The sequence below is a fragment of the Bacillus cereus group sp. BfR-BA-01309 genome (genome assembly GCF_022664315.1).
GTDB classification, from domain to species: domain Bacteria; phylum Bacillota; class Bacilli; order Bacillales; family Bacillaceae_G; genus Bacillus_A; species Bacillus_A mobilis.
On sequence record NZ_JAKUHE010000014.1, the window covers coordinates 1 to 57,671 of the forward strand.

A 57,671-nucleotide genomic window follows, 5' to 3' on the forward strand; every position below is an offset into this window, starting at 1 on the left:
ATAAAACGCCTATTACAGGGAAGAATGAGTATGTTGGTATATATTATAACTCTGGGACAGGTCGATATGAAGGAACTTTAACTATCCCAAACACTTTTGAGCCAGGACTATGGAAAATTAGTAGCCTATCTATTTATGATAATGTTGGCAATAATATAACAGTTGGCCCTTATTATGGGCATGATTTAAGTAGCGCAGAGTTTACAGTAAGTGGGAGTAATCCTGATGTCCAGGCCCCTACTTTCAATAGTATAAGTGTGGATAAAAAAGAAGTGAAGCCAGGAGATCGAATCAAAATATCTATTGATGCGGTAGATCATGAGTCAGGTATAAAGACAATAGCTTTATATTATAAAACGCCTATTACAGGGAAGAATGAGTATGTTGGTATATATTATAACTCTGGGACAGGTCGATATGAAGGAACTTTAACTATCCCAAATACTTTTGAGCCAGGACTATGGAAAATTAGTAGCCTATCTATTTATGATAATGTTGGCAATAATATAACAGTTAGCCCTTATTATGGGTATGATTTAAGTGATGCTGAATTTAAAGTAGGGATCCCATCAGTGGACAATGTTAATGTCACAGTAGACCATGCCAGTCCAGTCCTCAAGTGACAGGAACCCCAATTACATTGAAGGCAACAGCAGAAGGAAGTACAGAACCAGAGTATCGTTACCTTATCCATGATGAAAAGGGAAACTTGACTACACTACAAGAGTATGGCAATGAAGATACGGTTACATGGAAACCAACAAAAGCTGGTACGTATACAATAATCGTACATGCAAAGGATAAAAAAATCCGGGTGCTAATTATTATTATGAAGCACGAACAGAGATGAGTTATAAAATACAATAACTAACATGTACTCCTATCATTTATGGTTTTGATTATATGATAGGGGTACTTTTTTATTTCGAATAGCTAGCTTGGGAAAAGAAAATAAAAATAGTGGCAGAGTTGTGACCGCTTTTTGGCAGTAAATGTGCCGGTTGTTTTGGAATCAACATGATATATTTGTATTGTGAGTAGTGGCGGAAACCATCGCTCATAAAATTTCTTATAACTGAAAATGGAACGTCATAACCGGTGGCGATGGTTGCAGATTGGATGAATGTTTGTTTCTTAATTCCACATTCAATTGCAATTTACGTTGTGTATACGGAGAAGGGATTTTGCTTTTCTTCCAGTTACTTAGTATTGTTGGAACAGATAACTGTAAACAACATTAGGTGGTTGGAAGAAGCATAAAACTTCATTTACCGTAATTGAAGTACAAGTTAATAATTGATGAAAAAAGCATCCATTCGGGTGCTTTTTATTTTGGAGGGATGAAGGATAGACGAAATAAAATATAAGTACAAGGTCAAAGTAGGACGGTTATATGTTTCAAATTTTAGTGTAGGTTATGATTGCCTTCACTTCCTGTTATTAATCTAGAAGGAAGTGAAGGCATAGCTAAAAAGTCTGATAGTGAAGAAAAAGCAAAAGAGATTGGGGATTTAGTAAATGGCGAATTAGTTCCAATTTAATATAAAGTTACTCAAGAAATAACAAACAAATGGGTAGAAATATAACGATGATATAAGGAGTGAGGATAGATGTGCGAGTGTAAGTATCAATTGTTAGATAGCGAGACTACTTCTTTTTATTCTGAAGCTAATCATTATGGTATAGATGTATCAGCTACTTTCTATTGTGAGAAGTGCCTTGATGTTCAACACCGAGAGAAGCGGATTGATATAGGTGTGATTGAGGTAAAGAGTAGTGAAGGAATACAAGACCAAACAACAGAAGCGTAAGTTCTATGACAGTGGTGAGTGGAAGAGTATACGAGAGCAAGTAAAGAAGAGAGACAACTATGAATGCCAAGAGTGTAAGCGTAATGGTCGCGTTCAAACAGACACCAATGAATACAGTGAGAGTGCCAAGCGTAAGAAGATACAACTTGTTGTCCATCATATAAAAGAACTCGAGCATCATCCAGAACTTGCATTAGAAATAGATAACTTAGAAACAGTCTGTGTGGATTGCCATAATAAAGAACATGGAAGATTCTTTGAAAAGAAACCGAATAAATGGGCAAACGATGAAAAATGGTAAAAATAATTCGGTAATAACACCCCCCGGTTCGAAAATTAGGCTTTTTTTCGTCTAAGGGGCACCGGATGATGGGATTTGACATTACAAGTTTTAGTCACAATAGCAATTATTGATCACGCTACAGGAATGATTGCCGCAACTATACTTGGAGAATTAAAAAGTGAAATCGGGTTTAAAGGCATCGCAAAAAAAGTGGTGCTTTTTTTGTTGGTTGGAGTAGCCCCTCAAGTAGATATTGCAATTGGAAGTAATAGTGCGATCCGTGAGGCGACCATTTTCTTCTTCATGGGTAATGAATTGTTATCAATCTAAGAAAATGCTGGAAGTATGGGCATCCCTTTACCTTCAACATTAACAAATGCTGTTGGAATATTAGTTTTGGTAAGAGCAATAAGACGAGCTCTGAATATATTAATAAAAAAGGAGATGTTGAGTAATGTATAACCTAATTACTGTCCATGCAGGACATAACTTTTATGTTGTTGGTGCAAGTGCGAATGGATATAAAGAGGAAGTTGAGACTAGAAGAGTTAAAAATCGTGTTCTTGAGCTGCTAAGACAGGTTGGTCAAAATTGTGTTGATACAACTGATGAAGACGGAAGAACACAGCAACAAAATCTTGCGAATATTATTAGGAATTGTAATAGTCATCCGAAAGCTGGTCGTTTAGATATAGCAATTCATTTTAATCAAGGCGCATCAGAAGTTGGTGGGACAGAAGTTTGGTATTATGACCAATCTGAGTTAGCACGAAAAATGAGTGCAGAGGTTGCGGCAGCAATGGGAATTCGTGATCGTGGTCCGAAAGAAGGAAAAGAGTTAGCTGTTTTAAATGGTACAAATGCTCCTGCTATTTTAATAGAAGTAGCGTTTTTAGGTCATAAAGGAAACATGGATGCATATGAACGTAATTTTGATAAAGTGGCACAAGCAATTGTTAAAGTGGTTACAGGAAAACTTGCAGATATAGGAGATAATAATCCAATTCCGGATGTGGATACACGTCAGAATGTTTCGTTACCGCCTGATTGGCAAACAAACAATTTAGGTTGGTTAAGATGCGTAGAACGTCAATCTTGGGTGTATAAGAATCCCAATGAACTTGCAGAAGTAGCTGGTAAAATCCCTTTCGGTAGTGGACATGTTTATTTAGCAAACGCATGGGATGGAAAACGTTTCTGGTTTAAAATAGCAAATGATAATTGGGTACCTGAAACAGCAGTCCTTATTGAAAAAGACGGAAAAAGTAAGGGTGTTATTTGGAATACTTGGAATGGATTAGAATGCTATCACCATGCAAATTACAATAGCGGAATCCGTGATCGTGTGGGCGTTGGACAATGGGAAGTTGAGTTACGTGATGATAATTGGATCTACATTAAAGATAAAGGTTGGATTGAATTTGACGAAAAAGTTATTCGTTGGATTCGATAAGACAAAAGCCGTCCTGTAGGGCGGCTTATTTTACTTAAGAAAGGGTGAAAACAGTGGAAGAGCAAATTTTTAATTCGATGATTCAACAAGGTGCATTCGCAGCGTTATTTGTGTGGATGCTTTTTACTACGCAAAAAAAGAATGAACAACGTGAAGCACAGTATCAAGCAGTCATTCAAAAGAACCAAGAAGTAATTGAAGAACAGGCGAAAGCATTTGGGTCCATATCTAAAGATGTAACGGAAATTAAGCAGCAAATTTTTGCTGACGATAAAAAATAAAAATGTGAGGTGGATAATTTTTTGAAACAGGTATGTTTATTTTCAACAATCGATAGGGAAACAGAAAAGAAAATTCAAAAAGAAGTTGTTAGTATTTTAAAGAGTTATTGTGCTTTAAAAGTGTGTTATGAGAATGAGTTAGAACAAAAAAGAGCAGGCGTAACCTTGTTTCCAGAATTACTAGATACAAAACAAGTAAATCAAATGAAGTTTCTACAGATAGAGAGAACATTGCGAAATAGCTTGGATAAAGATGAATATAGTATTATTCAGATGAAATATTTAAATAATAAGAAGCTAAGGGACGACTATATTTATACAAACTTATTAATGACCAGAGATACTTTTTATAGAAAGAAAAAAAGCGCTTTTTATTTAATTGCTATGTCTTTAGGGATAATTTAAAAGTAACGATAAAATTCAGAGAAAATGAGGAGATTTTAGTGGATTTTTGATTTTATATTCAAAGGTAAACTTAATATTGAATTGAAACACAATCAAAAAATAAAGAAAAGGTGGATTTGTAAATGGGTAAAATTGCTGATTTCTCATATCATAATGGAACGATTGGTTGGGGACAAGTAAGTAAGGAACTTGATCTTGTAATCTTACGTGCTCAATATGGTTCTAATAAGCCAGATAATAAATATAAAGAGTATGTCACAGGCTGTAAAGCATATGGTGTTCCGCATGGGGCATATGCGTATGGAGTTTATGTGAGTGTTGAAGATGCTGTTACAGAAGCTGAGGATTTCATGAAACGTGTGGATAAAGATGCAAAGTTTCTTGTCCTCGATGTTGAAGATGATACTTTGGCAAGCTGTGGTCCAGATAAATTAGCAGAAGCTTCGCAAGTTTTTATTGATACATGTAAAGCTGCTGGTTGGAAAGTGGGATTATACATTTCACATCATATGTATGAAATGTATGGATTAAATAAAGTTGAAGCAGATTTCCTTTGGATACCTAGATATGGAACTAATGATGGAAATCCACAAATAAAACCGGACTATTCATGTGATATTTGGCAGTATACGGATAAAGGCACACTACCGGGAGTAAGTGGAAGTGTTGATTTAAATATGCTGAATAGCAATAAAACACTCTCATGGTATTTAGATAAAAATAATGGAGGGAATAATATTACAGGTGGTAATGAAGGTGGACAAGTTAAGCCAGTTCTGCCGCTTGGATATTTAAAAATTAGTGCAGAAGAATCGTGGGTATATGAAAAGCCGGATGAAAATTCAAAAGTTGTAAAAAAAGTGTATAAAGATTCTCGACATAATTATTTAGCAAATGCATGGGATGGTAAGCGTTTCTGGTTTAAAATCGCGGAAAATAATTGGATTACAGAATATGATGCTGCAATCGAAAAAGATGGTAGAAGTAAAGGGGTTATATGGAATAATAAAGAGGGATTGGAATGTTTCCACTATTCCATTGCAGAAAGTGGAGTTAGAAGTCGTATTGGTATTGGACAATGGGAAGTTGAACTGAGAGAGAATAAAGACTGGATTTATATTAAAGACAAAGGTTGGGTATATTTTAACGAGTCTTATATTAAATGGATTAGATAATAAAAAAAGCCGTCGTGAGACGGCTTTTTTGTATTAGTATTCCCTTGGACTACCAGTATAAGCTTTATATTTAGGCAATTTTGTAGCTTTCTTCAATTTAGGTGCTACTTTACCTACAATATATGGTCCGAATTTTAATTTGTTCAGAAGGAATACTATTGGAATTGGCAGAAGTAGACCAACAAAGAAATTTATAAATAAGGAACCAAGAACCGTATCAATTTGAGGTATTGCCCCTAGTATGAAAACACTTACGGTATCAAGTAAAAACGGATGTAATAAATAGATACCGAAAGAATAGCGGTTTATAAGTTTAAGGAATTTAGGTATAAGAGTTACATTTGATGCAATATAGAAAAATAATAATATTGTAGATATAGTAAATAAGAAAATATCAATTCTTTTTGAACTAATATCAGTTATAATATTATATTTTTGGAATAAAATTATCATGGTACCAGTTAAAACCCATGAATACAATATCTTCTTTGGATGCTTAGCCAACCAATCTTTAAAGGATTCGTAGTGGGCACCAGCGTAATAGCCCATAAAAAAGAATGCAATCCATCCTGGGAATGGAATCCAAGAATATCGATACCAAATATATTCAGTATCAACATTGGGTATATCAAATGGTTCAACAAAATTAAAGAAGCCCAGATATACAAAATTTATAAGTACCGAGAAAAACATAACGGTACGAAGGGAGAAATATTTTTCCACTTTTTTAAAAATCATGTGTAGAAAATAAAATTGGAATATTATCAAAATGAAATAGCCATGGTAATCCCCTAAAATAACATTTCTAGTGGCTTGAACTAGAATTGAATGCAGACCGTCTTCATAATTCGACGTAATCGCATAAAAAATCCCCATAAATATAAAAGGTAGTAATATAAATTTTATCCTTTTTAACATGAAGTTATTGGGTAGCTTATCTTGATAATTATAAGCTATTACAAATTCAGATATGAATACAAACATTGGTGTACCATACATGAGTAATAACTGCAAATAAGCTAAAAATAGTTCTAGTGTACTTTCTGATTCAAAATTTGCAGGGTTTTTAGTTATAGAATGTATAAGTAAAACACTTAAACACGCTATGCTTCTTAAAATGATAATTTCTGTAGACTTATTTTTCATACATACCACCTTTAATATAAACTATAGAAAAATTAAATGCGTAAACATATATGCTTATTTTGATATGAATTGAATTATAAATAAAAAACCTCATATCGTTCTAAAAAGATATTATATTAAACGCATTCACTTTACTGTAAGATGTTAATATAGTTAATTATATTCATAGTTTTACTCCTGTGTCAAAACAATAATTACCGATTTTATATATAGGTAATGTAAGATTTGTATAATTATTTTAAAATAAGTTAATTAATGTATATAATGTAAAAAAAAACATAGAAAAAGAAGGGGTGTTTGAATAACGCCCCTTCTTTTTATGTTAATTATAATATAACAAAATACTGATTTTTACGGAAATAGTACAATTTTTTTATAAGTTGTTTGCTTCCTGAATCAGTGCAGAAACATCTTGTATAGTTCCGGTTTCAAACTCGTTAATATGAGTTTTAACTGCAAGTTTAAACTGTTTTAATTGATCTGTAGTACCACCTTTTTTTTCTAATTCTTTAACATATTTAAGAACAAAACTAAGATCTTCGTTTATTCCTTTTATATTATCTTGGTTTAACTCCCCATCATTTGTTTCTTTCCAGATCTCTATCTCTTCATCTAATTGGCTGAGTATATTATTAATAAAGCTTTTTAATTGTTCAACATCATTTGATGACTGAGTATTCGCGATGTTTGTTTTTATGTTATTTTGATCTGTTTTTTTTATAGTATTATTTGCTTGGTCATGCGCATCATCACAGCCAGTCAATCCGAGAAAAAGTGAGATAGATGTGATAAGTATTAAGTATTTTTTCAAATCAAAACCTCCTATTACTATAAATAATTATCAAGAATGTTTACTTAGTATTAGTTATTATAATAAGTAAATAAGTGATGAACAAGAGGAGGAAAGGATGGATTTATTAAAAGAGAGTCTTTTAGTGAGTAATGTTGTAACACAACTATAAAAATTTTATTAGTTTATATTAATTTATCGATATATTTTATTTAATAGAATAAACGAAAAATGTAATTAAGTAAATATCATTTATCGTATATAATAGAAGGAATAAAAAATAGGTTCTTTATTCTGTCGTCATCCTGTTGGCGTCAACCTCATGCGCCTAATGGCAACAAAAAACATCTACTTCGTCCCATTCGGTCAAGATGCACCAGAGAAAAAACCGAACTCAATGGTAGCTCGCATGGAGCTGCTGGAAGACACAGTATTAGAAGCGCTGCAAGGGAAGCAATTGCAACCGGTTGTCGTAGAAAAATTCAGATATATGAATTAAAAAACGAAAAAAAACGGACAATTTTTGATGAAATCATCATTCTTACTGTAGAATATGATAAAATTAACGTTATTAAGATTAGAAGGGGTATTGTATACTCCTTCTGATTCTAAGTTATAGAAGGATTGGTATCTAGAAAGGGGCATAGTGATGGAAAAGCAAAAAACTTTTCATATCGCTGTAGTTGGAGCAACCGGCGCAGTTGGTGAACAAATGTTAAATACTTTAGAGAAACGAGAATTTCCAATCGGGAAGTTAACGTTACTTTCATCTAAACGATCTGCAGGTAAGAAACTTGTATTTAAAGGCGAAGAATTTACAGTTCAAGAGGCAACTCCTGAAAGTTTTGAAGGAGTAGATATCGCACTATTTAGTGCTGGTGGATCTGTATCAAAACAATTAGCGCCAGAAGCAGCAAAGCGCGGTGCGATTGTTGTTGATAATACAAGTGCATTCCGTATGACAGAAAACGTGCCACTTGTTGTACCTGAAGTAAATGAAAACGACTTAAAAGAACATAATGGTATTATTGCAAATCCAAACTGTTCTACAATTCAAATGGTAGTAGCTCTTGAGCCAGTTCGTCAGCAATATGGTTTAAAACGAGTAATCGTTTCCACATATCAAGCTGTATCAGGTGCTGGTGCGGCAGCGATTGAAGAACTTCATGAACAATCACAAGCAATCTTAAATGGCGAAGAAGTGAAAGCAAATGTTTTACCTGTATCAGGTGATAAGAAACATTTCCAAATTGCTTTCAACGCGATTCCACAGATTGATAAATTCCAAGATAATGGATTTACGTTTGAAGAAATGAAAATGATTAATGAAACGAAAAAAATTATGCATATGCCAGAGCTAGAAGTAGCGGCAACATGTGTACGTTTACCAGTTGTATCAGGTCACTCTGAGTCTGTTTACATCGAAGTAGAAAAAGAAGGTGTAACAGTAGAGGAATTCAAAAACTTACTTGCGAATGCAGAAGGTATTGTACTGCAAGATAACCCAGAAGAGCAGTTATATCCAATGCCAGCTACTGCAGTAGGTAAAAATGAAGTATTCGTTGGAAGAATCCGTAAAGATTTAAATAACGATAAAGGATTCCATCTTTGGGTCGTATCTGATAACTTATTAAAAGGCGCTGCATGGAATTCTGTTCAAATTGCAGAGCGCTTAGTAAAATTACAATTAGTGTAAACGGCTAAGAGAAGGTGCAAAATATGAAAATTATTGTTCAAAAATTTGGTGGCACATCTGTACGTGATGAAAATGGACGTAAGCATGCGCTTCATCATATAAAAAAATCGCTAGATGCGGGTTATAAAGTAGTTACTGTCGTATCTGCTATGGGCCGTAAAGGTGAACCATATGCAACTGATACTTTGTTAAGTCTTGTAAATCAAGAGGAATCTCGCATTTCTAATCGTGAGCAAGATTTATTATTATCATGCGGAGAATTAATCTCAGCAATCGTTTTCTCTAACATGTTAAATGAGAGCGGTATAAAAGCAGCGGCATTAAATGGTGCACAAGCTGGTTTTGTAACAAATGATGATTTTACGAATGCTAAGATTATTGAAATGAATTGCGATCGTATACATGAAGAGCTAGAAAATCTAGATGTAATCGTCGTTACAGGATTCCAAGGACAAACGAAAAAAGGTGATACGACAACACTTGGACGCGGAGGTAGCGATACTTCAGCTTCTGCATTAGGTGTTGCGCTTCATGCTGAATTTATTGATATCTTCACAGATGTCGAAGGTGTTATGACTGCGGATCCTCGCATTGTAAAAGATGCACGTCATCTTCAAACGGTAACATACAATGAAATTTGTAATATGGCATATCAAGGTGCAAAAGTCGTTCATCCACGTGCAGTTGAAATTGCGATGCATGCCAAAGTACCACTTCGTGTACGTTCTACGTATTCTGATAGTGAAGGTACGCTTATTTCAGCATCGGACGGTGCGACAAAAGGCCGTGATGTAGAAGAACGTCCTGTTACAGGTATCGCTCATGTATCAAATGTGACGCAAATTAAAGTGCTGGCAAAAGAAACAGCATATGATTTACAACAGCATGTGTTTAAAGAAATGGCGAATGAAGGAATCAGTGTCGATTTAATTAACATTTCACCTACTGGGGTAGCTTATACGGTGAGTGATAGTGTATCAAGTCGTGCAGTTGAATTATTAAAAAACCTTGGATATGAGCCAATTGTGACAGAGCATTGTGCAAAAGTATCTATTGTAGGAGCTGGAATGGCAGGCTACCCTGGGGTTACTGCGAAAATCGTTACAGCTTTAGCGGAAAAAGGTATTCAAATTCTGCAATCGGCAGATAGCCATACGACAATTTGGGTTCTTGTAAAAGAAACTGATTTAGTGGAGGCTGTAAATGCATTACATAGTGCGTTTGAGCTTTCAAAAGAAAAGCAACTGGAACAATAAGGAGTGAGACCATGATAGATTTTGGGACAATTGCAACCGCGATGGTAACTCCGTTTGATAAAAACGGAAATATCGATTTTGCAAAGACAACGAAATTGGTAAATTATTTAATAGATAACGGTACAACAGCAATCGTGGTAGGAGGAACGACAGGCGAATCTCCTACATTAACTTCAGAAGAAAAAGTAGCGTTATATCGCCATGTCGTATCTGTTGTCGATAAAAGGGTGCCCGTAATCGCTGGAACAGGTAGTAATAATACGCATGCTTCTATTGACTTAACTAAAAAGGCAACAGAAGTTGGTGTTGATGCAGTAATGCTAGTAGCACCGTATTATAACAAACCGAGTCAAGAAGGAATGTATCAGCACTTTAAAGCAATTGCTGAAAGTACGCCGCTTCCGGTTATGCTATATAACGTTCCAGGACGATCTATTGTACAAATCTCCGTTGATACAGTTGTTCGTTTATCAGAAATAGAAAACATTGTTGCGATTAAAGATGCAGGCGGCGATGTGTTAACAATGACAGAAATCATTGAAAAAACAGCGGACGACTTTGCAGTATACAGCGGTGATGACGGTTTAACGTTACCAGCTATGGCAGTTGGAGCGAAAGGTATCGTTTCTGTAGCATCTCATGTGATTGGAAATGAAATGCAAGAAATGATTGCAGCATTCCAAGCAGGAGAATTCAAGAAGGCGCAAAAATTACATCAATTACTTGTAAGAGTAACGGATTCATTATTTATGGCGCCAAGCCCAACACCAGTAAAAACAGCGTTACAAATGGTTGGATTAGATGTAGGTTCTGTACGGTTACCACTTCTTCCGTTAACAGAAGAAGAAAGAGTAACGTTACAATCTGTTATGCAATCTATCCCTCGTTAATAAAAAATGACCTAGTGTAGAACTAGGTCATTTTTTATTGGTAAGAAAATCTTTGCCGTTCTTTTCTTACCTACATGAATACTTATAAGATTATTAACCGCTTTTTCATTATGTATTGCAATGTGTATAAGAAAATAATCGTACCCCTTTAAAAGGATCAAAAAATCATAGTTATTTTAGAATAAACATAATAAACCACCGCTTCTGTTTTTTAGAGAAATCCCCTCAGATGTGACGTAATTCATAAAAAAACTCCATTTTGTAAGTGTTTTTGTTCAATTCTAGAAAAATAAGTCTTGAAAATCCATATTATGAAATGAATTTAGCGTATGTATGGCTATTTCTTCAAAATAAAATGGAGTATAAAATCGAAGTAAATATAAAGGAAATACGTTCGATACTTTTGTTATAATTCCGTTCTTTTACCTATTCTTTCGCACGATTTAACTTGTGTTCTATTTCTTGTATCAGGTATAATATGGCTAAGTAGCTTAGTACGGGTATGCTTAGCAAAATTGGTAAAAAATTATAATTTGATTACATTTTCATATCATATCGAATAAGATATTTGATTTATATAATGAAAGAGAGGTGAAACCTGGTTTAAAAAATAAACAAGGACATGATATCGCATAACGGTAAGGACATTCGTCTTGGACGGTGAATATATGGTGGTTGTAGAGTTTCCCCTGGTGTCTCTGCAATTTTAGTGAAATCAGTGTTTGAAAGATTTTTAAACCAGGCAACAACATGAAGAGAAAAGAGAATGAGTCTGTTAAAGTATTTGCTCTTGGTGGAGTAGGTGAAATCGGGAAAAACATGTACTGTGTTGAAATTGATTCTGAAATTTTTATTGTAGATGCAGGGTTAATGTTCCCGGGAGATGAAATGTTTGGAATTGATATCGTTATTCCTGATATTACATATTTAGTGGAAAACCAAGAGCGAGTAAAAGGTTTATTTATTACTCATGGTCATGAAGATCATATCGGTGGTATTGTTTACGTACTTCGTAAATTATCTATTCCAGTGTATGCAACGAAATTAACAGTAGGACTTATACAAGAAAAACTTGGCGAAGCGGGTATGTTAGGCCGTGTAGACTTAAAAACAATCGATTCAAATTCAACAGTAGAGTTTAATACTACAACGGTGTCATTCTTTGGAACGACACATAGTATTCCAGATTCTGTTGGTGTTTGTTTCCATACATCAAAAGGTGCGATTGTATATACAGGAGACTTTAAATTCGATCAAACTCCAATTGGAAATAGTGGAGCAGATCTTGGGAAAATGGCGCAAATTGGAAACGAAGGCGTACTGTGCTTATTATCTGATAGTACAAATGCTGAGCGTCCAGGCTATACAGGTTCTGAAAAAGAAGTTGGTGTAGAAATTTCTAAAGTGTTCTACGGCGCAGAAGGACGTATTATCGTTGCTTCATTTGCATCGAATGTACATCGTATTCAACAAGTATTTGATGCAGCTGCTGAAACAGGACGAAAAGTAGCGGTTGTAGGACGTAGTATGGTGAAAGTAGTAGATATCGCAAGACGTCTTGGTTATTTAGATGTTCCAGAAGGTATGGTTATTTCACTACAAGAAGTAGACAATTTCCCAGAGAAAAAGGTAGCTATTTTAACGACAGGTAGCCAAGGTGAACCGATGGCGGCCCTTTCTAGAATGGCGAAGCAAGCTCATAAACAAATTTCAATTCGTAAAGGTGATACGGTTATTATTGCGGCTTCTCCAATTCCGGGTAATGAAATATCTGTATCAAAAATTATCGACTTGTTATTTAGAGCGGGAGCTGAAGTTGTTTATTACGGTGAAAGAAAAGTTCACGTTTCAGGTCATGGTAGCCAAGAAGAATTAAAATTAATGTTAAATTTAATGAAACCGAAATATTTTGTACCCGTACATGGTGAGTTCCGTATGCAAAAAGCACATGCATATTTAGCTGAAGATGTAGGTATTGCAAGAGAAAATATCTTTATCGTAGAAAAAGGCGATGTAATCGGTTTTGGTGACGATGAAGCGAACTTAGTTGGTAAAGTGCAAGCGGGCAATGTATTAATTGATGGATTAGGTGTAGGTGACGTTGGTAATATCGTTCTTCGAGATAGAAAAATGTTATCTCAAGATGGAATATTAGTAGTGGTTGTAACACTTGGTAAAGATGAAAAGAAAATTGTTTCGGGCCCAGAAATCATTTCACGTGGTTTTGTGTATGTACGTGAATCAGAAGCGTTAATTGACCGCTCTACAGAGATTGTACGTATGATTGTTGAGCAATCAATTAAAGAATATTCAATTGAATGGTCTATGTTAAAACAAAATATTCGTGAATTATTAGGACAATTCTTGTACGAAGAGACAAAGAGAAAACCTATGATTTTACCGATTATTATGGAAGTTTAAAAAAGGTCACCTTTACGGGTGATCTTTTTTTCTTTTTAAACTCTATCGAATGAAATTTATAACTTAAGAAATAATAGTCATATACGAGTGAAAGGGGATGCGATATGACAGAACGTGATCGTTATACAAATGAAGAGAAAGAGGCTGAGCCGAAAGAAACTGGAAAAGAAGCTTCAATAGTGGAAAAAATTCAACAGCTTGGACAAACGAATGTACCACAAATGAATGAATCGCGTATTCATTGTTTAACAATCATTGGACAGGTGGAAGGTCATGTTCAGTTGCCACCGCAAAATAAAACAACGAAATATGAGCATATCATTCCGCAAATTGTTGCGATAGAACAAAATCCGAAAATTGAAGGTTTACTTTTAATATTAAACACGGTTGGTGGTGATGTTGAAGCTGGGCTAGCAATTTCTGAAATGGTCGCTTCGCTTTCAAAGCCAACAGTATCACTTGTTCTGGGCGGAGGACATTCTATCGGTGTACCGATTGCTGTCTCTACGGACTATTCATTTATTGCGGAAACTGCGACGATGACAATTCATCCTATTCGTCTAACAGGTCTTGTTATAGGTGTGCCGCAAACATTTGAGTATTTAGATAAAATGCAAGAAAGAGTCATACGATTTGTGACGAAGCATTCGAAAGTAACGGAAGATCGTTTTAAAGAGCTTATGTTTGCGAAAGGGAATTTGACGCGAGATATTGGAACGAATGTAATTGGCGGAGATGCAGTGAAATATGGTCTTATAGATGATGTCGGTGGTATCGGAAATGCGATTCGAAAATTGAACGAATTAATAGATGCACGCGGGGATGATCGTGCAGAAGGGACAATGTTACAATGATTTTATATACAATTATGCCAGAGCAACTTGTCTATCCAGCCGATTATTCGCAATGTGAAAGTCAAAAAGTTGTAAATATAAACGGTGTTGAGTTAATGGTTTCTGAAGAAGAACACGGGTATTATGCTATTGTACGTGTGCTAAGTACGGATCCACTTCACTACTTAGAGTTTGAGCCTGGTCAGAAAATAACCTTTTAGCAAAAAGAAGGATTTTGTTTAGAAGCTATGGTATAATATAAAAAACAAGACGGTTGAGCAGCCATGAGAGGGCTGCTTTCTTCTGTTTATTTAACAATTTACAAGAAGTGTAAAAATAGAAGATATAAGACCTGAAAAAATAGAGAAAACAGACATATAAGTAGAGCTTTTTTTCAGGAAGCTCTATTTATATGTAGAACACGAGGTGAAGAAATGGCAAAACAAAAGCAAAGAGGGACGAAGGCAAAAGCAAGACGCACGATAAAGCCAACTTTGTATTATGAAATCGTCGGTTTAACTCTTTTTGCACTTTCAATCATTACGATTTTACAGCTAGGCGTTGTAGGGAAATCGTTTGTGTTATTTTTTCGCTTCTTCTTTGGTGAGTGGTACATAATTGGTGTGTTAGGTGTAATAGCTTTATCGGTTTCGTTTGTTATCAAACGTGGATGGCCGAACCTTTTAAATAAACGGTTAATCGGTTTTTATTTAATAGTATTGGCGATATTAATGTTTAGTCATATTACATTATTTAACCTACTTACGAAAGATGGAGCAGTGCAAAATACTTCTGTTATTGTGAGTACGAAAGATAACTTCTTTCTTGAAATGAAAAAGGGTCCAGATAGCGTTCATTTAGGTGGTGGTATGTTTGGCGCGCTTATGTTCGCGACATGTTACTTCTTATTTGATGAAGTAGGAGCCTATATTATTGGAATTATTTTAGTGATTCTAGGCATACTTTGTATAACAAATAAGCATATTGGGGAAGTACTTGCCCCTGTAGGAAGAATCCTTAGAAGTCAATTTGAAGTAATGCAAGGGGATTATAAAGATTGGAGATCCAAAAGAACGGCTGAGCAAACAGAAAAGAAAAAAACAACGAGAAGCACAAGGAGCAAACGTGCTGCAGAACAAGAAGAAATTATTGAGCCGATGGAAGAAATCTCAATTGATCCTCCTATTATTTCGAATTTTACTGAGAATTATCCAGTAAATGAAGAAGAGGACAAACGAATTGGTGAAGTACAGGAAGCAGAGTTGATAACTTCGCCGCCTGTTGAAGAGGCTCCGCCTGCTGACGAATCTAAGAAAAAGCGTGGAGAAAAAATTGTTGAATCGCTAGAGGGTGAAACACAAGCACCTCCTATGCAATTTTCAAATGTAGAAAATAAAGATTACAAGCTTCCTGCACTTGATATATTGAAATTTCCTAAGAACAAGCAAGTTACAAATGAAAATGCAGAAATTTATGAGAATGCTCGTAAATTAGAACGTACATTCCAAAGCTTTGGAGTGAAAGCGAAAGTAACAAAAGTACATAGAGGTCCTGCAGTCACAAAATATGAAGTATATCCTGATATGGGAGTAAAGGTAAGCAAAATCGTTAGTTTAAGTGATGATTTAGCACTTGCTTTAGCTGCGAAAGACATTCGTATTGAGGCACCAATTCCCGGGAAATCAGCTGTAGGGATTGAAGTTCCGAACTCAGAAGTTTCTATGGTAACACTTAGAGAAGTCCTTGATTCTAAGGCTAATAATCATCCAGAAGAGAAGTTGTTAATTGGTCTTGGACGAGATATTACAGGTGAAGCTGTATTAGCCCGTTTAAATAAAATGCCCCATTTACTAGTAGCTGGTGCGACGGGTAGCGGGAAAAGTGTATGTATTAACGGTATTATTGTTAGTATTTTAATGCGTGCAAAACCACACGAAGTAAAATTAATGATGATCGATCCGAAAATGGTAGAGTTAAATGTATATAACGGTGTTCCTCACTTATTAACACCAGTTGTAACTGATCCGAAAAAAGCATCACAAGCTTTGAAAAAAGTTGTGAGTGAGATGGAGCGTCGTTATGAGTTGTTTGCTCATAGTGGCACGCGTAACATTGAAGGATATAATGATCATATTAAAGAACATAATAGTCAATCGGAAGCGAAACAACCGGAATTACCTTATATTGTAGTCATTGTGGACGAGTTAGCAGATTTAATGATGGTTGCTTCATCGGATGTAGAGGATGCAATTATGCGTTTAGCACAAATGGCTCGTGCGGCTGGTATTCATTTGATTATTGCAACGCAACGTCCTTCAGTTGATGTTATTACGGGAGTTATTAAAGCGAATATTCCATCACGTATTGCATTCGCTGTATCTTCTCAAACAGATTCTCGTACAATTCTTGACGGTGGTGGTGCAGAGAAACTACTAGGTCGTGGAGATATGCTGTTTATACCAATTGGTGCATCGAAGCCTGTACGTGTACAAGGTGCGTTTTTATCAGATGATGAAGTTGAGAGAGTTGTAGAATATGTTATTGGTCAGCAAAAAGCGCAATATCAAGAAGATATGATTCCGCAAGATGTTCCCGATACGAAGCAGGAAGTAGAAGATGAATTATATGATGAAGCAGTTCAGCTCGTAGTGGAAATGCAAACAGCATCTGTTTCTATGTTGCAACGTAGGTTTAGGGTAGGTTATACGCGAGCTGCCCGTTTAATTGATGCAATGGAAATGAATGGTGTAGTAGGTCCGTATGAAGGTAGTAAACCACGAGAAGTGCTCATTAATGATGTACAAGAAAAAAGTTCATAAAAAAAGCCTAATTGTTTTTACAATTAGGCTTTTTTATATACTGGTTTTGTTATATACTATATTCAGCCGCCGAGAAAGGGCTTACATTTTAAGGGGTTCTTTAGAATACGAATGCTTTGAATATGTTTTTAATGAATGTTCGATATTTAATGTAGAAAAATGTTAAATTTTGTTGACACGTATGGGAGCAAGTGGTAAGATTACTTCGAAAAGAATCACTGCCTCATATAATCTTGGAGATAAGGTCCATAAGTTTCTACCTGGCAACCATGAATTGCTGGACTATGAGGGGAAAAGTGTGTAACAAAGGATGTAAGAGATCTTTGTGCCGAACTTTTTCTCGAAATGAGGAATGTTTATGGTGCAAAGTTTTTTTTATGCAGTAAAGAGTGAAAATTTCATCTTGAAAAATTATTAATATTTATTCGACAATTAAGCTTATTTTTAGTATTTAGCAATTTTTATTATGTTGTAAGTTGAAAAAAGAGAAAAGAAGTCTTACATCAGAGGTCGAATAATTGAAATGCGGGGGAGTCTTATGTCAGTAAAATCCGATAGTCGTCACCTATATTTACGGGTGATTGATCACATCAAAGAAAAAATTAAAGATGGAGCTTATAAGGAAAGACAGAAGTTACCATCAGAGTTTGATTTAGCGAAAGAACTTGGTGTAAGTAGGGCGACTTTAAGGGAAGCGCTGCGTATTTTAGAAGAAGAAAATGTTGTCATTCGTAGACATGGTGTAGGGACATTTGTAAATGCAAAGCCGTTATTTTCTTCTGGGATCGAACAACTTTCTAGCATTACAGATATGATTTCTAGTGTGGGGAAAACACCAGGAACTATTTTTCTATCATCATCCACAACAAGTTTAACAGAAGAAGAAAAAGAGAAGTTTAATAGTGAAGATGGTTTTAATGCAGTAATGATTGAGCGTGTACGTACAGCAGATGGGGAACCTGTTGTATATTGTATCGATAAACTTGCAAAAGAAATCTTGCCGGATTTATCGGGATACAACGAAGAATCATTGCTTACAGTGATACATAACAATACGCATAAACGTATCACATACGCGGTTGCACACATTGAGCCAATTGGCTATCATCCGAAAATCTCACCGATTTTAGAATGTGAACCTGAAACGGCACTGCTAGTTTTAAAACAAATGCACTATGATCAAAATGATGAGCCAATCTTATATTCTATCAATTACTTTAGAGCTGACAAGTTTAGCTTCCACGTATTAAGAAAACGTATGTAGGTAAGTTCCATTTTAGGGAGGTGACAGCAAGAAGTTAGGGACAGCAGCGTAAGAATAAAGAGATATATATAATTTCAGGAGGGGTTTCTAGTATGAAGAAAAAAACAGGTCTTTTATTATCATTAACATTAGCAGCAAGCGCGGTTTTAGGTGCATGTGGTAACTCGGATAAGGCGAGCAGTGACAAAAAAGAGTTTAAAGTTGGTATGGTTACAGATGTTGGGGGCGTTGATGACAAATCATTTAACCAATCAGCTTGGGAAGGCTTAACAAAGTTCGGTAAAGACAACGACTTAAAGAAAAATGAAGGATATCGTTATCTTCAATCAAGTAAAGATGCGGATTATATCCCGAATTTAACGAAATTTGCAAAAGATAAATATAATACAACGTTTGGAATTGGATTTTTAATGCAAGATTCGATTGAAAAGGTTGCAAAACAATATCCGAAAGAACAATTTGCAATTGTAGATAGTGTTGTGAAAGAGCCGAATGTAACAAGTATTACATTTAAAGACCATGAAGGTTCATTCCTAGTTGGTGCTGTAGCAGCAATGACATCAAAATCAAATAAAGTTGGTTTTGTAGGTGGCGTGAAGAGCCCATTAATTACAAAGTTTGAATCAGGTTTTAAAGCGGGAGCGAAAGCAGTAAATCCAAATATCGAAATTGTAGCGCAATATGCAGATGCATTTGACAAACCAGAAAAAGGATCTGTATTAGCTTCAGCAATGTACGGTGGTGGAGTTGACGTAATTTATCATGCTTCAGGTGCAACTGGTAACGGTGTATTCACAGAAGCGAAAAATCGTAAGAAAAAAGGTGAAAACGTTTGGGTAATCGGTGTTGACCGTGACCAAAATCAAGAAGGTATGCCTGAAAACGTAACTTTAACTTCTATGGTAAAACGTGTTGATATTGCAGTAGCTAAAGTAGCGCAAGAAGCAAAAGATGGTAAGTTAAAAGGCGGTAAAGTAGAAGAGTTCGGTTTAAAAGATGACGGTGTTGGTATTGCGAAAACTACTGACAATGTGAAAAAAGTAAATCCAGAAATCTTAACAAAAGTAGAAGAATTTGAGAAGAAAATCACTGACGGTGAAATTAAAGTACCTGCAACTGACGAAGAATATAAAACATATGAAGCTTCTCTAAAGAAATAATAATAGAGAAATAGCAAAGGTTAGTTCTTAGAACTAACCTTTGTATATATAAAAATACCTTTAATAGACTGCAATTGGGGAGTGTTCCCTGCTAGAAGGAGGAACAAAATGGAATACGTAATTGAGATGAACAATATTACAAAAGTATTCCCAGGCATTGTAGCGAATGATGATATTACGCTACAAGTAAAACAGGGAGAGATACACGCTTTACTTGGAGAAAATGGTGCAGGGAAATCGACATTGATGAATGTACTGTTCGGTTTGTATCAACCAGAACAGGGAGAAATTAAGATTAAAGGAAAACCTGTAAAAATTACAAATCCGAATATAGCAAATGACCTTGGTATTGGGATGGTCCATCAGCATTTTATGCTTGTTCATAATTTTACAGTTACAGAGAATATTATTCTTGGAAATGAGCCGAAGAACAAAGGAAGAATTGCTGTTGAAGAGGCTGCGAAAGAAATTAAACAATTATCTGAACAGTACGGTTTAGCAGTAGATCCAAATGCAAAGATTGAAGATATTTCGGTTGGGATGCAGCAAAGGGTTGAAATATTAAAGACGCTTTATCGTGGTGCCGAGATTTTAATATTTGATGAACCAACTGCGGTGCTAACTCCTCAAGAAATTCATGAGTTAATTCAAATTATGAAAAAGCTTGTGCAAGAAGGGAAATCTATCATTCTTATTACACATAAATTGAAAGAAATTATGGAAGTTTGTGATCGTTGCACAATTATTCGTAAAGGTAAAGGAATTGGTACAGTTGACGTTGCAGAAATGAATGAACATAAACTTGCAGAATTAATGGTCGGACGTCAAGTGAATTTTAAAACAGAAAAAATAGAGGCTAAACCGAAAGAAGAGGTTCTATCTGTTTCGAATATTGTCGTTCATGATGCACGCCAATTACCTGCTGTAAAAGGCCTTGACTTAACTGTTCGTGCAGGAGAAATCGTTGGTATTGCAGGGATTGATGGAAATGGACAAAGTGAATTAATAGAGGCAATTACTGGTTTACGAAAAGTTGAGTCAGGTTCTATTGCAATTAAAGGAAAAGAAATAACGAATTGGCCTGTTCGAAGAATTACAGAGGAAGGAATTGGTCATATTCCAGAAGATCGTCATAAACACGGTCTTGTGCTTGATTTTTCTGTTAGGGATAATATAGTTTTGCAAACGTACTATAAAAATCCATTCTCAAAGAAAGGGATTTTAAACTTTAGTCAAATCACACAAAAAGCGAAAGCGCTTATTGAACAGTTTGATGTGCGTACACCTGGTGAACACACATTAAGTCGTGCACTATCTGGTGGAAACCAGCAAAAGGCAATTATTGCACGTGAAGTGGATCGTAATCCAGATTTGTTGATTGCAGCACAGCCAACACGTGGTTTAGATGTAGGTGCGATTGAATTTATTCATAAAAAATTAATCGAGCAAAGAGATAAGGGGAAAGCAGTATTGCTTCTATCGCTAGAACTGGATGAAATTTTAAATGTAAGTGATCGAGTTGCTGTTATATATGAAGGGAAAATTGTAGCAATTGTGGATGCAAAAGAAACAAATGAACAACAGCTTGGTTTGTTGATGGCTGGCGGAACGGAGAAAGAGAAGGTGAGTACAAATGGCTAAAAATTTTTTAACGGAGCGAACAATTAATATTTTAGTTCCTGTATTATCCGTTATTTTTGGTTTACTTGTTGGTGCCATTGTAATGTTAGTTAGTGGATATGATCCGATTGTTGGGTATGCAGCGCTTTGGGAAGGAATGGTTGGAAATCCACAAGCGATTGGTGAAACATTACGTACGATGATTCCGCTTGTATTAGCAGGACTTTCTGTAGCATTTGCATTCCGTACTGGTCTTTTTAATATCGGAGTAGAAGGGCAGTTATTAGTTGGCTGGCTGGCTGCTGTTTGGTTTGGATATGCAGTATCATTACCGGCAATTTTACATATTCCGTTGTCAATTTTAGTAGCAGCAATAGCTGGTGGGCTATGGGGGTTTATCCCGGGATATTTGAAAGGGAAATTTAAAGTAAATGAAGTAATCGTAACGATTATGATGAATTATATTGCACTTTACGTGACGTATGATTTAATTAAGCGCTTTTTACATGAGGCGAATGAGAAGTCATATGATATAAAATCTAGTGCTTCTTTATCTTCTGAATGGTTAGCTTCTTTAACAGATGGTTCTCGTTTGCACTGGGGGATTGTCGTAGCGATATTAGTAGCAATTGTTATGTGGTTCTTATTGGACAGAACGACATTAGGATACGAATTGAAATCTGTTGGATTTAATCAACATGCTTCTCAGTATGCGGGTATGAAAGTTTCTCGAAATGTTGTACTATCTATGACGATTGCGGGTGCATTTGCAGGGATTGGTGGTGCTATGGAAGGGCTTGGTACATTCCAAAACATGACAGCGATGTCTTCGTTTACTGGTATCGGATTTGATGGGATTGCTGTAGCGCTTCTAGGGGGAAATAATCCATTTGGCATATTATTAGCAGCTTTACTGTTCGGTGGTTTGAAAAGTGCAGCCCCACAAATGAATTTTGAAGCGGATGTACCTTCTGAGTTAATTAACGTTATTATTGCATGTATTATTTTCTTTGTAGCGTGCAGTTATGTTTTACGCTGGGCACTTACACGCATGAGCAAGGAGGGGAAATAAATGAGCTTTTTAGATATTTTAGCCATTCTTGTGACGGGTACGTTATATACGGCAGCGCCACTTATTTTTACGGCGTTAGGTGGAGTGTTCAGTGAACGTTCTGGGGTTGTAAATATAGCGTTGGAAGGTTTAATGTTATTTGGTGCATTTACTGGTATCGTTACAACGTTATTAATGGGTGATACGTGGGGAGCGATGACTCCTTGGATCGCGTTATTATTTGCAGCGATTGGTAGTGGATTATTTGCACTTCTTCATGCGGTAGCATCTATTACATTCCGTGCGGATCAAGTAGTGAGCGGGGTAGCGATTAACTTCTTAGCTCTTGGTTTAACAGTATTTGCGATTAAGAAAATCTTTGGCAAAGGACAGACTGATTTCATTCAATACCGTATTGAAAAAATCGATGTTCCGGGTCTTTCGGATGTTCCGGTAATCGGAAAAATCTTTTTCTCAAATGTACCGTTAACATCATATATTGCTATTATTTTAGCGTTTGTTGTTTGGTATATCATTTATAAAACGCCGTTCGGCCTTCGTCTTCGTGCGGTTGGTGAACATCCAATGGCAGCAGATACGATGGGTATTAATGTTTATAAAATGCGTTATATTGCAGTTTGTATATCTGGAATGTTTGCAGGAGTAGGTGGAGCGGTCTTCGCAATGTCGATCTCTGGTAACTTCTCAGGTGCTACAATTACTGGACAAGGTTTCTTAGCGCTAGCAGCTATGATTTTCGGTAAATGGAATCCACTTGGTGCTCTTGGAGCGGCTCTGTTCTTCGGGTTTGCTCAATCACTAGGAATAACGGGTGGTACGATTCCGGTACTAAAAGAAATTCCAAGTGTATTCTTAACGATATTGCCATATGTATTCACAATATTAGCACTTGTTGGTTTTGTAGGTCGTTCTGAAGCTCCGAAAGCATTAGGAACACCTTATGAAAAAGGAAAACGATAAGTATAAAAAAAGCTCGCACATTAGTGCGGGCTTTTTTACATAGACTATATTTAATACGGAATTTTACGATGTTCCTTACAAATGAAAGTTTTTAGAAAGAGCCTAATGTAAGTATAGTGAGGAAGAAAAGTTGATTTTTTATTTCTAAAAACTGTATATTGAAGAGGAATATTCCTACATACGTAAAGGAGGGCTATAAATGAAACTAATGGAACAACAGTTACATGAGTTAGGTGGTTTACGAGTACATATTATTCCAACAGATAAATATAAAACAAATACTTTTGTATTTCGTTTGAAAGCACCTTTAAATGAGGAGACGGTGACAGAGCGTGCCCTATTGCCATACGTATTGCAAAGTGCGACAGAAAAGCTTCCTTCTGTAATTCGTCTTCGTCAATATTTAGAAGAATTATACGGATCTTCTTTGGCAGTAGATGTAAGTAAAAAAGGTGAAGACCATATTATTTCTATTTATGTGGACATTGCAAATGAAGTATATTTGCATGATGCACCACCGTTATTTGAAAAAGCGCTTTCTATGTTATCGGATATAGTTTTACATCCAGCGACAGAGGGGAACGGTTTTCTACCTTCTATCGTAGAAAGTGAAAAAAGAGCGCTCTTGCAACGAATTGAAGCTACGTATGATGATAAAATGCGCTATGCAAACGAGCGTTTAATTGAAGAAATGTGCAAAGTAGAACCATATCGTTTAAGTGCAAATGGGAAAAAAGAGAGTGTTTCTTCTATTACAAATGAAAGTTTGTATCAATATTATCAAAAAGTGTTAGCGGAAGATGAAATGGATCTATACATTATTGGTGATATTTCAGAAAACGCAGTTGATCTTGTAAGTAAGTATTTTTCTATTTCAGCGCGTCCTGCGAGAGAAAGAAATGTACTTCTTCATAAGAGAAATAATGAAGAAAAAGAAGTTGTAGAAAAACAAGAATTAAAACAAAGTAAATTACACATCGGTTATCGTACGTTTATTACGTATAAAGACGAAGATTATTTTGCACTGCAATTGTTCAATGGACTGTTTGGAGGATTTTCTCATTCGAAGTTATTCGTTAACGTTCGTGAAAAAAATAGTTTAGCCTACTATGCAGCATCCCGTTTTGAAAGTCATAAAGGCTTATTGTTTGTTATGTCAGGGATCGAAGCGAAAAATTATGAAAAAGCTGTTGAGATTATTAAAGAACAAATGTTAGCGATGCAAAATGGTGATTTTTCTGAAGAAGAGATGCACCAAACGAAAAGTGTCATTCAAAATCAAATATTAGAGGCGATTGATACACCGCGCGGATTTGTGGAAATGTTGTATCATGGTATTATTTCAGAGCGTACGCGTCCGGTTGAAGAATGGCTTACAGGTATTGAAAGTGTGACGAAAGAAGAGATTGTGAAAGTTGCTAAAAATATTGAACTAGATACAATTTACTTTTTACAAGGAACGGAGGGAGAATAAATGGAGAAAATTGTTTATGAGCAATTAAAAGAGACACTCTATTATGAAAAACTTCCTAATGGATTAGATGTATATATTTTACCTAAGCAAGGATTTAATAAAACATTTGCAACGTTTACGACAAAATATGGTTCTATGGATAATACATTCGTACCCTTAGGTAAAGAAGAAATGATTCGTGTGCCTGATGGAATTGCTCATTTTCTTGAGCATAAATTATTTGAAAAAGAAGATCATGATGCTTTCCAATTGTTTAGCAAACAAGGAGCATCGGCAAATGCTTTTACATCTTTCACAAGAACAGCTTACCTTTTTTCATGTACATCAAATGTAGAACAAAATTTAAATACATTGCTAAACTTCGTACAAGAGCCTTACTTCTCTGAAAAAACAGTTGAAAAAGAGAAGGGGATTATTGGGCAAGAAATTCAAATGTATCAAGATAATCCAGATTGGCGCTTATACTTTGGTTTAATTGATAGCTTGTTTGTAAAGCACCCAATTAAAATTGATATTGCAGGGACAATCGAGTCTATTAGTAAAATTACAAAAGACCTATTATATGAATGTTATGAAACATTTTATCATCCGAGCAATATGTTACTATTTGTTGTGGGTGCAATTGATCCAGAAAAAACAATGGATTTAGTACGTGAAAATCAAGCGAAAAAAGACTATAAAAACCAATCAGAAATTGTACGTTCATTTGAAGAAGAACCAGATGAAGTAAATGAAAAGAAAAAAATTATTTCAATGCCAGTACAAACACCGAAATGTTTAGTGGGTATTAAGGCGACGAATTTAAAAGAAAAAGGGAAAGCCCTTTTAAAACAAGAAATTGCGCTTACGTTACTTTTAGATTATTTATTTGGAAAAAGCTCCGTTCATTACGAATCTTTATATAATGAAGGGCTTATTGATGATTCGTTCTCGTATGATTATACGGAAGAGAATAACTTCGGTTTTGCAATGGTTGGCGGCGATACGAAGCAACCTGATAAACTGGAAGAGCGTTTGAAAGGTATTTTATTAAATACCAATTATGATCAATTAGATGAGGCGGCATTAGAACGAGTAAAGAAAAAGAAAATAGGTGGCTTTTTACGCTCCTTGAATTCACCGGAATATATTGCAAATCAGTTTACACGATATGCATTTAATGAATCGAGTCTGTTTGAAGCATTAACGGTATTAGAAGGGTTAACTGTTCAAGATTTACAAGAGGTAGCGAAAACATTAGTATCAGAAGAAAGAATGAGCGTTTGTCAGGTTTTACCGAAGAAATAAAAGGTTTTATAAAAATACCCTCATCTTATCATAGAGAAATGATAAGATGAGGGTATTATTTAGTTGTATGAAAATGAGTTTGTAAAGATAAGAGAGGGAATTTATGGAAAAATATGCATTAGTAACTGGAGGCAGCGGAGGGATTGGCTCTGCTATTTCAAAACAATTAATTCAAGATGGATATACAGTATATGTTCATTATAATAACAGTGAAGAGAAAGTGAATGAGTTGCAGAAAGAATGGGGTGAAGTAATTCCTGTTCAAGCGAATTTGGCTGCTAGTGATGGGACAGAGCAATTGTGGGGGCAAATTGAACATCCTCTTGATGTTATCGTATATGCAGCTGGGAAGAGTATATTTGGACTCGTAACAGATGTAACGAACGATGAATTGAACTATATGGTAGAACTTCAAGTGAAGAGCATCTATAAACTATTATCTATGGCACTGCCATCTATGATTCAGCGGAGAAGCGGCAATATTGTACTTATTTCGTCTATATGGGGCCAAATTGGTGCATCATGTGAAGTGCTTTACTCGATGGTAAAAGGTGCACAAAATTCATATGTGAAAGCTTTAGCAAAAGAAGTTTCATTAAGTGGATTAAGGGTTAACGCGGTGGCACCAGGTGCGATTGAAACGGAAATGTTACATGTATTTTCAGAAGAGGATAAGAATGGAATTGCTGAAGAGATTCCGTTAGGCAGGTTGGGATTACCAGAAGAAGTAGCGAAAACAGTGTCATTCCTCGTATCGCCAGGTGCATCTTACATAACGGGACAAATTATCGGAGTGAACGGCGGTTGGCATTGCTAAAAATTTCTTACATAAAAAATAAAAAACTGTACAAATTAAGCATGATTCTATTACTAAGTAGTGAGGTGCTTACACATGTCAGTTTTAGATAATTTTGATCAATGGAAGAGCTTTTTAGGAGAACGATTAGAACAGGCATCAGGAAAAGGTCTTGATGGCGGTGCTGTATCAGATATGGCATTTCGTGTTGGAGATTATTTAGCAAATGAAGTAGAAGCGCGCAACGATCAAGAAAAATTATTGTCTGAGCTTTGGAAAGTTGCTGATGAACAAGAGCAACATACAATCGCAAACTTGATGGTGAAGTTTGTACAACATAAGTAAAAAATAGAGAGGAGAATCTCCTCTCTATTTTTTTTGTATAATAATAACGCGGGTTAGATTATACATTTAGCTTCCCTATTAAGGTGAAATCATATAATATAGTACGTAGGTGTAAAGTAAGCAAGGGGAGTGATCTTGGATGATTGAATGGTATTTTGAATATGAAATACATAAAAACCGACCTGGCTTGCTTGGTGACGTTTCTTCGTTAATCGGTATGCTCGGCATTAATATTGTCACAATTAATGGTGTAGATAATGCACGACGTGGATTACTCCTTATGTGTGATAATCAAGAGCAAATCTCTAGACTTGAATCAATTTTAAATACGATGGATAACATAACGGTAACGAAATATCGTCCGCCAAAGCTAAGAGATAAGCTAGCGGTTAGACATGGTAGGTACATACAACGAGATGCAGATGATAAGAAGACATTTCGATTTGTACGTGATGAATTAGGGTTACTTGTAGACTTTATGGCTGAAATCATGAAAAAAGAAGGTCATAAACTAATCGGGATACGAGGAATGCCTCGTGTCGGAAAAACAGAATCCATTGTTGCCGCAAGTGTTTGTGCAAATAAAAGATGGTTATTTGTATCATCTACTCTTATTAAGCAAACTGTTCGTAGTCAATTGATTGAAGATGAGTATAGCGACGACAATATTTTCATCTTAGATGGAATCGTGTCAACAAAGCGTGCTAACGAAAGGCATTGGCAGCTTGTTCGTGAAATTATGAGATTACCTGCAACGAAAGTTGTGGAACATCCTGACGTATTTGTGAGTCAGTCAGAATACACATTGGATGATTTTGATTATATTATCGAGTTGCGTAACGATTATGATGAAGAAATTCAATATAATTTAGTAGATGAAATTGAGCAAGGTACGCAAAATAATTTCTCTATGTTTGACTTTTAAAGAAATATTGAGGTGTTAGTAGTGACAGAATTAGGACAAAAGCTGAAAGAAGCAAGAGGAACGAAAGGCTTGTCTATTGATCAGCTGCATGAGATTACAAAAATTCAAAAACGCCATTTAGTAGCGATTGAGGAAGGCAATTATGATGTATTGCCAGGAGCTTTTTATGCGCGTGCATTCATTAAACAATACGCAGATGCGGTTGGATTAAATGGAGAGGAACTGCTTGTAGAATATCAGAGTACGATACCACAATCTGAAAAACGCGATGTTCCACAAGTATCAACAGGACAAAAAACACAAGAAACAATGCAAAAATCTTCATCATGGCCAATTGCAGATCATATGCCGAAAATTTTAGTTGCGTTGTTAGTAATCGCATTTGGAGTGGTAATTTGGTTTGTTTTCCAAGCGTTAACTGGAAAAGGTGATGAGAAAGTTCCGAACGCTCAAAGTGAGAAAATTGAGGTTAAAAAAGCAGAAAACTCTCCGTTAGATACAAAGAAAGATGAAGTGAAAGCGGAAGAGCCTAAAAAAGAGGAACCAAAGAAAGAAGAGCCAAAGAAAGAGGAACAACCAGCACAGCCAACTGGACAAGAAGAAGTGAAAGTAGTTGGGACAACTGGTAAAGTATCTACTTTGGAAATTCATAATAATAAAACATTAGAACTGGAAATATCGGGTAAAGGTGCGAGTTATGTAGATGTTAAAGATGATACTGGGAAGGTAATTCTAAACACTACAGTACAAGAGGGTCAAATAGAAAAACATGATGTATCAACAGTAAAAGAAGTGCGACTTAATATTGGAAATGCAACGAATATTGAAGTTAAACTGAATGGCCAAGTGGTCGCTTATCCATTGGATCCAGAAAAAGAACTTCACCAAAGATTGGTGATAAAAAACCAAGGGATAGAGCAACCTGCACAATAACAGTCATCGCTTCGATGACTTTTTTCAATGAACAAATGTTTTTGATATGATGGAGGAATAGCTGTGAATTTACCAAATAAAATTACAATATCTAGAATCTTCTTAATTCCAATTTTTATGGTAATTATGTTAGCGCCCTTTGATTGGGGTTCATACACAATTGGTGATGTTGATTTACCAATTCAACATTTAGTAGGGGCACTGATCTTTATTATTGCTTCGGCTACAGATTGGATTGATGGATATTACGCAAGAAAGTATAATCTTGTAACGAATTTAGGGAAGTTCCTTGATCCGTTAGCTGATAAATTACTTGTTTCAGCAGCACTTATCACGTTAGTTGAGATGCAATATGTACCTGCTTGGATCGTTATTTTAATTATAAGCCGTGAGTTTGCAGTAACAGGTTTACGCCTTGTACTTGCTGGAACAGGAGAAGTAGTGGCAGCAAATCAGTTAGGGAAAATTAAGACGTGGACACAAATTATTGCAATTGCAGCGTATTTATTACACGATGTACCTTTAAATTTAATCCATATTCCAGTTGCTGATATCTTTATATGGATTGCATTATTCTTTACTGTTATTTCAGGGTGGGATTATTTCTGGAAAAATAGAGCTGCTTTTGTAAACTCAAAATAGAAGTTTATGGGGGAATTGGGATGAATGCTGAAATTATTGCAGTTGGAACTGAATTATTACTTGGACAAATTGCAAATACAAATGCCCAGTTTTTATCTGAAAAGTTAGCTTCAATTGGAATTAATGTGTACTACCATACTGTAGTTGGAGATAATAACAAGCGATTACAGCAGGCAATTGAAGTTGCGGAAGAACGTGCTGACATGCTTATTTTCACAGGTGGGTTAGGCCCGACAAAAGATGATTTGACGAAAGAAACGATATCTTCTGGTTTGGGTGGAGAGCTGGTGTATGATGAACAGGCATTAGCATCGATAAGTGAGTACTTTAAGCGTACAGGTCGCGAGTTCACAGAGAATAATAAAAAGCAGGCGCTCGTTTTGAATGGAGCAACTGTATTTGCGAATGATCACGGCATGGCACCTGGTATGGGGTTAAATAAGAACGGAAAAGTTTATATTTTATTACCAGGACCACCGAAAGAGATGAAGCCGATGTATATAAGTTATGTAGAGCCTTTTTTACGTAACTTTACAACAGGAGAAAACATTTATTCTCGCGTGCTTCGTTTCTTCGGGATTGGGGAATCTCAATTAGAAGTGAAAGTTCAAGATTTAATTGATGGACAAACGAATCCGACAATCGCCCCCCTTGCGAATGATGGAGAAGTGACACTACGTTTAACTGCCAAACATCAAAATGCTGATGAAGCGGCGAAACTCATTCAGCATATGGAAGATTTGATTTTAGAAAGAGTAGGAGAATTTTTCTACGGGTATGATCAAGAGTTTCTGCATGATAAGGCGATAGAGTTATTGAAGAAAAAAGAATTAACTTTAGCGTGTGCAGAAAGTTTAACCGGTGGACTCTTCGGGAATCAAGTAACAGAAAGTGTTGGTGTGTCTTCAGTATTTAAAGGCGGTGTCATTTGTTATCATAATGATGTGAAGCAACATGTTTTACATGTACCTGAGGAAGTGTTGTCTACTGATGGTGCAGTAAGTAAAGAATGTGCTCGTTATCTTGCTGAAAATGTTAAGGGTTTATTAAAAGCAGATATCGGCATTAGTTTCACTGGGGTAGCAGGACCGGATGTTTCAGAACATAAAGAGCCGGGAACAGTATTCGTTGGATTGGCGATGAAGGATGAACCAACTGTAGTCTTTCCTCTTAATTTAAGTGGAAGTCGTCAACAAATTAGGGAACGTTCGGCGAAATATGGATTTTATCATTTATATAAAAAGCTAGAAGAGATATGAGTCTCTTCTAGCTTTTTTTAATGCTTAAATGCAGTTTTATTTAATGGAAAATAAAAAAATCGAATAAATGTTCGATTTTTGTTGGCAAATTGAATTGAAAATAGGTATAATGAGATTAGCAATTCAGTTAAGGAGGAATTTTGAATGAGTGATCGTCAAGCGGCATTAGATATGGCGTTAAAACAAATAGAGAAGCAATTTGGTAAAGGTTCAATTATGAAATTAGGAGAACAAGCGGAGCGTAGAGTTTCTACAATTTCAAGTGGTTCTTTAGCACTTGATGTGGCACTAGGGGTAGGCGGATACCCACGTGGCCGTATTATTGAAATTTACGGACCTGAAAGTTCAGGTAAAACAACAGTTTCATTACACGCAATCGCTGAAGTACAGCGTCAAGGTGGACAAGCAGCGTTCATTGATGCGGAGCATGCGATGGATCCTGTATATGCACAAAAATTAGGCGTTAACATAGATGAATTACTATTATCACAACCTGATACAGGGGAGCAAGGACTAGAAATCGCAGAAGCACTTGTACGAAGTGGCGCGGTTGATATTATCGTAATTGACTCTGTAGCAGCTCTTGTACCGAAAGCTGAGATTGAAGGAGACATGGGTGACTCACACGTAGGTTTACAAGCTCGTTTAATGTCTCAAGCACTTCGTAAACTTTCAGGTGCAATTAATAAATCAAAAACAATCGCAATCTTTATTAACCAAATTCGTGAAAAAGTTGGGGTTATGTTCGGGAACCCAGAAACAACTCCAGGTGGTCGTGCGTTGAAATTCTATTCAACAGTTCGTCTTGAAGTACGTCGTGCGGAGCAATTAAAGCAAGGTAATGACATCGTTGGTAATAAAACGAAAGTAAAAGTAGTTAAGAATAAAGTAGCACCACCATTCCGTGTTGCTGAAGTTGATATTATGTACGGAGAAGGTATTTCAAGAGAAGGTGAAATCTTAGATATGGCTTCTGAACTTGATATCGTTCAAAAGAGTGGTGCTTGGTACTCTTATAATGAAGAGCGTTTAGGACAAGGTCGTGAAAATTCGAAGCAATTCTTAAAAGAGAATACGGATTTAAGAGAAGAAATTGCCTTCTTTGTTCGTGATCATCACGGAATTGGTGAAGACTCTGGTGTGGAAGACACGGAAGATTCAAATCTTCAAGATTAAAAAATAAAAGACACGGTCCCGTGTCTTTTATTTTTAATTATTATGAAAGCGTTGTATATCGTTGACGAAAAAATATTTAATCTGCTTAAAAGGCTATGTATAAAGAGGAATATATGCATGTTTTATATGAATAAACTGGAATTTACTAAGGTTTTCCAGGATAATATGCTGTCTGCTTTTTAAATTCATATATGAATTAGGGCTGAAGGTAAAGAAAGTAAAAGTAGACAACGCTTGACAATGAAAATTGCGATAGATACAATGAGAATGTATATTTTTTCTTATATACGAAATACTCTTCTCAAGAAGAGAAGTAATATTCGGAGTAAGACTTAAATCTTGCCGAAATAATAATATGACATTTTAATTGTGAAATGAAGAAAGTCCCTTAAAAAAGTGGGACGACGGTCTTTGCTGTATGTTGGTATTCAATGTACATGCCGACAGTCTTTTTTCATTCATAGCAAGGGGAGGTGAAATCATGAGTAGTACAGTTTGGATACTCATCTCCATTTTGCTTGCAACAGTCGGTGCAGTTGTTGGCTTTTTTGTTCGAAAGTCTATTGCTGAAGCGAAGATTAATGGTGCAGCTAATGAAGCGAAACGTATTCTAGATGAAGCGAATCGTGAGGCTGAAGCACTTAAGAAAGAAGCGCTTTTAGAAGCAAAGGATGAAATTCATACACTTCGTACAGAAGCTGAATTAGAAATTCGTGACCGTAGAAGCGAATTACAAAAACAAGAAAATCGTTTAATGCAAAAAGAAGAGAACCTTGATCGTAAAGACGAAACGCTCGATAAACGCGAGCTGCAGTTAGAAAAGAAAGAGGATTCTCTTGTAGCGAGACAACAACAGATTGAAGAGTTGGAAAGCAAAGTGGGAGAGTTAGTTCAAAAGCAACAAACAGAATTAGAGCGCATTTCCAATCTGACACGCGAACAAGCGAAAGCAATTATTCTTGGTAAAGTAGAAAGTGAAGTTTCTCATGAAATTGCCGTAATGGTAAAAGAAAGTGAAGTTCGTGCGAAAGAAGAAGCGGATAAGAAAGCAAAAGAAATCTTATCTCTTGCAATGCAAAGATGTGCAGCTGATCATGTTGCTGAAACAACCGTTTCGGTTGTAAATCTTCCAAATGACGAAATGAAGGGACGTATTATCGGACGTGAAGGTCGAAATATTCGTACGTTAGAAACGTTAACAGGTATTGACCTTATTATCGATGATACACCAGAAGCGGTTATTCTTTCTGGATTCGACCCAATTCGTCGTGAAACAGCTCGTATCGCTCTTGATAAACTAGTACAGGACGGACGTATTCACCCAGCGCGTATTGAAGAGATGGTCGAAAAATCAAGACGTGAAGTGGACGAGTATATTCGCGAAGTCGGAGAGCAAACAACGTTTGAAGTGGGTGTTCACGGATTACATCCAGATTTAATTAAGATTTTAGGTCGTTTAAAATACCGTACAAGTTACGGACAAAACGTCTTAAAACACTCTATGGAAGTTGCATATTTAACTGGACTTATGGCAGCAGAGCTTGGTGAGGATGAAAAACTAGCAAGACGTGCTGGTCTATTACATGATATCGGTAAAGCGATTGACCATGAAGTAGAAGGTAGCCACGTTGAAATTGGTGTCGAACTCGCAACGAAATATAAAGAGCATCCTGTAGTTATAAACAGTATTGCATCTCACCATGGGGACACAGAACCAACTTCTATCATTGCAGTTTTAGTTGCAGCAGCAGATGCATTATCAGCTGCAAGACCTGGAGCTCGTAGTGAAACGCTTGAAAACTATATTCGTCGTCTTGAAAAGTTAGAAGAAATTTCAGAGTCTTATGAAGGCGTAGAAAAATCTTTCGCAATTCAAGCAGGACGAGAAGTTCGTATTCTGGTAAAACCAGATACAATTGATGATTTAGAAGCTCATCGTTTAGCTCGTGATATTCGAAAACGTATTGAAAATGAACTGGATTACCCAGGACATATTAAAGTAACTGTTATTCGTGAAACACGTGCAGTGGAATACGCAAAATAAAGTGGTGAAACACCACTTTATTTTTTTGTGTTGGAATTGGTTAAAATAAAGGAAATTAGCATACAAGTGAAACAAACTTTATTGTAAGGGAATCACTTGAAGCTATAGTAATAAAAAATGTAGTACATAGGAAGGGTAAGACATATGAGAATATTATTTGTTGGGGATGTAGTAGGATCTCCTGGTAGAGGTATGATTCAACAATACGTACCGGCATTAAAGAAAAAATATACACCTACAGTAACCATTATTAATGGAGAAAATGCAGCAGGTGGACGTGGAATTACGGAAAAAATATATCGAAACTTTTTAGAATGCGGGGCACAAGCGGTTACACTTGGAAACCACGCTTGGGATAACCGTGAAGTATTTGAATTTATTGATGATGCAAAATATCTTGCAAGACCAGCTAACTTCCCAGAAGGAACTCCAGGAAAAGGACTTATCTTTGTGAACTGTAATGGAACAGAAGTTGCAGTTATTAACTTACAAGGACGTACATTCCTTCCTCCAATTGATTGCCCATTCCGTAAAGTGGATGAATTAATAAACATTGCAAAAAAACGTACGAATATTATCTTTATTGATTTCCATGCGGAAACTACAAGTGAAAAACAAGCGTTAGGTTGGTATGTAGATGGTAGTGCTACAGCAGTAGTAGGTACACATACACATGTTCCTACAGCAGATAATCGTATTTTACCAAGCGGAACGGCATATATCACAGATGTTGGTATGACAGGTCCTTACGATGGGATTTTAGGTATGGACCGAGAAGCAGTATTGAAGAAGTTTTTAACAAACTTACCAGTACGATTTGAAGTGACAAGTGGTAGAACACAATTAAGTGCAGTGTTAGTTGATGTGGATCCTAATACAGGAAAAGCTAAGAAAATTCAACGTATCTTAATTAATGATGATCAACCATTTTTTGAGTAATTTCTAGGTAAAAATTAGAAAAGTTATTATTTTTTAATTTTTTAGAAAAATTACAGAAATTTAGCAGGAATACGCGTCATTCCTCGTGAATATAAGTTAAAGTGAAATAATTGCTAATACTTTTTATAGAAACGAGGAGGAAACGCGGAATGGAAATATTAAAAGTTAAAGCAACGTCGGTCCCTAATTCTGTAGCTGGTGCACTTGCAGGTGTTATTCGCGAACGCGGAACAGCAGAAATTCAAGCCATTGGTGCAGGTGCATTGAACCAAGCGGTAAAGGCAGTAGCAATTGCAAGAGGATTTGTAGCGCCTAGTGGTTTGGACCTGATTTGTATCCCAGCATTCACAGATATTATGATTGATGGGGAAGAGCGTACAGCAATAAAATTAATTGTAGAACCTCGTTAAGTTTAAACAACCTGTTTGCAGTATGCAAACAGGTTGTTTTTATAATGGAGGAATGGAAATGAAAATTTTTGATGCTCATTGTGATGTACTCTTTCAGTTATGGAGTGCACAGGGGAAAAAGAATTTTAAAAACGATCCGCAATTACATATTACATTTGAAGAATTAAAGAAAAGAAAAGGGAGTATACAATGTTTTGCTATATATGTGCCAGAAACGGTGCTATATGAAAAACGCTTTGAAGTAGCATTACAGATGGTCGATATTTTTTATAATGAAATTTTATCATTACCGGGTGTGAAGTTTATTCAGACGAAAGATGATATTAACATGTTAAAACAGGACGAGATTGGAGCGATATTAACACTAGAAGGATGCGAAGCAATTGGAAAAGATGCAATGAAATTACGGTTGTTTTATCGTCTAGGAGTACGTTCTTTTGGACTAACATGGAATTATGCCAATTTATTAGCTGATGGTGCGCTAGAGACACGTGGGGCGGGTTTAACGACCTTTGGTAAACATGTTGTACAAGAACTTAATACGGTACATGTATGGACTGATGTGTCTCATCTGAATGAAAGAAGCTTTTGGGATGTGATAGAAATTGCAAAAAATCCTATTGCCTCCCATTCAAATTGTATGAAACTTTGTCAGCACCCGCGTAATTTAAAAGATGAACAACTTAGAGCTCTTATAAAGCGAAATAGCATGATTGGTGTTACTTTTGTACCACAGTTTCTAACAAGTGAAAAACAAGCGAATATAGCGGATATAGTAAACCATATCGAATATATTTGTTCATTAGGTGGAGAGAACAATATAGGATTTGGTTCGGATTTTGATGGGATTTTAGAAACAGTTGTAAATGTATCAGCGTATAGAGAATACGAAAATGTAATAAATGAGCTTTGTAAACACTATGCAGCATCTACTGTAGAGCGATTTTTATATGATAATTTTGTGGAACGTATAAGCTTTTAAGATTTTTGTTTTAAAAATCCAGAAAAATTAGAATTAATTCATTTGATATTATTGCTTTTTTTAAGACCTAATACTAGAATGAAAAACAAAATAGCTTTATACTAAAGATTCAGGGAAATCAGAAGAGGCATAATTTGCGTCCGTTGTAGTTTATTTGTATAAAAAATGCTAAACTATTACTGTAAAAAAATACACTACAATGAATGCAGCCAAAAGGGGTGTAGGAGATGATTAGTCAACTTTCATGGAAAGTTGGAGGCCAACAAGGTGAAGGAATTGAAAGTACAGGAGAAATCTTCTGTATTGCATTAAACCGATTAGGGTATTACCTATACGGTTACCGCCACTTCTCATCACGTATTAAAGGCGGCCATACAAATAATAAAATTCGTGTAAGTACAACAGAAGTACGCGCGATCTCAGATGATTTAGATATTTTAATTGCTTTTGATCAAGAAACTATTGATTTTAACTTCCACGAACTACGTCCAGGTGGAATTGTAGTTGCGGATGCGAAATTTAATCCGACAATACCTGATAATACAGATGTAAATCTATATGTGATACCGTTTACAGATATTGCTTCAGAATTAGGCACTTCATTAATGAAAAACATGGTTGCTGTTGGGGCATCAAGTGCGGTATTAGGATTAGATGAAACAGCTTATCTAGATGTTGTTGAAGAGATCTTTGGTCGTAAAGGAGAGCAAGTTGTTCAAAAGAATATGGACGCAATTAAGCGCGGCTCTCAATATATGAAAGAATTGCTAGGTGAAAAAGTAAACATGATGCAGCTTGAAAAAGCTGATGGTAAGAAACGTATGTTTATGATTGGAAACGATGCAATCGCATTTGGTGCCGTAGCTGGTGGTGCTCGCTTTATGTCTGCATATCCAATTACACCTGCATCTGAAATTATGGAATACTTAATTAAAAAATTGCCAAAAGTTGGCGGGACAGTAATCCAAACTGAGGATGAAATCGCAGCTTGTACAATGGCAATCGGTGCAAACTATGCTGGTGTTCGTACATTAACTGCATCTGCTGGTCCGGGTCTATCTTTAATGATGGAAGCGATTGGTTTAGCAGGTATTACAGAAACACCATTAGTAATTGTTGATACACAACGTGGTGGTCCAAGTACAGGATTACCAACGAAACAAGAGCAGTCTGATTTAATGGCGATGATTTACGGTACGCACGGTGAGATTCCAAAAATCGTAATGGCGCCAAGTACAGTTGAAGAAGCTTTCTATGATATTGTAGAAGCATTTAACTTAGCTGAAGAATATCAAGTTCCTGTTATTTTCTTAACGGATTTACAGCTTTCTTTAGGGAAACAAACGGTAGAACCGCTTACTTTAGATAAAGTGGAAATTCGTCGCGGTAAGCTTGATTTAGAAGCGGAATTACCAGAACGTGAAAATAAAGCATACTTCAAGCGTTATGAAGTAACAGAAGATGGCGTTTCACCACGTGTTTTACCTGGTATGAAAAATGGTGTTCACCATGTTACAGGTGTAGAGCATGATGAAACTGGTAAACCATCTGAATCAGCAATAAACCGTAAAGATCAAATGGACAAACGTTTCCGTAAAATGGAGAACTTGAAGTTTAATACCCCTGTTTATAAAAATGTTAAGCATGAAGAAGCAGACGTATTGCTTGTTGGATTTAACTCAACTCGTGGCGCGATCGAAGAAGCAATGGAGCGCTTAGAACAAGAGGGTATGAAAGTAAACCATGCTCATGTGCGTTTAATTCACCCGTTCCCAACAGCTGAAATCGATCCACTTGTGAAAAATGCGAAGCGTGTTGTAGTGGTAGAAAACAACGCAACAGGTCAGCTTGCTAACATTATGAAAATGAATCTTGGTAACGGTGAGAAAATTTCTAGTCTTTTAAAATATGATGGGAACCCATTCTTGCCGAAAGAGATTTACAACGAATGCAAAAAAGGGGTTGTATTAAATGGCAACATTTAAGGACTTTCGTAACAGTGTAAAACCAAACTGGTGCCCAGGTTGCGGAGACTTCTCGGTGCAAGCTGCAATTCAACGTGCGGCAGCTAACGTTGGCTTAAATCCAGATGAACTTGCTGTTATTTCTGGTATCGGCTGTTCAGGTCGTATTTCAGGTTATATTAATTCATATGGTGTGCATAGTATTCATGGTCGTGCCCTTCCAATTGCACAAGGTGTAAAAATGGCAAATCGTGATTTAACAGTTATCGCATCAGGTGGCGATGGTGATGGATTTGCGATTGGTATGGGACATACAATCCATTCTATTCGTCGTAACATCGACATTACGTACATCGTAATGGATAACCAAATTTACGGATTAACAAAAGGGCAAACTTCACCACGTAGTGAAGCTGGATTTAAAACGAAGAGCACACCACAAGGTTCAATTGAGCCATCATTAAATGTTATGGAAATGGCTTTAACAGCTGGTGCGACATTTGTGGCGCAAAGCTTTTCAAGTGATTTGAAAGAATTAACACAAATTATTGAAGCTGGTATTAACCATAAAGGTTTTTCATTAATTAACGTATACAGCCCATGTGTTACTTACAATAAAGTAAATACTTACGATTGGTTTAAAGAGAATTTAACAAAACTAAGTACAGTAGAGGGATATGATCCATCTAATCGCATGATGGCTATGCAAACGTTAATGGAAAATAACGGATTAGTAACAGGTTTAATTTATCAAAATACAGCGCAACCTTCATATCAAGAACTTGTAAAAGGTTATAGTGAGAAGCCTTTAGTGCAAGCTGATTTAAATATGGATCAGAAAATGTTTGATGAACTTGTTGCTGAATTTATGTAATATAAGAAGAGGAGGTTGCCATGTGGCAGCCTTTTTTTATAAGAAAATATAGGATAGTCTTATTTACTTAGAAAATTCAGAATGGTAAAATAATATATAAATCGTTGTATGAAAATGGTGAGTTCATTGCTTATGAAATGTAAGATCCAAACAGAGCATCTTTCTTGTTAAAATTGGCGAAACGCTTCATACTATGGTAATGTTTATAAGGATAAAGCAATATGCTTTTGGGTAGGACAAAAAGAAATGTTAAAAGGGAATGTCTATTTGTGTGTGGGGAAGACTTCATTTTTATGAATGATTAGATTGACTACTCAAGTTTCAAAGGACAAGTTATCTCTCAAGCTATCTAACCATTTTTGAAGTGAGTCAAAGCGCATTAAAATGGACTATAGAGTGTGTATAGTTAAGGGTGAAAGGAGATTACCGATGAACGAGCAACAACGATTAGCAAGTCAACGAGCAAATTCCTCTACGAAAAAAGAAGAGAAAGATTATAGTAAATACTTTGAAAGTGTATACCAACCACCTTCCTTAAAAGACGCGAAAAAACGAGGGAAAGAAGAAGTTAAAATTGAACGGGATTTTGGCTTACCTGAAGAGTTTCGTAATTTTGGTACAGGAAGAAAGTTCTATATTCGTACATATGGTTGTCAAATGAATGAGCATGATACAGAAGTAATGGCGGGTATTTTCACTGCACTTGGATATGAACCAACCTTTTCAACTGAAGATGCAGATGTAGTATTATTAAATACTTGTGCCATTCGTGAAAATGCTGAAAATAAAGTGTTCGGTGAACTAGGTCATTTAAAGTCATTAAAAAGAAGAAATCCGGACCTTTTAATTGGTGTATGTGGTTGTATGTCGCAAGAAGAATCTGTTGTAAATAAAATTATGCAAAAAAATCAGCATGTAGATATGGTGTTTGGAACGCATAATATTCATAGATTACCGTACATTCTAAAGGATGCAATGTTCTCGAAGGAGACGGTAGTTGAAGTTTGGTCAAAAGAAGGGGATGTAATTGAAAACCTTCCGAAAGTACGCCGTGGTGATATTAAAGCTTGGGTAAATATTATGTATGGCTGTGATAAGTTCTGTACGTATTGTATTGTACCGTATACACGTGGAAAAGAGCGAAGCAGACGTCCAGAAGATATTATCCAAGAAATTCGTCATTTAGCTGCGAATGGTTATAAAGAAATTACATTACTTGGCCAGAACGTAAATGCATATGGTAAAGACTTTGAAGATTTTGAATACGGACTTGGCGATTTAATGGACGAACTCCGTAAAGTTGATATTGCCCGTATTCGTTTTACAACGAGTCATCCACGTGATTTCGATGATCACCTAATTGAAGTGCTTGGAAAAGGTGGAAACTTAGTAGAACATATTCACTTACCAGTTCAATCTGGAAGCACAGAGATGCTGAAAATTATGGCGCGTAAATATTCACGTGAGCATTATTTAGAGCTTGTAAGAAAAATTAAAGAAGCAATTCCAAACGCGGTATTCACGACTGATATTATCGTCGGTTTCCCAAATGAAACAGATGAGCAATTTGAAGAAACGATGTCGTTATATCGTGAAGTAGGATTTGATACTGCCTTTACCTTTATTTATTCACCGCGCGAAGGTACACCAGCTGCAAAGATGAAAGATAATGTACCGATGGAAGTGAAAAAAGAACGTCTTCAACGCTTAAATACACTAGTAAATACGTTGGCAATTGAAAAGAATAATCGTTACAAAGGTCAAATTGTAGAAGTGTTAGTTGATGGGGAAAGTAAAAATAATCCAGAAGTACTCGCAGGTTATACTCGTACGAATAAACTTGTAAACTTCGTCGCTTCAAAATCTTTAATTGGTCAGCTTGTGAAAGTAAAAGTAACGGATGCGAAAACTTGGTCTCTTAACGGAGAATTAGTTGAAGAGCCGATTGAGGTGGAATAATAGATGAAAGTATATACGAAAGATGACATTGTTGAGCAAGCGAAAGAATTAGCAAAAATGATTTCTGAAACAGAAGAAGTTGATTTCTTTAAGAAAGCAGAGGCGCAAATTCATAAAAATGAAAATGTAAAGCGCGCAATTGATGAAATTAAAGCACTGCAAAAGCAAGCAGTAAACTTGCAGCATTACGGGAAATGGGAAGCTTTGAAAAAAGTAGAAGCTGAAATTGATGCATTGCAAGATAAGTTAGACAGTATCCCAGTTGTACAAGAATTTAAATCTTCACAAACATATGTAAATGACTTACTACAGCTAGTTGCCAGTACGATTTCTAACAACGTTACAGATGAAATATTAATTTCAACTAATGGCGATGTATTGAAGGGTGAAACGGGCGCAGAGGTAGAAAGTAAAAAAGGAAATTGTGGTTGTTAAAGAGATGTCGAATTGACATCTCTTTTTTTAGTGGGTTAAACGTAAGTTCTTCTCGAAAAAAGAATGACACATTCCGCTATTGTCACGCATATGATTAAGTGAATAGTGATTGAGGAGGGTTACGAATGTCCGAATTTAGAGAGATTATTACAAAAGCAGTGGTTGGAAAAGGACGTAAGTATACAAAGTCAACGCATACATGTGAATCGAATAATGAGCCAACAAGTATTTTAGGGTGCTGGGTAATTAACCACTCGTACGAAGCAAGAAAGAATGGAAAGCATGTGGAAATTGAAGGTTTCTATGATGTGAACACTTGGTATTCATTTGATGGTAATACAAAGACAGAAGTTGTAACAGAACGTGTGAACTACACTGATGAAGTGAGTATTGGGTATCGTGATAAAAACTTTTCTGGTGATGATTTAGAAATTATTGCTCGTGTCATTCAGCCACCAAATTGTTTAGAAGCTCTTGTATCACCAAATGGTAATAAAATTGTTGTGACTGTAGAACGTGAATTTGTAACAGAAGTAGTTGGAGAAACGAAAATTTGTGTAAGTGTAAATCCTGAAGGTTGTGTAGAATCAGACGAAGATTTCCAAATCGATGATGATGAGTTTGAAGAATTAGATCCGAACTTTATCGTTGATGCAGAAGAAGAGTAATAGAAAGCTAGGGAGAAGTTCTTCCTAGCTTTTTACTTTACATAAGTAGTACGTGAATGAACATGATTCCTTATGAAATGTGCTATAATGAAGAAAGACTCCTGAAATAGGAGATATGGATGTCCGTGAAGTGTGACATATATGAAAATTGATTACTATGTAAGAATTATGGAGGATAAGTATGACGCAATATACCCCTATGATACAGCAATATTTAAAGGTTAAGGCAGACTATCAAGATGCCTTTTTATTTTTCCGATTAGGTGATTTTTATGAAATGTTCTTTGAAGATGCGGTTAAAGCAGCTCATGAACTTGAAATTACATTAACGAGCCGAGATGGTGGTAGTAGTGATCGTATACCGATGTGCGGTGTACCGCATCATGCAGCTAAAAATTATATTGAACAACTTGTTGAAAAAGGATATAAAGTAGCTGTTTGTGAGCAAGTGGAAGATCCAAAAACAGCTAAAGGTGTAGTGCGACGTGAAGTCGTACAACTCATTACGCCAGGAACGATGATGGAAGGGCGTACGATTGATGAGAAAGAAAATAACTTCTTAGCAGCATTAACACATTTTGAAGATGGATCGTATGCGTTAGCTTGTAATGATTTAACGACTGGACAAAATACAGTAACATTGTTAACAGGTTCAGTAGAAGATATTTTATTAGAAGTGTATGCAACTGGTTCAAAAGAAATTGTTGTAGATTCTACATTTTCAAAAGATGAATTAAATAAGTTAACTGCAACATTAAAAATGACGATTTCGTATGAAGATGCAACAGCGATTCCAGAGGGATTAGAACATCTTGTGAAAAACGTTTCGCAAGCAAAGTTAATTAAAGCAGTTGGACGCTTATTTAACTATGTGATAAGAACGCAAAAACGTTCGTTAGACCACTTGCAACCAGTGGAAATTTATTATACGAACCAGTTTATGAAAATTGATGTGCATTCAAAGCGAAATTTAGAGCTGACAGAAACACTACGAACGAAAGAAAAAACAGGATCATTATTATGGCTATTAGATAAAACGAAAACAGCTATGGGTGGTCGTATGTTAAAACAGTGGATGGAACGTCCACTTATTCAGAAAGAAAAAGTGGAAGAGCGTTTAGAAATGGTTGAAACATTTGTAAATGATTACTTCTTACGTGAAGATTTAAAAGAAAAATTAAAAGAAGTATATGATTTAGAACGTTTAGCAGGAAAGGTTGCATTTGGTAATGTGAATGCACGAGACTTATTACAGTTAAGACGATCTTTACTTCAAGTACCAGCTATTTTAGAAGCGATTAGTTTGTTAGATAATGCTTATGCAGCAAGGTTAATTCAAGGTGCAGATCCATGTGAGAGCTTAACTGAATTACTAGGAAGAAGTATTCAAGAAAACCCACCGCTTTCTATTAAAGATGGAGATATTATTAAAGACGGTTATAATGACAAGCTTGATCAATATCGTTACGTTAGTAAAAACGGAAAAACGTGGATCGCTGAGCTTGAAAAACGAGAGCGTGATATTACAGGAGTTAAATCATTAAAAATCGGGTACAACCGTATTTTCGGTTATTACATTGAAGTAACGAAAGCGAACCTTGCAGCACTTCCAGAAGGCCGCTATGAGCGTAAACAAACGCTTGCTAATGCTGAACGTTTCATAACAGATGAGCTGAAAGAAAAAGAAACGTTAATCTTAGAAGCAGAAGAAAAAATTGTACAACTAGAATACGATTTATTTACAGCGCTTCGTGAAGAAGTAAAAGTATTTATTCCGAAATTACAGCATTTAGCGAAAGTAATTAGTGAATTAGACGTACTGCAAAGTTTCGCGACAGTTAGTGAAGAAGAACAGTTTGTAAAACCTGTACTAACAACGAAGCGCGAAATCTTTATTAAAGATGGTCGTCATCCTGTCGTTGAAAAAGTATTGAACGGGAAATTGTATGTACCGAATGATTGTATTATGCCAGAGAAGATGGATGTCTTTTTAATTACAGGGCCGAACATGTCTGGTAAAAGTACGTATATGAGACAATTAGCACTTGTAACTGTTATGTCACAGATTGGTTGTTTCGTACCAGCAACAGAAGCAGTATTACCTGTATTCGATCAAATCTTTACGAGAATTGGTGCAGCGGATGATTTAATTTCAGGTCAAAGTACATTTATGGTTGAAATGTTAGAAGCAAAAAATGCAATTGCAAACGCATCAGAAAGAAGTTTAATTTTATTTGATGAAATTGGACGAGGTACATCTACGTATGATGGTATGGCACTTGCACAAGCAATCATTGAACATATTCATGACCAAATTGGGGCAAAAACGTTATTCTCTACGCATTATCATGAATTGACGGTGCTAGAAGAAAGTTTAGATCAACTGAAGAATGTACACGTTTCAGCTATTGAAGAGAACGGAAAAGTAGTATTCCTTCATAAAATTCAAGATGGAGCAGCAGATAAAAGTTACGGAATTCACGTTGCGCAACTTGCGGAGCTCCCAGATAGCTTAATCGCTCGTGCGAAAGAAGTGTTAGCACAACTAGAAGGACAAGAAGAAATTATTATTCCAAAGCGTGTAGAAGTGAAAGCGCAAGAGCAAAAAGTAATTCCAGAACCTGTAGTTGTAAAAGAAGAACCAGTAGAAATAGAAGAAATGAAGGTAGAGAATGAAGAAGAATCGCAACTATCATTCTTCGGTGGAGAACAGTCTTCGAAAAAACAAGACAAGCCAGTTTTAGATGCAAAAGAAACGGCAGTACTTACGCAAATTAAAAAAATTGATTTACTTGATATGACACCTTTAGAAGCGATGAACGAACTGTATCGCTTGCAGAAAAAGTTAAAGAAAGGATGAGTAAGTAGATGGGGAAAATTCGCAAACTCGATGACCAACTCTCTAACTTAATTGCGGCAGGGGAAGTAGTAGAGCGCCCTGCCTCAGTCGTAAAAGAACTTGTGGAAAATTCTATCGATGCGAATAGTACATCTATTGAAATCCACTTAGAAGAAGCTGGTTTATCAAAAATTCGCATCATTGATAATGGGGATGGCATTGCAGAAGAAGATTGTATTGTCGCTTTTGAACGACATGCAACGAGCAAAATTAAAGATGAGAACGATCTGTTTCGCATTAGAACACTTGGTTTCCGTGGGGAGGCATTGCCGAGTATTGCCTCAGTTAGTGAATTAGAATTAATCACTAGCACAGGTGATGCGCCTGGTACGCACCTTATGATTAAAGGTGGAGACATTATAAAGCAGGAGAAAACAGCGAGCCGAAAAGGAACAGATATTACAGTACAAAACTTATTCTTTAATACACCAGCGCGTCTTAAATATATGAAAACCATTCATACAGAGCTTGGGAATATTACAGATATCGTGTATCGTATCGCAATGTCACATCCAGAAGTATCGTTAAAGCTATTTCATAACGAAAAGAAATTGCTTCACACATCAGGAAATGGTGATGTAAGGCAAGTACTTGCATCGATTTACAGCATTCAAGTTGCGAAGAAGCTTATTCCAATTGAAGCTGAATCTTTAGATTTCACAATTAAAGGTTATGTAACATTACCAGAAGTAACGAGAGCATCTCGAAATTATATGTCAACGATCGTAAATGGTCGCTATGTTCGAAATTTCGTATTAATGAAAGCTGTTCAGCAAGGATACCATACATTATTGCCAGTCGGACGATACCCAATTGGCTTCTTATCGATTGAAATGGATCCAATGCTTGTTGACGTTAACGTACATCCTGCGAAATTAGAAGTGCGTTTTAGTAAAGAACAAGAATTGCTAAAACTTATCGAAGAAACATTGCAAGCAGCATTTAAAAAAATACAGCTCATCCCAGATGCAGGTGTAACAACGAAGAAAAAAGAAAAAGATGAAAGTGTGCAAGAACAGTTCAAGTTTGAGCATGCGAAGCCGAAAGAGCCATCTATGCCGGACATCATTTTACCGACAGGCATGGATGAAAAACGAGAAGAACCACCGGCAGTGAAACAGCCAGCACAACTGTGGCAACCACCGAAGCAAGAATGGCAGCCACCACAGTCGCTCGTAAGAGAAGAACAAAGTTGGCAGCCATCTACTAAACCGATAATGGAAGAACCAATTCGAGAAGAGAAACCGTGGAATAGTAACGATGAAGACTTTGAATTAGAGGAATTGGAAGAAGAAGTTCAGGAAATAGAAGAGATTGAAATGAACGGTAATGACTTGCCACCGCTTTATCCAATTGGACAAATGCATGGAACATATATTTTCGCTCAAAATGAAAAAGGCTTATATATGATTGATCAACATGCCGCGCAGGAACGTATTAATTATGAATACTTCCGTGATAAAGTAGGAAGAGTAGCGCAAGAAGTACAAGAGCTACTTGTACCATACCGTATTGACTTATCTCTTACTGAATTTTTACGTGTCGAAGAGCAACTAGAAGAACTGAAAAAAGTTGGACTGTTCTTAGAACAATTCGGTCATCAATCCTTTATCGTCCGCTCACATCCAACGTGGTTCCCAAAAGGACAAGAAACAGAAATTATTGATGAAATGATGGAACAAGTCGTCAAACTAAAAAAAGTTGATATTAAAAAATTACGTGAAGAAGCAGCCATCATGATGAGCTGTAAAGCGTCCATTAAAGCAAATCAATATTTAACGAACGATCAAATATTTGCTTTACTGGAAGAACTTCGTACAACAACAAACCCATACACATGCCCGCACGGAAGGCCGATTCTTGTGCATCATTCTACGTATGAGCTGGAGAAGATGTTTAAGAGGGTTATGTAGGGATACTGTTCGTAGAGAAAAAATGGTTCCTGGTTATTTTAATAAAATATAGTGAGAAATAAAAAGGAGCGATAGTAACAAATCGCTCCTTTTTCATATAATTCTTTTGCAACTATATTTTAAAAATTCATTTATAAACTAGAAATAACCTATTCGCAATTTATATGTGCTTTCTCAATTTTTTTGTAAGGAAAGAGGTTTTTAATTTACAGATTTATCAGAATTATGTAAAGTGTAGATAAAACCATAAAATGGGGTGTTCTTTATGTGTACTAGTTTGACATTACAGACAAAAAACGGTCAGCACCTTTTTGCAAGAACGATGGACTTCACATTAGATATGAATCAAGAAGTAATAATCATTCCTCGACATTACCAGTGGAATAATATAACTGGTGAAATTATTAATACGAAACATGCTACGGTTGGAATGGGAATTAATCATCAAGGAAGGATCATTATGGCGGACGGAGTAAATGAAGCAGGTATGACATGTGCAACACTCTATTTTCCAGGATTCGCTACTTATAGTCAAAGCATAGATGACAACAATACGAATTTAGCTCCATTTGATTTTGTGACTTGGAGTCTCACGCAATTCAATTCTGTCAAAGAGTTAAAGAAATCTGTAGATAGCCTTACCTTTTTGGATATACCGTTACCAGATTTAGGACTTACGCCACCACTACATTGGATTTTAGCGGATAAATGGGGAGATTGCATTGTACTGGAGCCGACAAATGAAGGATTAAAAATGTATGATAACCCACTAGGAGTGATGACGAATAGTCCGGAGTTTAATTGGCATTTGCAAAATTTAAGACAATATATAGGCCTTAAATCACAGCCATTCGCGCCAACTGAGTGGAGTAACTTACCATTAAGTGCTTTTGGTCAAGGCTCAGGCTCAATGGGACTTCCAGGGGATTTCACCCCGCCATCAAGGTTTGTGCGGGCAGCATATGGCAAACAAAACATTCAAGGTATAGATAGTGAAGAAGAGGGAGTATCGGCCCTATTTCATATCTTATCAAATTGCGAGGTTCCTAAAGGCGGAGTAATAACAGAAGAAGGTGCATTAGATAATACCATTTATACAAGCGTAATGTGTATGGAGTCTGGAACATATTATTATCATACCTACGATTGTAGACAAATTATAGCCGTTCATTTATTTCATGAAAATTTAGATACAGATGAGATTAAATCCTATCCATTCCAGCGGAAACAAAAAATATTTTATGAAAACTAAGTAGCTTTGAAACAACGTTTAGTAAATTTTCAAATATATATAATAGAGCAATAATGCCTATATAATTCTTGGGTACTTCTTTAACTTTGTGATTCACCATAAATCTACTCCTTTCTTCAATGACTCCAACGAGTAAAACTTTGCTGGTAGAAGCATTGGCTAAGGTGCAGTGATGGTGGAATTTATTGCCTAATGTATTCGAATAGTATTATCCTGAATATCTCTGAAGACACTAAGAAACTTATTTTTTCATTAAATTAGCTTTTATTTCTTCTAGAAGGCTCATTATAGTGCTATTAGGTAAAATAAACATGGACGTACTCCATTTATAAATAGTAAAGAACAAAAAAGGTGTGGAAAATATCCATACCTTTTTTGTTCTTCTATTATCTATGTATAAAAAAGCGCTGTATATCAGCACTTTTTAAAAGTACATGAGTTGTATAAGAAAGATTTATTTATTACATATAACTATACAAGGTCTAATATAGATTCTTATTTGATTAATTGTTATAAGGGCCTATAAGGTTATTTGTTTTTATTATTATTAATTTTTTCCGTATATAACACCTGTTCTTTATAGTGTTTTTTAATTGGGAAAGTATGTGTACCAGAGCCGTTTTTGAAGTTTTTATTGATGGGATTTTTTAGCGGGATTGTTGTAGTTTCAGTAAATTCATATGGGTAGTTTATTTTAGATTTATCTTCAAACATGAAAATGCCTCCTTTTAGGATTTCCTGAATTCTTTACTATAACATGATATGCATATAGATTTTTTTTGGACTAGTTATTTATAGAGGTTAATGGAATTTAATTCCGTACTTACTGAAATATTTCAAAGAAAAGCAATTTGAGAAATGTATGATAATGATTTTTTTCATTTATTAGTGAAGGGAATATTGCATATATATTCGTTATAAATTGTTTTTATAATATGGTTTATATAGGTTTTTCTTGATAATATAATGCGGGAGGTTATAGTGTTATTAGGTTATTAGGAACATTTAATGCTGTTTCAAAACTGAAAGGGAATTGAAAAAAAACTGAAACTTTTCTCATAAAAATTCAATCTTACTTGAAAAATGAAAGGAAAATGAAATTTTCCAAAAGATATTCTTTGTTAAGATAAAAAGCATACATACAAAAAGTATTGACATATCTTAAAAATGTATTTTCAAGATATAGTGGGGGAAAAGATGAGAGTAGAAAAACAATTAATAAAAAAGATGTATTATGAAACATTCCTAATGGAGAATGAAACGAAACCACCTCTTGACGTACTTGGGGAAGTTTATGTAAACGAAGAAAGAAATGAGATTTCTGATGGATCTTATATTCGTTTTGCACAAGGTGAGTTTTATTATCGTCATCAAGATTTTGAAGCTGCTATTTTTAAATGGGAAAAAGTTAGTAATGAATTAGCGCCGTGGGCACAAAAAAATATTGCGGATGCTTATTTTGAACTGAATCAATTATCAGTTGCTGAAAATGTGTATACTTCTATTACTACTGATAATAAAATATTGATGACCGAAATTGGATTACAATTACTTTCTCTTTACATAGAGAAAAATAATTTTGATTCCGCTTTCTCTGTTATTAAAGAAGCGGTTTCTTTAAATCCCGATTACCCGAATGTCACAAAAATTGCCCGTTCTTTTTATGAGGAGCAGCAAGATTTTGATAGTGCAGTAGAGCTTGCTGTGAATGAGTTAATTCGAACAGAATCTTATCCGTGGTTTGAGGTTTTAAAAGGATATATTGATAAAGGATTCACTAAACATATTTCACCAGATTATTTCTATGAAGTATTAGTTACGTTAAATAATGTAGATCAAGTACAATTTACGCAAATGGTTTCATCACTTTGGAATAGTTATAAAAATGAACAAAATTACTTATTATGGCTTAATACAATAAATGAATTTTTCTTACATATTGAAATACATTCGTCCGATATATGGAACAAAATTTCTTCTCTTTACGAAGAAACGTACTTTGAATTAATTCAAGGTCAATATATGCTTACACAATTGCACGACATCATTCCAAACTTGTTAACAAATTGGTTAAAGGTAGTCAATCCATCCTATGCTGTATTTCCATCAGCAGCTGTATTGGCATGGGATGAGATTTTCCCTTCTAAAATAGATTCAGCAAATATAAAACATGCAGAAAACCTATTGTTATATTCTATTAATCATGTGAATGGCTTAGAGTATAGTTTGCATCTTTTTGAATCTATTACAGAGTGGGCACAAGAGCATAATATAGAAATGGGTCACCGATTTAGATGGTTAGTTGGCGAACTCGCAGATTTAAGCACAAACCGCATTTTAGTAACAGGAACTTCAGGGAACGGAAAAACTACATTTATTAACTCTATATTAGGAGAAAATATAGTAGAAAAATCAATTTCAAATGTAGTAGTTTTCAAAAATGATGCTCATACAGAAATTAACGCCATAACAGACTCTGCAATTACAACAACGGAAGATGTCTCTGATTACCATAATATGATGTCTCAACACCATCAATCATATAGAGAGAGAGCATGTGTGGAATTTAAATTACCATGCAGATTTTTAAGTGAAAATAAACTTACATTTGTAGTTACACCTGGATTTAATAGAAATAACGACACTAGGGATGAGATATTCGAATATTTAAATTCTGTAGACGAATTACTATTTGTATTGAATGCGGATTCACCTTTTACTGACAAAGAACGTGACATTCTATTAAGCATTCAAGAACATACACCAAATTTACAAATTCATTTCTTATTAAATAAAATCGATAACATATACAGTGAAGCAGAAGTGAAAAGAGTATTATATGATACGCAAGCTAGAATAAACACATATTTCCCGCATGCGAGAATTTTCCCTTACTCTTCGCTATATACAAGTAGTCAACAATTAACTGAGTTAACTGAGTTTATTCATTTTAACTGTAATCATAAAGATATCGATGTAGAACGTACTGAAAAGCTATTGTTTTTCATCCGAAAAACAATTACATATCTTTTGGATAAACGCGTTGAGAAAGAAAATAATTTAGTGGATGCGATTAATTGGAATGAAGATATGCTAGTGAAACTAAATGGTAGTATTAATAATCTTACTGCTTTTGAGAAGGAAAAAATTCATTTTATTACACAATCATATCGTACAATGAAAACTGAAATTACGAATGATCTTACTGAAAATATTCCGAAGATATTACAAGGGTGTTCGGATTTAATTAGTGAAGAAAGTAATTTCGGACACATGGATACGGAACTAAATAAAGCAATGAATGAGAGAGTGCATAAATACTTAGAACAAACGGTATTACCTAATCTTGCTCTCTCTATGCAAAATTGGATTGCAACTTCTAATAATGAGCTCCTTCAGAGTCAATCGTACCTAGAAGAACTTAGTGAAGGACTTAATTCTTTATTTGGAGAAAATCGAATACAGTTAGCATGTGATTTTAAAGTGCTTGATGATTGGCGCAGAGATACGGACAGAATGACGACTAGAATACAAATAGATGAAGTAAATATTTTACGTCGATTTACGCCAGCACAATTTCTACTGAAAAGTGCCGGTAAATTATTTGGAGTTCTTCCTAAAAACAAAACTATGCTATATAACAAATATAAACAGTATGTTGAAAATGAAGATTATACCGAGGTAACAGCTTCTATTATGAGGAAGTTTTTCTTGCAATTTGAGCTATTTGAGAACACGCAAGAGAGGGATATTCATATATTCTTTAGGAATCCATTTAACTCCTTGAAACAAGCTATAAAAAACACTCATTTGGAAATACAAGAAAAACAAGAGATGTTACATAAAATGAAATCAAATCCTGAAGTCTATCATGATTCTATCAAGCTCTTTGAATTGAGATTACGTCAATGTGAAGTAATTTTAAATATAGGTGACGATCATACCTATACAGATGTAACTTTAGAAGCAAGCGTAGAATAAAAAGTTCTTATATGACATTGCATCATATGTTATAAGAGAGTAAAAGGGAGCAACTGTAATGAGTTGCTCCCTTTTCATATTTAAATTATTTTTCAGTTTCTTTAATTTTCGTTTGTACTTCGCCAGTTTTAATTTTATTACTTTCTGAGAAACGTAATAAATCACCTTCAATGATTTTGTCAGACATTCGTAATTCATTTTCTGCACGGTTAATGAGTGCTTGAGCTTCTTTTTTTGGTAAATCCACAATTTCACCTGTTATGCGGTCATAGAAAGTGTTGTTTGTGTATGCATACTTGTCCGTAATAAAGCCACCATCACGTAAAACAACAAATCCGGTATATTCATCTGAAAACATATCATGGCCAAAACGAATATCGTTCGTCGTATCAATCCCAAGTAAATTTAGAATAGTAGGTTTCATATCGATTTGTCCTGTAGGCTTTGAAACCGTTTGACCTTCTGTTTGGCCAGGCATATGAATATATAAAGGTGTGCGTTGTAAATTTAAAGTATCAAATTCTGTTATTTGATCTTTTTCTAAAAACTGTGCCATAGCGCGATTATGTTTTTCAGAAATACCATAATGATCACCATACAATACAATAATAGAATCATCATACATTCCTTCGGCTTTTAAACGCTCAATAAATTTTTTGATGGATTCGTCTAAGTAACGTGCTGTTACGATATAACGATTAAATACGCCATTACCAGAGTTGTATGGTTCAATGAATTTTGTATCTTCATCATACGTAAATGGATAATGGTTCGTTAAAGTAAGGAAACGAGCGTAAAATGGTTGATCAACAGTTTTTAATATATCTACTGATTGATCAAAGTATTCGATATCTTTTAATCCCCAATTTAAATTTGTTTCGGGCGTAATTTTGTAATCAAGTTCGTTATAGTAACGATCATAACCAAGAGCAGAGTACATAATGTTACGATTCCAAAATGTTGCGTTATTCGCATGGAATACAGAAGTGAAATAACCTTGTTGACGTAAAATTTCTGGAGTCGCAGTATAATCATTGTTACCGTGTGTGAAAAATACAGCTCCTCGATTTAATGGATACAACGACGTATCGATTAGAAATTCAGAATCGGATGTTTTTCCTTGCCCAGTTTGGTGGAAAAAGTTATCGAAGTAATAGCTTTCATTTATGAATTGATTTAAGAATGGTGTGACTTCTTGCCCGTTAACTGATGCGCCTATTAAGAAGGTTTGTAGGGATTCAAGAGTAACGACAATTACATTTTTTCCTTTCGCTGCACCAAACATATTAGGATTCGGTTCACTTTGGTTTGCTTTTACGTAGTTTTCCGTTTCTTGTAATTTACTGCTATCAGCAAGTGCTTTTTGTGATCCTGCTTTTACTTGTAGTGTTAAATCATATATTTGATGAGTGTATAGTCCTAAATTTTTAACAAGCATGACGCGGTCGAATGATCTCGTTAATAGTTCAGGTCGCTCTTTTTCTGCAAGATGTAGATTTGCAAAAAATACACCAATCGTTAAAAGAAAATATACGAGGCGTGCGGGAGGAGTTACACGTCCTGTTTGGAAGACTATTGATTTCTTCTTCAATAAAATAAAGAAGAAAATAATGTCTACGAATGCGAGTATAATTTTGTAATTCAATATTTCTATAATACTGCCGCCTAATTGGCCAAAGTTTGACGTTTGTCCAAGTACTGGTAACGTAACGAAATCGCTATAAAAATCATAGAACATTACATTCCCAACAAGTACGATTGTTAATAAGAAATTAATACATAGTGCGATATAATTTCTCTTTTCACCGGTTGCAAATAATGCTAATCCGACAAATGCTAATGATGCAGCGAGAGGGCTAATAAACAAAATAAGCTCTTGTGTAGAAGACTCAATTTTTAAATCAAAACTGAATCTTGTAATAAGATATGTTTTTAACCATACTGCTAAAGCAATTATTAAAACAAAGCTTATATTTTTCATTTGTAAATTGATTTTATTTTTCATTTTTACACCTTCTTTATACAATTTATTTAACTCGTGTTATATATTATATTTTTATAACTATTAGAGTATAATGAAACATTTAGCTTATGTTTTCTAAAGGTAATAATGTGAAGTATTCATATACGCACAATGAGGAATTTTAAAGCATAAATCTATTTTTAGAAACAGAGCAGAAAAAGTTATAGTTGTAGTAAAAAATACTTATAGACATCCTAACATATTAAACACTATGATGATGTTACAAAATATCGAACAAATGAAAAGGGAAATGAATAGAGGCTTTTAAACCTGTTGACATTCAATTTGTTAGAATTGAATGTCAATAGTTATGTTAAATATGTCTCTCATAAAACTCGGATTCTTTGCGGCAGAATCGTTAGTAAGCTATTACTATGGAAGTTAAAATATTTGATTGCAATCTTAATGAAAGAAATTAAATGTGAGATAAATATTTTCCAACATACAACCCACTTGCAGCAGCTTGAGATAATGAATGAGTGACGCCTGAACAATCTCCAACTAAAAATAGTCCATGCATACTTGTTTCAAAATGGTTATTGATTTTTATCGTAGGAGCATAGAATTTTCCGTCAATTCCGTATAATAAAGTATCTGTATCGATCGGTTCTTGGATGAATTGTTCTAAGCGTAATAAAAATTCTTTAAGTCCTTCAATATAGAATGGAGGAATTTCTGTATTTAAATCTCCATAATCTCCTTGTAGTGTAGGTTGTATACGGTTATGTTTTATGTCGTTCTCTGTTGTAGGTTGTTTATTTAGTAAATCCTCTAAGCGTTGAATAACAATCCGATCTCGTCCTTGGTTAATGTTTTTAATAATTGAACTTGCGTATACATTTGCTTCTTTGAGAGTTGAAAAATAGCGCGGGATAAATAAAGTGAAATTTAAGTTAGGTGTGCCAGTTCCTTTCTCTCGAAAATTTTGACCGTCAGGCATAACTAAACCTTCTTCGTACTTTCTAATGATGCGTCCTTTCGGATTCATACAGTACGTAGTTGCTGTGAAGTGTTCATGCTCATAAGAAAGTTTAGTCTCAAACGTATCTTTTAATATAGAACGTAATTGGTGTTCTTTCATCTCTACTCGAACACCTAAATCTACACGAGTTTGTTCCTGAGAGATATTGAGAGAAGTGCACATTTCTTTTAACCAATCTGCTCCAGAACGTCCAGTTGCAAATACTAGTTGCTTAGATTTAATCGTTCCTTCATTTGTCTCTATTGTAAAATGATCTTTCTGTTTCATAATATGTTGCACATCTATATGAAATTGTATATTTATTTTCGTAAGTAAAAATTCATAGAGTTGCTGAAAAATCTCACTTGAAAGGGTAGTGCCAAGATGCCTTACTTCTGTTGTTAGCATTCGTAAACCACACGCTTCAGCTCTCTTATTGAGAGTTGGATTTTCTGTAGAATATTTTGAAACAGAACTTCCTCCGAACTGACATAGAATTTCATCTACTTCAGCCATGAGTTGTATAAAGCCCTCTTTACCGACTTTTTGCTCAAGTTCTCCGCCAAATCCGTTTGTATAATTAAATTTTCCTTCAGATTTTCCTAAACCGCCAAACCCAAAATATTTATCACATGTAGTACAAGTACATGCTTTTCCTTCGTCTAAAGGACAATGACGATCTTCTAGCGCTTTACCTTTATCAAGAATTAATACCTTTTTGTTACTTTCCGCTAGTGAATAAGCCATAAAAATGCTACTTACTCCAGCGCCGATAATTGTAACATCATACATATTCTTTCACCTGCTAACGAATAGTTTGTTTTTATTTTTCTAGTGTATAACAATTTTATGAAGTTAAGAAATAGCTTTTATTCATAAAGAGGGAGTTTTTGAACTTAATGCTTTTTTAATTTCTTCGAGTGGTGGAGTAAATACAAATGTTTTTATTTGAAAGAAGAAATAGTTTTAAATGATCACTATGTCATATGATTAATAAAATGTAACATATAAAAAAACAGACCTTTTAAGTGAAGAGGTCTGTTTTTTTATATGTTATTTAGCGAAGACGTGGTTACCGATTACTGCTACTGTTTGGCGTGTCGTAATCCATTTGTCTGTCGATGTTTTCGGATTATAGAAATAAAGCCAATCAGAATGTATTCCATTTGTGGAGATAGCCTCTTCTACTGCCATTTTTGCTTCTGGGCTTGCAGGCTGATTAATTCTTCCATCTGTAATAGGAGTAAAGGCATATCCGTATTTAATAGGTTCATAAATAACGCCTGTTATTGTATTTGGAAAACCTTTTGCATTTACACGATTTAGAATAACTTTTGCTACAGCTACTTTACCTTTATAGGATTCGCCACCTGCTTCAGCGGTAACTAAGCGTGCCATTAAGTCTTTTTCTTTTTCTGAAATGCTTGAGTTAATTTTTAAATGTTGTCCTGTATAAAGCTTGTTTCCGACTGTATTGTTAATTTGTTGTATAGATTGAACGGTAACATTGTAATGCTTTGCTATCTTTTCTAATGAATCTCCCTGTTGTACTTGATAAATAATTTGTCCAGAAATGTTCGCAGGTCTAGCATTTTGACGAACAGAGATTTCATTTGAGTTCGTGGAATCTGGAATATTTAACTGTTCACCAATAAAAGTTTGATCGTTTCCTTTATTATTAGCCTGTTTAATGGATTGTATTGAAACTCCGTATTGTTTACTAATGCCCCAAAGTGTATCATTCTTTTTTACTGTATGAATGGTAGAAGCTTCAGCTGTACCTTGATGACATATGAATGTAAGTGCTGCTGCAGATATAGGGATTATATGTTTTATTTTTAATAATTTCATTGTAAATCCTCCTAGCAAAAATAAGGTGAAACTGTTAAGTAATATAGTTCAGAATGTCTATACGCAATATCTTAATACATGTATATTAGCACATATAAAATAAATAATCATTATAAGTTTCTCATTTATGTAGTGTAGAGTCCGAATATGAAATATTGCATATGAAAATACATTGAAGTTCATATTGCTGATTACTATAATCTATTTAGTAGAAAGAGAATATGTTATATAAATAAAATCATTATAGATTAATATAATGATTGAATGTTATTAATAGGAGGAGTGATGTAATGAATGTATTTAAAAGAATATCTGTTTCAGCTGTAATTATTTCAACATTTTTA

Annotated in this window: 49 protein-coding genes, 2 pseudogenes and 1 riboswitch (1 of these 52 running past the window's edge); of the genes and pseudogenes, 45 read left to right on the plus strand and 6 right to left on the minus strand. The window is 35.3% G+C overall.

From position 1 onward, the window contains the following. From MR115_RS22465 to MR115_RS22505, 9 genes and pseudogenes are all read left to right on the plus strand, one after another. On the plus strand, window positions 1–623 hold a 623-nt coding region (locus MR115_RS22465; RefSeq protein WP_242242849.1), incomplete at its 5' end, for a hypothetical protein. 17 nt (window positions 624–640) lie between these two features. Then, window positions 641–850 carry a triple tyrosine motif-containing protein gene (locus MR115_RS22470; protein WP_176522701.1) on the plus strand — a complete coding sequence of 70 codons (210 nt, stop codon included), beginning with the start codon at window positions 641–643 and terminating at the stop codon, window positions 848–850. 760 nt (window positions 851–1,610) lie between these two features. Further along, complete coding sequence (locus tag MR115_RS22475) at window positions 1,611–1,811, plus strand: hypothetical protein (RefSeq protein ID WP_242242850.1); 201 nt, start codon at window positions 1,611–1,613, stop codon at window positions 1,809–1,811. Next, a complete protein-coding gene (locus MR115_RS22480) occupies window positions 1,777–2,112 on the plus strand; it encodes an HNH endonuclease (protein ID WP_242242851.1) in 336 nt (111 codons plus the stop codon). The genes MR115_RS22475 and MR115_RS22480 overlap by 35 nt, the downstream gene beginning before the upstream one ends. A gap of 69 nt (window positions 2,113–2,181) precedes the next feature. After that, window positions 2,182–2,549 (plus strand): annotated as a pseudogene (locus tag MR115_RS22485) (phage holin family protein); the annotation flags it as partial. Continuing rightward, on the plus strand, window positions 2,549–3,547 hold the full coding sequence (locus MR115_RS22490) for an N-acetylmuramoyl-L-alanine amidase (RefSeq protein WP_075313533.1): 999 nt from the start codon (window positions 2,549–2,551) through the stop codon (window positions 3,545–3,547). The pseudogene MR115_RS22485 and the gene MR115_RS22490, both read left to right, overlap by 1 nt. A 53-nt stretch (window positions 3,548–3,600) precedes the next feature. Next, window positions 3,601–3,828 (plus strand): BhlA/UviB family holin-like peptide, encoded by a 228-nt coding sequence (locus tag MR115_RS22495; protein ID WP_000392437.1) that lies wholly within the window; start codon window positions 3,601–3,603, stop codon window positions 3,826–3,828. A 21-nt stretch (window positions 3,829–3,849) separates the two neighbouring features. Next, the gene (locus tag MR115_RS22500) at window positions 3,850–4,233 is read left to right on the plus strand and encodes an ArpU family phage packaging/lysis transcriptional regulator (protein WP_088122962.1); all 384 of its coding nucleotides are present in this window, start codon (window positions 3,850–3,852) and stop codon (window positions 4,231–4,233) included. A 122-nt stretch (window positions 4,234–4,355) separates the two neighbouring features. Beyond that, entirely contained in the window at window positions 4,356–5,408 is a 1,053-nt protein-coding gene (locus MR115_RS22505) for a GH25 family lysozyme (RefSeq protein ID WP_098127655.1), read from the plus strand. Between the two features lie 33 nt (window positions 5,409–5,441). Here the strand turns inward: MR115_RS22505 and MR115_RS22510 are convergent, their stop codons facing one another. Both MR115_RS22510 and MR115_RS22515 read right to left on the minus strand, forming a co-directional pair. Beyond that, the gene (locus MR115_RS22510; RefSeq protein WP_242242852.1) at window positions 5,442–6,554 is read right to left on the minus strand and encodes an acyltransferase family protein; all 1,113 of its coding nucleotides are present in this window, start codon (window positions 6,552–6,554) and stop codon (window positions 5,442–5,444) included. A gap of 373 nt (window positions 6,555–6,927) precedes the next feature. Continuing rightward, window positions 6,928–7,365, minus strand: coding sequence for a hypothetical protein (locus MR115_RS22515; RefSeq protein WP_242242853.1), 438 nt, complete (start codon window positions 7,363–7,365; stop codon window positions 6,928–6,930). Between the two features lie 289 nt (window positions 7,366–7,654). Between MR115_RS22515 and spoVFB the strand changes: the two are divergent. The 34 genes and pseudogenes from spoVFB to MR115_RS22685 form a co-directional block, all read left to right on the plus strand. Beyond that, window positions 7,655–7,843 (plus strand): annotated as a pseudogene (gene spoVFB / locus MR115_RS22520) (dipicolinate synthase subunit B); the annotation flags it as partial. A 150-nt stretch (window positions 7,844–7,993) separates the two neighbouring features. Next, on the plus strand, window positions 7,994–9,040 hold the full coding sequence (asd, locus tag MR115_RS22525; protein ID WP_242242854.1) for an aspartate-semialdehyde dehydrogenase: 1,047 nt from the start codon (window positions 7,994–7,996) through the stop codon (window positions 9,038–9,040). Window positions 9,041–9,063: 23 nt separating this feature from the next. Continuing rightward, the gene (dapG, locus tag MR115_RS22530; RefSeq protein ID WP_242242855.1) at window positions 9,064–10,296 is read left to right on the plus strand and encodes an aspartate kinase; all 1,233 of its coding nucleotides are present in this window, start codon (window positions 9,064–9,066) and stop codon (window positions 10,294–10,296) included. A gap of 11 nt (window positions 10,297–10,307) precedes the next feature. Further along, entirely contained in the window at window positions 10,308–11,186 is an 879-nt protein-coding gene (dapA, locus tag MR115_RS22535; RefSeq protein WP_000564777.1) for a 4-hydroxy-tetrahydrodipicolinate synthase, read from the plus strand. A gap of 750 nt (window positions 11,187–11,936) precedes the next feature. Continuing rightward, window positions 11,937–13,607, plus strand: coding sequence for a ribonuclease J (locus MR115_RS22540; protein ID WP_000823086.1), 1,671 nt, complete (start codon window positions 11,937–11,939; stop codon window positions 13,605–13,607). Window positions 13,608–13,711: 104 nt separating this feature from the next. Beyond that, window positions 13,712–14,461: a translocation-enhancing protein TepA gene (gene tepA / locus MR115_RS22545; protein WP_063260405.1), complete on the plus strand. Its 750-nt coding sequence runs from the start codon at window positions 13,712–13,714 to the stop codon at window positions 14,459–14,461. After that, complete coding sequence (locus MR115_RS22550) at window positions 14,458–14,661, plus strand: YlzJ-like family protein (protein ID WP_132131186.1); 204 nt, start codon at window positions 14,458–14,460, stop codon at window positions 14,659–14,661. The genes tepA and MR115_RS22550 overlap by 4 nt, the downstream gene beginning before the upstream one ends. A gap of 213 nt (window positions 14,662–14,874) precedes the next feature. Beyond that, on the plus strand, window positions 14,875–17,259 hold the full coding sequence (locus MR115_RS22555; protein ID WP_242242856.1) for a DNA translocase FtsK: 2,385 nt from the start codon (window positions 14,875–14,877) through the stop codon (window positions 17,257–17,259). A 203-nt stretch (window positions 17,260–17,462) separates the two neighbouring features. Continuing rightward, window positions 17,463–17,564: riboswitch (purine riboswitch) on the plus strand. A 233-nt stretch (window positions 17,565–17,797) separates the two neighbouring features. Continuing rightward, on the plus strand, window positions 17,798–18,523 hold the full coding sequence (locus MR115_RS22560) for a GntR family transcriptional regulator (protein WP_000114176.1): 726 nt from the start codon (window positions 17,798–17,800) through the stop codon (window positions 18,521–18,523). 92 nt (window positions 18,524–18,615) lie between these two features. Beyond that, window positions 18,616–19,683: a BMP family lipoprotein gene (locus MR115_RS22565; protein ID WP_242242857.1), complete on the plus strand. Its 1,068-nt coding sequence runs from the start codon at window positions 18,616–18,618 to the stop codon at window positions 19,681–19,683. A 108-nt stretch (window positions 19,684–19,791) separates the two neighbouring features. Further along, window positions 19,792–21,324, plus strand: a complete 1,533-nt coding sequence (locus tag MR115_RS22570; RefSeq protein ID WP_242242858.1) for an ABC transporter ATP-binding protein — start codon at window positions 19,792–19,794, stop codon at window positions 21,322–21,324. Further along, window positions 21,317–22,375, plus strand: coding sequence for an ABC transporter permease (locus MR115_RS22575; protein ID WP_242242859.1), 1,059 nt, complete (start codon window positions 21,317–21,319; stop codon window positions 22,373–22,375). The genes MR115_RS22570 and MR115_RS22575 overlap by 8 nt, the downstream gene beginning before the upstream one ends. Beyond that, window positions 22,376–23,335 carry an ABC transporter permease gene (locus MR115_RS22580; RefSeq protein ID WP_242242860.1) on the plus strand — a complete coding sequence of 320 codons (960 nt, stop codon included), beginning with the start codon at window positions 22,376–22,378 and terminating at the stop codon, window positions 23,333–23,335. 199 nt (window positions 23,336–23,534) lie between these two features. Next, window positions 23,535–24,809 (plus strand): EF-P 5-aminopentanol modification-associated protein YfmF, encoded by a 1,275-nt coding sequence (gene yfmF / locus MR115_RS22585; RefSeq protein ID WP_063260402.1) that lies wholly within the window; start codon window positions 23,535–23,537, stop codon window positions 24,807–24,809. Beyond that, window positions 24,810–26,096: an EF-P 5-aminopentanol modification-associated protein YfmH gene (yfmH, locus tag MR115_RS22590; RefSeq protein ID WP_242242861.1), complete on the plus strand. Its 1,287-nt coding sequence runs from the start codon at window positions 24,810–24,812 to the stop codon at window positions 26,094–26,096. A gap of 103 nt (window positions 26,097–26,199) precedes the next feature. Next, on the plus strand, window positions 26,200–26,913 hold the full coding sequence (gene ymfI / locus MR115_RS22595) for an elongation factor P 5-aminopentanone reductase (protein WP_242242862.1): 714 nt from the start codon (window positions 26,200–26,202) through the stop codon (window positions 26,911–26,913). Window positions 26,914–26,988: 75 nt separating this feature from the next. After that, window positions 26,989–27,237: a DUF3243 domain-containing protein gene (locus MR115_RS22600; protein ID WP_000114455.1), complete on the plus strand. Its 249-nt coding sequence runs from the start codon at window positions 26,989–26,991 to the stop codon at window positions 27,235–27,237. Window positions 27,238–27,376: 139 nt separating this feature from the next. Beyond that, window positions 27,377–28,162, plus strand: coding sequence for a DUF3388 domain-containing protein (locus MR115_RS22605; protein WP_000574107.1), 786 nt, complete (start codon window positions 27,377–27,379; stop codon window positions 28,160–28,162). Between the two features lie 21 nt (window positions 28,163–28,183). Next, entirely contained in the window at window positions 28,184–29,095 is a 912-nt protein-coding gene (locus MR115_RS22610) for a helix-turn-helix domain-containing protein (protein ID WP_242242863.1), read from the plus strand. A gap of 63 nt (window positions 29,096–29,158) precedes the next feature. Further along, window positions 29,159–29,737: a CDP-diacylglycerol--glycerol-3-phosphate 3-phosphatidyltransferase gene (gene pgsA / locus MR115_RS22615; RefSeq protein WP_242242864.1), complete on the plus strand. Its 579-nt coding sequence runs from the start codon at window positions 29,159–29,161 to the stop codon at window positions 29,735–29,737. Between the two features lie 20 nt (window positions 29,738–29,757). Further along, window positions 29,758–30,996, plus strand: coding sequence for a competence/damage-inducible protein CinA (cinA, locus tag MR115_RS22620; RefSeq protein ID WP_242242865.1), 1,239 nt, complete (start codon window positions 29,758–29,760; stop codon window positions 30,994–30,996). Between the two features lie 144 nt (window positions 30,997–31,140). Beyond that, window positions 31,141–32,172: a recombinase RecA gene (recA, locus tag MR115_RS22625; protein ID WP_063260397.1), complete on the plus strand. Its 1,032-nt coding sequence runs from the start codon at window positions 31,141–31,143 to the stop codon at window positions 32,170–32,172. Between the two features lie 481 nt (window positions 32,173–32,653). Next, on the plus strand, window positions 32,654–34,216 hold the full coding sequence (rny, locus tag MR115_RS22630; protein WP_000099773.1) for a ribonuclease Y: 1,563 nt from the start codon (window positions 32,654–32,656) through the stop codon (window positions 34,214–34,216). Window positions 34,217–34,360: 144 nt separating this feature from the next. Continuing rightward, on the plus strand, window positions 34,361–35,155 hold the full coding sequence (locus MR115_RS22635) for a TIGR00282 family metallophosphoesterase (protein WP_242242866.1): 795 nt from the start codon (window positions 34,361–34,363) through the stop codon (window positions 35,153–35,155). A gap of 149 nt (window positions 35,156–35,304) precedes the next feature. Beyond that, entirely contained in the window at window positions 35,305–35,565 is a 261-nt protein-coding gene (gene spoVS, locus MR115_RS22640; RefSeq protein ID WP_000404341.1) for a stage V sporulation protein SpoVS, read from the plus strand. Between the two features lie 58 nt (window positions 35,566–35,623). Continuing rightward, a complete protein-coding gene (locus MR115_RS22645) occupies window positions 35,624–36,547 on the plus strand; it encodes a dipeptidase (protein WP_242242867.1) in 924 nt (307 codons plus the stop codon). 227 nt (window positions 36,548–36,774) lie between these two features. Further along, window positions 36,775–38,532 (plus strand): 2-oxoacid:acceptor oxidoreductase subunit alpha, encoded by a 1,758-nt coding sequence (locus MR115_RS22650; protein ID WP_000625413.1) that lies wholly within the window; start codon window positions 36,775–36,777, stop codon window positions 38,530–38,532. Further along, window positions 38,519–39,385, plus strand: coding sequence for a 2-oxoacid:ferredoxin oxidoreductase subunit beta (locus MR115_RS22655; protein ID WP_000190158.1), 867 nt, complete (start codon window positions 38,519–38,521; stop codon window positions 39,383–39,385). Before MR115_RS22650 ends, MR115_RS22655 begins: the two co-directional genes overlap by 14 nt. A 429-nt stretch (window positions 39,386–39,814) precedes the next feature. After that, complete coding sequence (gene miaB, locus MR115_RS22660; RefSeq protein WP_242242868.1) at window positions 39,815–41,344, plus strand: tRNA (N6-isopentenyl adenosine(37)-C2)-methylthiotransferase MiaB; 1,530 nt, start codon at window positions 39,815–39,817, stop codon at window positions 41,342–41,344. A gap of 3 nt (window positions 41,345–41,347) precedes the next feature. Continuing rightward, window positions 41,348–41,779: a YlbF/YmcA family competence regulator gene (locus MR115_RS22665; protein WP_000870464.1), complete on the plus strand. Its 432-nt coding sequence runs from the start codon at window positions 41,348–41,350 to the stop codon at window positions 41,777–41,779. A 125-nt stretch (window positions 41,780–41,904) separates the two neighbouring features. After that, complete coding sequence (cotE, locus tag MR115_RS22670; protein WP_001288800.1) at window positions 41,905–42,447, plus strand: outer spore coat protein CotE; 543 nt, start codon at window positions 41,905–41,907, stop codon at window positions 42,445–42,447. 181 nt (window positions 42,448–42,628) lie between these two features. Continuing rightward, window positions 42,629–45,307 carry a DNA mismatch repair protein MutS gene (gene mutS, locus MR115_RS22675; protein WP_242242869.1) on the plus strand — a complete coding sequence of 893 codons (2,679 nt, stop codon included), beginning with the start codon at window positions 42,629–42,631 and terminating at the stop codon, window positions 45,305–45,307. An 8-nt stretch (window positions 45,308–45,315) separates the two neighbouring features. Continuing rightward, a complete protein-coding gene (gene mutL / locus MR115_RS22680) occupies window positions 45,316–47,259 on the plus strand; it encodes a DNA mismatch repair endonuclease MutL (RefSeq protein WP_242242870.1) in 1,944 nt (647 codons plus the stop codon). A gap of 265 nt (window positions 47,260–47,524) precedes the next feature. After that, window positions 47,525–48,511 carry a choloylglycine hydrolase family protein gene (locus MR115_RS22685; protein ID WP_098597559.1) on the plus strand — a complete coding sequence of 329 codons (987 nt, stop codon included), beginning with the start codon at window positions 47,525–47,527 and terminating at the stop codon, window positions 48,509–48,511. Window positions 48,512–49,039: 528 nt separating this feature from the next. Here MR115_RS22685 and MR115_RS22690 read toward each other — a convergent pair. Next, a complete protein-coding gene (locus MR115_RS22690; RefSeq protein WP_000461128.1) occupies window positions 49,040–49,225 on the minus strand; it encodes a hypothetical protein in 186 nt (61 codons plus the stop codon). Window positions 49,226–49,708: 483 nt separating this feature from the next. Here MR115_RS22690 and MR115_RS22695 point away from each other — a divergent pair, with 483 nt between their 5' ends. After that, the gene (locus MR115_RS22695) at window positions 49,709–52,492 is read left to right on the plus strand and encodes a dynamin family protein (RefSeq protein WP_242242871.1); all 2,784 of its coding nucleotides are present in this window, start codon (window positions 49,709–49,711) and stop codon (window positions 52,490–52,492) included. A gap of 85 nt (window positions 52,493–52,577) precedes the next feature. Here the strand turns inward: MR115_RS22695 and MR115_RS22700 are convergent, their stop codons facing one another. The 3 genes from MR115_RS22700 to MR115_RS22710 form a co-directional block, all read right to left on the minus strand. After that, the gene (locus tag MR115_RS22700) at window positions 52,578–54,497 is read right to left on the minus strand and encodes an LTA synthase family protein (RefSeq protein ID WP_242242872.1); all 1,920 of its coding nucleotides are present in this window, start codon (window positions 54,495–54,497) and stop codon (window positions 52,578–52,580) included. A gap of 433 nt (window positions 54,498–54,930) precedes the next feature. Beyond that, the gene (locus MR115_RS22705) at window positions 54,931–56,268 is read right to left on the minus strand and encodes an NAD(P)/FAD-dependent oxidoreductase (RefSeq protein WP_242242873.1); all 1,338 of its coding nucleotides are present in this window, start codon (window positions 56,266–56,268) and stop codon (window positions 54,931–54,933) included. Window positions 56,269–56,529: 261 nt separating this feature from the next. Then, complete coding sequence (locus tag MR115_RS22710) at window positions 56,530–57,327, minus strand: cell wall hydrolase (RefSeq protein WP_242242874.1); 798 nt, start codon at window positions 57,325–57,327, stop codon at window positions 56,530–56,532. Window positions 57,328–57,617: 290 nt separating this feature from the next. Between MR115_RS22710 and MR115_RS22715 the strand changes: the two genes are divergently transcribed. Continuing rightward, window positions 57,618–57,671, plus strand: partial view of a S8 family peptidase gene (locus MR115_RS22715; protein ID WP_242242875.1) — the beginning only. It continues 1,788 nt past the right edge of the window; only the first 54 of its 1,842 coding nucleotides appear in the window; the start codon lies at window positions 57,618–57,620; the stop codon falls past the right edge of the window.

What these genes read in the sequence shown, in the direction of transcription:
- miaB (WP_242242868.1), top strand. Translation starts at nt 39,815, where the DNA reads ATGAACGAGCAACAACGATTAGCAAGTCAACGAGCAAATTCCTCTACG.
- MR115_RS22690 (WP_000461128.1), bottom strand. Translation starts at nt 49,225, where the DNA reads ATGTTTGAAGATAAATCTAAAATAAACTACCCATATGAATTTACTGAA.
- MR115_RS22710 (WP_242242874.1), bottom strand. Translation starts at nt 57,327, where the DNA reads ATGAAATTATTAAAAATAAAACATATAATCCCTATATCTGCAGCAGCA.
- MR115_RS22580 (WP_242242860.1), top strand. Translation starts at nt 22,376, where the DNA reads ATGAGCTTTTTAGATATTTTAGCCATTCTTGTGACGGGTACGTTATAT.
- MR115_RS22540 (WP_000823086.1), top strand. Translation starts at nt 11,937, where the DNA reads ATGAAGAGAAAAGAGAATGAGTCTGTTAAAGTATTTGCTCTTGGTGGA.
- MR115_RS22565 (WP_242242857.1), top strand. Translation starts at nt 18,616, where the DNA reads ATGAAGAAAAAAACAGGTCTTTTATTATCATTAACATTAGCAGCAAGC.
- MR115_RS22550 (WP_132131186.1), top strand. Translation starts at nt 14,458, where the DNA reads ATGATTTTATATACAATTATGCCAGAGCAACTTGTCTATCCAGCCGAT.
- MR115_RS22685 (WP_098597559.1), top strand. Translation starts at nt 47,525, where the DNA reads ATGTGTACTAGTTTGACATTACAGACAAAAAACGGTCAGCACCTTTTT.
- dapA (WP_000564777.1), top strand. Translation starts at nt 10,308, where the DNA reads ATGATAGATTTTGGGACAATTGCAACCGCGATGGTAACTCCGTTTGAT.
- MR115_RS22645 (WP_242242867.1), top strand. Translation starts at nt 35,624, where the DNA reads ATGAAAATTTTTGATGCTCATTGTGATGTACTCTTTCAGTTATGGAGT.
- yfmH (WP_242242861.1), top strand. Translation starts at nt 24,810, where the DNA reads ATGGAGAAAATTGTTTATGAGCAATTAAAAGAGACACTCTATTATGAA.
- MR115_RS22575 (WP_242242859.1), top strand. Translation starts at nt 21,317, where the DNA reads ATGGCTAAAAATTTTTTAACGGAGCGAACAATTAATATTTTAGTTCCT.
- MR115_RS22505 (WP_098127655.1), top strand. Translation starts at nt 4,356, where the DNA reads ATGGGTAAAATTGCTGATTTCTCATATCATAATGGAACGATTGGTTGG.
- MR115_RS22510 (WP_242242852.1), bottom strand. Translation starts at nt 6,554, where the DNA reads ATGAAAAATAAGTCTACAGAAATTATCATTTTAAGAAGCATAGCGTGT.
- dapG (WP_242242855.1), top strand. Translation starts at nt 9,064, where the DNA reads ATGAAAATTATTGTTCAAAAATTTGGTGGCACATCTGTACGTGATGAA.
- MR115_RS22475 (WP_242242850.1), top strand. Translation starts at nt 1,611, where the DNA reads ATGTGCGAGTGTAAGTATCAATTGTTAGATAGCGAGACTACTTCTTTT.
- MR115_RS22650 (WP_000625413.1), top strand. Translation starts at nt 36,775, where the DNA reads ATGATTAGTCAACTTTCATGGAAAGTTGGAGGCCAACAAGGTGAAGGA.
- mutS (WP_242242869.1), top strand. Translation starts at nt 42,629, where the DNA reads ATGACGCAATATACCCCTATGATACAGCAATATTTAAAGGTTAAGGCA.
- MR115_RS22695 (WP_242242871.1), top strand. Translation starts at nt 49,709, where the DNA reads ATGAGAGTAGAAAAACAATTAATAAAAAAGATGTATTATGAAACATTC.
- yfmF (WP_063260402.1), top strand. Translation starts at nt 23,535, where the DNA reads ATGAAACTAATGGAACAACAGTTACATGAGTTAGGTGGTTTACGAGTA.
- MR115_RS22570 (WP_242242858.1), top strand. Translation starts at nt 19,792, where the DNA reads ATGGAATACGTAATTGAGATGAACAATATTACAAAAGTATTCCCAGGC.
- cinA (WP_242242865.1), top strand. Translation starts at nt 29,758, where the DNA reads ATGAATGCTGAAATTATTGCAGTTGGAACTGAATTATTACTTGGACAA.
- rny (WP_000099773.1), top strand. Translation starts at nt 32,654, where the DNA reads ATGAGTAGTACAGTTTGGATACTCATCTCCATTTTGCTTGCAACAGTC.
- MR115_RS22560 (WP_000114176.1), top strand. Translation starts at nt 17,798, where the DNA reads ATGTCAGTAAAATCCGATAGTCGTCACCTATATTTACGGGTGATTGAT.
- MR115_RS22655 (WP_000190158.1), top strand. Translation starts at nt 38,519, where the DNA reads ATGGCAACATTTAAGGACTTTCGTAACAGTGTAAAACCAAACTGGTGC.
- mutL (WP_242242870.1), top strand. Translation starts at nt 45,316, where the DNA reads ATGGGGAAAATTCGCAAACTCGATGACCAACTCTCTAACTTAATTGCG.
- MR115_RS22605 (WP_000574107.1), top strand. Translation starts at nt 27,377, where the DNA reads ATGATTGAATGGTATTTTGAATATGAAATACATAAAAACCGACCTGGC.
- MR115_RS22700 (WP_242242872.1), bottom strand. Translation starts at nt 54,497, where the DNA reads ATGAAAAATAAAATCAATTTACAAATGAAAAATATAAGCTTTGTTTTA.
- ymfI (WP_242242862.1), top strand. Translation starts at nt 26,200, where the DNA reads ATGGAAAAATATGCATTAGTAACTGGAGGCAGCGGAGGGATTGGCTCT.
- MR115_RS22600 (WP_000114455.1), top strand. Translation starts at nt 26,989, where the DNA reads ATGTCAGTTTTAGATAATTTTGATCAATGGAAGAGCTTTTTAGGAGAA.
- recA (WP_063260397.1), top strand. Translation starts at nt 31,141, where the DNA reads ATGAGTGATCGTCAAGCGGCATTAGATATGGCGTTAAAACAAATAGAG.
- MR115_RS22665 (WP_000870464.1), top strand. Translation starts at nt 41,348, where the DNA reads ATGAAAGTATATACGAAAGATGACATTGTTGAGCAAGCGAAAGAATTA.
- MR115_RS22635 (WP_242242866.1), top strand. Translation starts at nt 34,361, where the DNA reads ATGAGAATATTATTTGTTGGGGATGTAGTAGGATCTCCTGGTAGAGGT.
- MR115_RS22490 (WP_075313533.1), top strand. Translation starts at nt 2,549, where the DNA reads ATGTATAACCTAATTACTGTCCATGCAGGACATAACTTTTATGTTGTT.
- asd (WP_242242854.1), top strand. Translation starts at nt 7,994, where the DNA reads ATGGAAAAGCAAAAAACTTTTCATATCGCTGTAGTTGGAGCAACCGGC.
- MR115_RS22705 (WP_242242873.1), bottom strand. Translation starts at nt 56,268, where the DNA reads ATGTATGATGTTACAATTATCGGCGCTGGAGTAAGTAGCATTTTTATG.
- cotE (WP_001288800.1), top strand. Translation starts at nt 41,905, where the DNA reads ATGTCCGAATTTAGAGAGATTATTACAAAAGCAGTGGTTGGAAAAGGA.
- tepA (WP_063260405.1), top strand. Translation starts at nt 13,712, where the DNA reads ATGACAGAACGTGATCGTTATACAAATGAAGAGAAAGAGGCTGAGCCG.
- MR115_RS22555 (WP_242242856.1), top strand. Translation starts at nt 14,875, where the DNA reads ATGGCAAAACAAAAGCAAAGAGGGACGAAGGCAAAAGCAAGACGCACG.
- spoVS (WP_000404341.1), top strand. Translation starts at nt 35,305, where the DNA reads ATGGAAATATTAAAAGTTAAAGCAACGTCGGTCCCTAATTCTGTAGCT.